The 57138-nt window shown below is 65.7% G+C and carries 53 protein-coding genes and 1 pseudogene (2 of these 54 cut by a window edge); 40 read left to right on the plus strand and 14 right to left on the minus strand.

Annotated features, from left to right (window positions below; all coding sequences use genetic code 11):
* The 12 genes from ACVWY5_RS38185 to ACVWY5_RS38240 form a co-directional block, all read left to right on the plus strand.
* Positions 1–451 carry the 3' portion of a universal stress protein gene (locus ACVWY5_RS38185; RefSeq protein ID WP_028335525.1) on the plus strand. Its footprint begins 44 nt before the window's first position, so the window shows 451 of its 495 coding nt (coding positions 45–495); its start codon lies beyond the left edge, outside the window; the stop codon is at positions 449–451.
* A gap of 201 nt (positions 452–652) precedes the next feature.
* Positions 653–1222: a NifU family protein gene (locus ACVWY5_RS38190; RefSeq protein ID WP_028335524.1), complete on the plus strand. Its 570-nt coding sequence runs from the start codon at positions 653–655 to the stop codon at positions 1220–1222.
* An 88-nt stretch (positions 1223–1310) separates the two neighbouring features.
* Positions 1311–2006: a tRNA (adenosine(37)-N6)-threonylcarbamoyltransferase complex dimerization subunit type 1 TsaB gene (gene tsaB, locus ACVWY5_RS38195; protein WP_028335523.1), complete on the plus strand. Its 696-nt coding sequence runs from the start codon at positions 1311–1313 to the stop codon at positions 2004–2006.
* Positions 2003–2488, plus strand: a complete 486-nt coding sequence (gene rimI / locus ACVWY5_RS38200) for a ribosomal protein S18-alanine N-acetyltransferase (protein WP_028335522.1) — start codon at positions 2003–2005, stop codon at positions 2486–2488. Before tsaB ends, rimI begins: the two co-directional genes overlap by 4 nt.
* A gap of 77 nt (positions 2489–2565) precedes the next feature.
* Positions 2566–3018, plus strand: a complete 453-nt coding sequence (locus tag ACVWY5_RS38205; protein WP_016840396.1) for a Fur family transcriptional regulator — start codon at positions 2566–2568, stop codon at positions 3016–3018.
* 5 nt (positions 3019–3023) lie between these two features.
* Positions 3024–3704, plus strand: a complete 681-nt coding sequence (locus tag ACVWY5_RS38210) for an HAD family hydrolase (RefSeq protein WP_028335521.1) — start codon at positions 3024–3026, stop codon at positions 3702–3704.
* 238 nt (positions 3705–3942) lie between these two features.
* Complete coding sequence (miaB, locus tag ACVWY5_RS38215; RefSeq protein WP_028335520.1) at positions 3943–5331, plus strand: tRNA (N6-isopentenyl adenosine(37)-C2)-methylthiotransferase MiaB; 1389 nt, start codon at positions 3943–3945, stop codon at positions 5329–5331.
* Between the two features lie 5 nt (positions 5332–5336).
* Positions 5337–6407, plus strand: coding sequence for a PhoH family protein (locus ACVWY5_RS38220; RefSeq protein WP_080667141.1), 1071 nt, complete (start codon positions 5337–5339; stop codon positions 6405–6407).
* Between the two features lie 68 nt (positions 6408–6475).
* The gene (ybeY, locus tag ACVWY5_RS38225) at positions 6476–6973 is read left to right on the plus strand and encodes an rRNA maturation RNase YbeY (RefSeq protein ID WP_028335518.1); all 498 of its coding nucleotides are present in this window, start codon (positions 6476–6478) and stop codon (positions 6971–6973) included.
* 1 nt (position 6974) lies between these two features.
* Positions 6975–8087 carry a hemolysin family protein gene (locus tag ACVWY5_RS38230; RefSeq protein ID WP_028335517.1) on the plus strand — a complete coding sequence of 371 codons (1113 nt, stop codon included), beginning with the start codon at positions 6975–6977 and terminating at the stop codon, positions 8085–8087.
* The gene (gene lnt / locus ACVWY5_RS38235; RefSeq protein WP_028335516.1) at positions 8084–9697 is read left to right on the plus strand and encodes an apolipoprotein N-acyltransferase; all 1614 of its coding nucleotides are present in this window, start codon (positions 8084–8086) and stop codon (positions 9695–9697) included. The genes ACVWY5_RS38230 and lnt overlap by 4 nt, the downstream gene beginning before the upstream one ends.
* A gap of 261 nt (positions 9698–9958) precedes the next feature.
* A complete protein-coding gene (locus ACVWY5_RS38240; protein ID WP_028335515.1) occupies positions 9959–10375 on the plus strand; it encodes a helix-turn-helix domain-containing protein in 417 nt (138 codons plus the stop codon).
* A gap of 1 nt (position 10376) precedes the next feature.
* Here ACVWY5_RS38240 and ACVWY5_RS38245 read toward each other — a convergent pair whose 3' ends face one another.
* The gene (locus ACVWY5_RS38245) at positions 10377–10556 is read right to left on the minus strand and encodes a hypothetical protein (protein WP_028335514.1); all 180 of its coding nucleotides are present in this window, start codon (positions 10554–10556) and stop codon (positions 10377–10379) included.
* On the opposite strand from ACVWY5_RS38245, the gene ACVWY5_RS38250 reads away from it, so the two are divergent.
* Positions 10555–11679, plus strand: a complete 1125-nt coding sequence (locus ACVWY5_RS38250; RefSeq protein WP_028335513.1) for a M20 family metallopeptidase — start codon at positions 10555–10557, stop codon at positions 11677–11679. The two genes, ACVWY5_RS38245 and ACVWY5_RS38250, sit on opposite strands and share 2 nt — an antisense overlap.
* Positions 11676–12416 carry a tRNA (guanosine(46)-N7)-methyltransferase TrmB gene (gene trmB, locus ACVWY5_RS38255; RefSeq protein ID WP_028335512.1) on the plus strand — a complete coding sequence of 247 codons (741 nt, stop codon included), beginning with the start codon at positions 11676–11678 and terminating at the stop codon, positions 12414–12416. Before ACVWY5_RS38250 ends, trmB begins: the two co-directional genes overlap by 4 nt.
* 90 nt (positions 12417–12506) lie before the next feature.
* Here trmB and ACVWY5_RS38260 read toward each other — a convergent pair whose 3' ends face one another.
* Both ACVWY5_RS38260 and ACVWY5_RS38265 read right to left on the minus strand, forming a co-directional pair.
* On the minus strand, positions 12507–13352 hold the full coding sequence (locus ACVWY5_RS38260; protein WP_028335511.1) for a phytanoyl-CoA dioxygenase family protein: 846 nt from the start codon (positions 13350–13352) through the stop codon (positions 12507–12509).
* Between the two features lie 205 nt (positions 13353–13557).
* Positions 13558–14628, minus strand: a complete 1071-nt coding sequence (locus ACVWY5_RS38265) for a DUF2336 domain-containing protein (RefSeq protein ID WP_028335510.1) — start codon at positions 14626–14628, stop codon at positions 13558–13560.
* A 345-nt stretch (positions 14629–14973) separates the two neighbouring features.
* Between ACVWY5_RS38265 and rimP the strand changes: the two genes are divergently transcribed.
* From rimP to ACVWY5_RS38320, 11 genes are all read left to right on the plus strand, one after another.
* Positions 14974–15750: a ribosome maturation factor RimP gene (rimP, locus tag ACVWY5_RS38270; RefSeq protein WP_028335509.1), complete on the plus strand. Its 777-nt coding sequence runs from the start codon at positions 14974–14976 to the stop codon at positions 15748–15750.
* A 3-nt stretch (positions 15751–15753) separates the two neighbouring features.
* Positions 15754–17370, plus strand: a complete 1617-nt coding sequence (nusA, locus tag ACVWY5_RS38275) for a transcription termination factor NusA (protein WP_028335508.1) — start codon at positions 15754–15756, stop codon at positions 17368–17370.
* Positions 17371–17385: 15 nt separating this feature from the next.
* Positions 17386–18072 (plus strand): RNA-binding protein, encoded by a 687-nt coding sequence (locus ACVWY5_RS38280; RefSeq protein WP_028335507.1) that lies wholly within the window; start codon positions 17386–17388, stop codon positions 18070–18072.
* Between the two features lie 107 nt (positions 18073–18179).
* Entirely contained in the window at positions 18180–20879 is a 2700-nt protein-coding gene (gene infB / locus ACVWY5_RS38285; protein WP_028335506.1) for a translation initiation factor IF-2, read from the plus strand.
* A 173-nt stretch (positions 20880–21052) separates the two neighbouring features.
* Positions 21053–21463, plus strand: a complete 411-nt coding sequence (gene rbfA, locus ACVWY5_RS38290; protein WP_028335505.1) for a 30S ribosome-binding factor RbfA — start codon at positions 21053–21055, stop codon at positions 21461–21463.
* Positions 21463–22572, plus strand: coding sequence for a tRNA pseudouridine(55) synthase TruB (gene truB / locus ACVWY5_RS38295; protein ID WP_028335504.1), 1110 nt, complete (start codon positions 21463–21465; stop codon positions 22570–22572). Before rbfA ends, truB begins: the two co-directional genes overlap by 1 nt.
* Positions 22573–22574: 2 nt before the next feature.
* Positions 22575–22844, plus strand: coding sequence for a 30S ribosomal protein S15 (gene rpsO, locus ACVWY5_RS38300; protein ID WP_016844725.1), 270 nt, complete (start codon positions 22575–22577; stop codon positions 22842–22844).
* A gap of 314 nt (positions 22845–23158) precedes the next feature.
* Positions 23159–25321 carry a polyribonucleotide nucleotidyltransferase gene (gene pnp, locus ACVWY5_RS38305; protein WP_028335503.1) on the plus strand — a complete coding sequence of 721 codons (2163 nt, stop codon included), beginning with the start codon at positions 23159–23161 and terminating at the stop codon, positions 25319–25321.
* A 206-nt stretch (positions 25322–25527) separates the two neighbouring features.
* Positions 25528–26262: a superoxide dismutase gene (locus tag ACVWY5_RS38310; protein WP_028335502.1), complete on the plus strand. Its 735-nt coding sequence runs from the start codon at positions 25528–25530 to the stop codon at positions 26260–26262.
* Positions 26263–26385: 123 nt separating this feature from the next.
* On the plus strand, positions 26386–26862 hold the full coding sequence (locus tag ACVWY5_RS38315; protein WP_028335501.1) for a GNAT family N-acetyltransferase: 477 nt from the start codon (positions 26386–26388) through the stop codon (positions 26860–26862).
* Positions 26859–27464, plus strand: a complete 606-nt coding sequence (locus ACVWY5_RS38320) for a glutathione S-transferase family protein (protein WP_028335500.1) — start codon at positions 26859–26861, stop codon at positions 27462–27464. The genes ACVWY5_RS38315 and ACVWY5_RS38320 overlap by 4 nt, the downstream gene beginning before the upstream one ends.
* A gap of 238 nt (positions 27465–27702) precedes the next feature.
* Here ACVWY5_RS38320 and fabV read toward each other — a convergent pair whose 3' ends face one another.
* From fabV to fabA, 3 genes are all read right to left on the minus strand, one after another.
* Entirely contained in the window at positions 27703–28875 is a 1173-nt protein-coding gene (fabV, locus tag ACVWY5_RS38325) for an enoyl-ACP reductase FabV (RefSeq protein WP_028335499.1), read from the minus strand.
* Positions 28876–28953: 78 nt separating this feature from the next.
* A complete protein-coding gene (fabB, locus tag ACVWY5_RS38330; RefSeq protein ID WP_028335498.1) occupies positions 28954–30177 on the minus strand; it encodes a beta-ketoacyl-ACP synthase I in 1224 nt (407 codons plus the stop codon).
* A gap of 43 nt (positions 30178–30220) precedes the next feature.
* Entirely contained in the window at positions 30221–30742 is a 522-nt protein-coding gene (fabA, locus tag ACVWY5_RS38335) for a 3-hydroxyacyl-[acyl-carrier-protein] dehydratase FabA (protein ID WP_016844716.1), read from the minus strand.
* A gap of 327 nt (positions 30743–31069) precedes the next feature.
* On the opposite strand from fabA, the gene irrA reads away from it, so the two are divergent.
* Positions 31070–31561 carry an iron response transcriptional regulator IrrA gene (gene irrA / locus ACVWY5_RS38340; RefSeq protein ID WP_026192029.1) on the plus strand — a complete coding sequence of 164 codons (492 nt, stop codon included), beginning with the start codon at positions 31070–31072 and terminating at the stop codon, positions 31559–31561.
* Between the two features lie 179 nt (positions 31562–31740).
* Here the strand turns inward: irrA and ACVWY5_RS38345 are convergent, their stop codons facing one another.
* Complete coding sequence (locus ACVWY5_RS38345) at positions 31741–32265, minus strand: SH3 domain-containing protein (RefSeq protein ID WP_430648761.1); 525 nt, start codon at positions 32263–32265, stop codon at positions 31741–31743.
* A 345-nt stretch (positions 32266–32610) separates the two neighbouring features.
* Here ACVWY5_RS38345 and ACVWY5_RS38350 point away from each other — a divergent pair, with 345 nt between their 5' ends.
* Both ACVWY5_RS38350 and ACVWY5_RS38355 read left to right on the plus strand, forming a co-directional pair.
* Positions 32611–33615, plus strand: a complete 1005-nt coding sequence (locus tag ACVWY5_RS38350) for a 2-hydroxyacid dehydrogenase (RefSeq protein ID WP_028335496.1) — start codon at positions 32611–32613, stop codon at positions 33613–33615.
* A 661-nt stretch (positions 33616–34276) separates the two neighbouring features.
* Positions 34277–35218 (plus strand): IS110 family RNA-guided transposase, encoded by a 942-nt coding sequence (locus ACVWY5_RS38355; RefSeq protein ID WP_283089771.1) that lies wholly within the window; start codon positions 34277–34279, stop codon positions 35216–35218.
* Between the two features lie 45 nt (positions 35219–35263).
* Here ACVWY5_RS38355 and ACVWY5_RS38360 read toward each other — a convergent pair whose 3' ends face one another.
* Entirely contained in the window at positions 35264–36175 is a 912-nt protein-coding gene (locus ACVWY5_RS38360) for a LysR family transcriptional regulator (RefSeq protein WP_028337569.1), read from the minus strand.
* A gap of 121 nt (positions 36176–36296) precedes the next feature.
* Between ACVWY5_RS38360 and ACVWY5_RS38365 the strand changes: the two genes are divergently transcribed.
* Positions 36297–37304, plus strand: coding sequence for an aldo/keto reductase (locus ACVWY5_RS38365; protein ID WP_028337568.1), 1008 nt, complete (start codon positions 36297–36299; stop codon positions 37302–37304).
* A gap of 212 nt (positions 37305–37516) precedes the next feature.
* Here ACVWY5_RS38365 and ACVWY5_RS38370 read toward each other — a convergent pair whose 3' ends face one another.
* Complete coding sequence (locus tag ACVWY5_RS38370; RefSeq protein WP_028337567.1) at positions 37517–38320, minus strand: HesA/MoeB/ThiF family protein; 804 nt, start codon at positions 38318–38320, stop codon at positions 37517–37519.
* A gap of 226 nt (positions 38321–38546) precedes the next feature.
* Between ACVWY5_RS38370 and ACVWY5_RS38375 the strand changes: the two genes are divergently transcribed.
* Complete coding sequence (locus ACVWY5_RS38375; protein ID WP_028337566.1) at positions 38547–39920, plus strand: serine protease; 1374 nt, start codon at positions 38547–38549, stop codon at positions 39918–39920.
* A 495-nt stretch (positions 39921–40415) separates the two neighbouring features.
* On the opposite strand, the gene ggt is transcribed toward ACVWY5_RS38375, so the two are convergent.
* The 3 genes from ggt to mutM all read right to left on the minus strand — a co-directional run bounded on the left by ggt (position 40416) and on the right by mutM (position 43689).
* Positions 40416–42095 (minus strand): gamma-glutamyltransferase, encoded by a 1680-nt coding sequence (ggt, locus tag ACVWY5_RS38380; protein WP_028337565.1) that lies wholly within the window; start codon positions 42093–42095, stop codon positions 40416–40418.
* Between the two features lie 123 nt (positions 42096–42218).
* Positions 42219–42782 carry a GNAT family N-acetyltransferase gene (locus ACVWY5_RS38385; RefSeq protein WP_028337564.1) on the minus strand — a complete coding sequence of 188 codons (564 nt, stop codon included), beginning with the start codon at positions 42780–42782 and terminating at the stop codon, positions 42219–42221.
* 1 nt (position 42783) lies between these two features.
* On the minus strand, positions 42784–43689 hold the full coding sequence (gene mutM / locus ACVWY5_RS38390; RefSeq protein WP_028337563.1) for a bifunctional DNA-formamidopyrimidine glycosylase/DNA-(apurinic or apyrimidinic site) lyase: 906 nt from the start codon (positions 43687–43689) through the stop codon (positions 42784–42786).
* 161 nt (positions 43690–43850) lie between these two features.
* Between mutM and ubiE the strand changes: the two genes are divergently transcribed.
* The 8 genes and pseudogenes from ubiE (at position 43851) to ACVWY5_RS38430 (ending at position 53739) form a co-directional block, all read left to right on the plus strand.
* Positions 43851–44612 (plus strand): bifunctional demethylmenaquinone methyltransferase/2-methoxy-6-polyprenyl-1,4-benzoquinol methylase UbiE, encoded by a 762-nt coding sequence (gene ubiE, locus ACVWY5_RS38395; protein WP_028337562.1) that lies wholly within the window; start codon positions 43851–43853, stop codon positions 44610–44612.
* Positions 44609–46183 (plus strand): 2-polyprenylphenol 6-hydroxylase, encoded by a 1575-nt coding sequence (gene ubiB, locus ACVWY5_RS38400; RefSeq protein WP_028337561.1) that lies wholly within the window; start codon positions 44609–44611, stop codon positions 46181–46183. The genes ubiE and ubiB overlap by 4 nt, the downstream gene beginning before the upstream one ends.
* 69 nt (positions 46184–46252) lie before the next feature.
* Positions 46253–47677 carry a bifunctional phosphopantothenoylcysteine decarboxylase/phosphopantothenate--cysteine ligase CoaBC gene (gene coaBC / locus ACVWY5_RS38405; protein ID WP_028337560.1) on the plus strand — a complete coding sequence of 475 codons (1425 nt, stop codon included), beginning with the start codon at positions 46253–46255 and terminating at the stop codon, positions 47675–47677.
* Positions 47674–48132, plus strand: coding sequence for a dUTP diphosphatase (gene dut / locus ACVWY5_RS38410; protein ID WP_028337559.1), 459 nt, complete (start codon positions 47674–47676; stop codon positions 48130–48132). Before coaBC ends, dut begins: the two co-directional genes overlap by 4 nt.
* A gap of 319 nt (positions 48133–48451) precedes the next feature.
* Positions 48452–50962: a sensor histidine kinase gene (locus tag ACVWY5_RS38415; protein WP_028337558.1), complete on the plus strand. Its 2511-nt coding sequence runs from the start codon at positions 48452–48454 to the stop codon at positions 50960–50962.
* Positions 50959–52483 (plus strand): annotated as a pseudogene (tsaE, locus tag ACVWY5_RS38420) (tRNA (adenosine(37)-N6)-threonylcarbamoyltransferase complex ATPase subunit type 1 TsaE). The gene ACVWY5_RS38415 and the pseudogene tsaE overlap by 4 nt, the downstream one beginning before the upstream one ends.
* 87 nt (positions 52484–52570) lie before the next feature.
* Positions 52571–52891, plus strand: coding sequence for a PilZ domain-containing protein (locus ACVWY5_RS38425; RefSeq protein ID WP_028337556.1), 321 nt, complete (start codon positions 52571–52573; stop codon positions 52889–52891).
* 125 nt (positions 52892–53016) lie between these two features.
* Complete coding sequence (locus ACVWY5_RS38430) at positions 53017–53739, plus strand: nucleotidyltransferase family protein (RefSeq protein ID WP_028337555.1); 723 nt, start codon at positions 53017–53019, stop codon at positions 53737–53739.
* 16 nt (positions 53740–53755) lie between these two features.
* On the opposite strand, the gene ACVWY5_RS38435 is transcribed toward ACVWY5_RS38430, so the two are convergent.
* A complete protein-coding gene (locus ACVWY5_RS38435; RefSeq protein ID WP_028337554.1) occupies positions 53756–54769 on the minus strand; it encodes a DUF2891 domain-containing protein in 1014 nt (337 codons plus the stop codon).
* Complete coding sequence (locus tag ACVWY5_RS38440) at positions 54766–55689, minus strand: hypothetical protein (protein WP_321177136.1); 924 nt, start codon at positions 55687–55689, stop codon at positions 54766–54768. Before ACVWY5_RS38440 ends, ACVWY5_RS38435 begins: the two co-directional genes overlap by 4 nt.
* A 54-nt stretch (positions 55690–55743) precedes the next feature.
* On the opposite strand from ACVWY5_RS38440, the gene ACVWY5_RS38445 reads away from it, so the two are divergent.
* Positions 55744–56703, plus strand: a complete 960-nt coding sequence (locus ACVWY5_RS38445; protein WP_321177135.1) for a LysR family transcriptional regulator — start codon at positions 55744–55746, stop codon at positions 56701–56703.
* An 80-nt stretch (positions 56704–56783) separates the two neighbouring features.
* Positions 56784–57138, plus strand: partial view of a double-strand break repair protein AddB gene (gene addB / locus ACVWY5_RS38450; protein ID WP_028337551.1) — the 5' portion only. 2792 nt of this gene lie beyond the right edge of the window; 355 of the gene's 3147 nt are visible here — the first part of the coding sequence; its start codon is at positions 56784–56786; its stop codon lies beyond the right edge, outside the window.

Here is a 57138-nt window from a genome sequence, read left to right on the forward strand (position 1 = left end):
ATGCCTCGTCATCGTTGACGACACTGCGGAATGGGACCGCGCGGTCTATTACGCCAGCCGGTGGGCGATCCGGGTCGGCGGCGGCGTCGTGATGCTGCGGGTGATCGAGACCGAGGACCAGAACCAGCAATGGCTCGGGGTCGCCGACATCATGCGCGCGGAGGCCGAGGAGGCCGCCAATGAGGCGCTCGACCGCGCCGCCGGCCGCGCCAACGGCATCGCCGCGATCACCCCGGAGCGGGTGATTCGCGAGGGCGACCCGATCGAACAGATCCTCGACGTGATCGACAAGGACGTCGATATCGCGGCGCTGGTGCTGGCCGCCAATCCGGGCGCCGAGGGGCCCGGGCCGATCATCACCACCATGGCCAAGACCATGGGGGCATTCCCGATCCCGGTGACCATCGTGCCGGGCGGCCTGACCGACGCCGAGATTGACGCCCTGTCCTAGCGCGTTACCGGCCCCGGACCCGCTTCCGGGCATGGGTGTGAGCCTGGAACCGCGGTTTTGCGGCTTGATCGCGGGCTTTTTAGTTGCCATCTGACTCCTTGATTTGACGCGTTTTCTTCGCGAACCGGTGTCACTTCGCTCGAAAACGCTATAATGGAACCCAACGCGCCGGCCTTGAACCGGCGACGCCGGAGACAGCAGATGTTCATTCAGACCGAAGCCACGCCCAATCCCGCCACGCTGAAATTCATTCCGGGCCGCATGGTGCTCGACAGCGGGACGATGGAATTTTCCTCGCCCGAGTCCGCCGCGCGCTCGCCGCTCGCCGAACGGCTGTTCGCCGTATCCGGCGTCACCGGCGTGTTCTACGGCGGCGACTTCATCACCGTGACCAAGGCGGACGGCGACTGGCAGCACCTCAAGCCCGCGATCCTCGGCGCCATCATGGAGCACTACATGTCCGGCGCGCCGCTGCTCGCCGACGGCACCGCGGCCAGCGACGACGCCCGCGATGAGGAAGACGAGTTCTTCGACGAGGCCGACGCCGAGACGGTCGAGCAGATCAAGGACCTGATCGAGACCCGCGTGCGTCCCGCGGTTGCCAATGACGGCGGCGACATCACCTTCCGCGGCTTCAAAGACGGCATCGTCTATCTCAACATGAAGGGCTCCTGCGCCGGCTGCCCGTCATCGACCGCAACCCTGCAACACGGCATCCAGAACCTGCTCCGGCACTTCGTGCCCGACGTGCAGGAAGTCCGGCCGATGTGATGGAGCGGCGAATGGCGCGTGGCGGATCGCGAATAGCATTCTGCTCTGGACCTCTATTCGCCATTCCCTATTCGCCATTCGCCCTCCCATGATGATTCTCGCCATCGATACGGCGCTCGACGCCTGCTCCGCGGCGGTGCTCGACACCACCTCCGGCAATACAATCGCCATTGAATCGCAGGCGATGCAGCGCGGCCATGCCGAAGCGCTGATGCCGCTGATCGCTCGGGTGATGAAAGAGAGCGGCATCGGCTTTGCCGGGCTCGACCGCATCGCCGTGACCACCGGCCCCGGCAGTTTCACCGGCCTGCGCGTCGGCCTCTCGGCGGCGCGCGGCCTGGCGCTGGCCGCGGAAAAGCCGGTGGTCGGACTGTCGACGCTCGCCGCCTACGCCGCGCCTGTCGTCGCCGAGAATGGCGCGGCTGCGATCCTGTCGGCGATCGATGCGCGGCATGATCACGTCTATTTCCAGCTGGTGGGCGGCGACGGCAGCCCGATCATCAAGCCGAAGGTGGCGCCGATCGCGGAAGCGCTCGAGGCCTCCCAACACGGCGCGCTGCATCTGGTCGGCAACGCTGCCAATATCCTCGCCGAGCGCTGGCCCGCCGACGCGGCAACGCCGGTCAAGGTCGACCGGCAGCCCGCGCCCGACATTACCTGGGTCGCCTGGATCGGCGCGGCCGTGGATCCTGAAAGCGCGCCGCCGCGGCCGTTCTATCTGCGTGCACCCGACGCCAAGCCGCCGAAGGACCGGCTCGAGATCAGCACGCCGCGATCGACATGATCGGCTGGCTGTCACGATGGTGGGGCGGCGGTCCGCCCGCGGTCGAGCCCGCATCGCTGCGCGATGCGGCGCGGCTCGCGCAATTGCACGGCGCATCGTTTCATCGCGGCTGGGGCGAGGGCGAATTCGAGGCGATGCTGACCGAGCGCAACACGCTGGTGCACCGGCTGCGGCAGGGACGCAAGGTGATCGGCTTTGCCGTCTCGCGGATGGCGGCGGACGAGGCCGAAATTCTGTCGATTGCGATCGATTCCAATCAGCGCGGCCGCGGGCTGTCGCGCGACCTGCTGCTGACTCATCTCGGCCATCTTGCCGGCCGCGGCGTCCGCACCATCTTCCTCGAGGTGGAAGAGAACAATCAGCCGGCGCGACGGCTCTATGAAAAGGCCGGATTCGGCGTGATCGGCCGCCGCGAGCGCTACTACAAGCAGCCCGGCGGGGAACATTTGAACGCGCTTCTGATGCGGCGCGACTTGTCGTAACATCGGCGCGATGGCAGAACAGCGCCCTGCTCTGCCATCCAAGGCCCAAGGACTGGCCAAGGACCTGCCAAGGACCCATGACGACGGTGAAAATCACGCCTGCGCAGAAGAATACCGGCATCGAGGCGCGCTGCGCCGCGACCGGCATGCGCATGACCGAACAGCGCCGTGTGATCGCACGCGTGCTGGCGGAGGCCATGGATCACCCTGACGTCGAGGAGCTCTACCGCCGCTGCGTGGCGGTCGACGACAAGATCTCGATCTCGACCGTCTATCGCACCGTCAAGCTGTTCGAGGATGCCGGCATCATCGAGCGCCACGACTTCCGCGAGGGCCGCGCGCGCTACGAGCAGATGCCCGAGAGCCATCACGACCACCTGATCAATCTGCGCGACGGCAAGGTGATCGAGTTCACCTCCGAGGAAATCGAGAAACTGCAGGCCGAGATCGCGCGCAAGCTCGGCTACAAGCTGGTCGATCACCGTCTCGAGCTGTATTGCGTCCCGCTCGACGAAGACAGCAAGTCGTAAGCCGGGTGAGTTTCGACCTCGTCATCTTCGATTGCGACGGCGTGCTGGTCGACAGCGAGGTGATCTCCTGTCGCGCGCATGCGGAGACGCTGACGCGGCACGGCTTTCCGATTACACCTGACGGCGTGCTGAAGCGCTTCCTCGGTGTGTCCGACCGCGAGGCGCGGCGGATCGTCGAAAGCGAGATCGGCCGCGCGCTGCCCGAGACCTTCGAGGCCGAGGTCAAGCACGCGACGCTGAGCTTCTATGCCGACGATCTCAGTGCGATCGCGCATGTCGGCGAGGCGATCGCCGCGCTCGGCTTACCGAAATGCGTGGCGTCGAGCGGCACGCCCGAAAAGATCCATCACGGCCTGACCTGCGCCGGGCTCTACGACCAGCTCGCACCGCATATTTTCTCCGCCACCCAGGTCAAGCGCGGCAAGCCGGCGCCCGACCTCTTCCTGTTCGCGGCGGCGCAGATGGGCGCCAGCCCGGCGCGCTGCGTCGTGATCGAGGACAGCGTGGCCGGCGTCACCGGCGCCCGCGCTGCCGGGATGACCGTGCTCGGATTTTACGGCGGCAGCCATTGCACGGCGGAACACGAGGACATGCTGCGCCAGGCCGGCGCGGCCGTCACCTTCGCCGATATGCGGAAATTGCCCGATTTGATCGCCCGGCTCGGGGCCAAAACCGCGGTTGCGTGAGCAATCTTCCCCTTCCCCCTGAAAGGGGAAGGTCGGGATGGGGGTTCCAGCCGCGGGCGCCGCTGCGTGCGGAGGGAGCTGATCCCCACCCGCTTTGCTCTGGCGAGCAAAGCGACCTCCCCTTTTCAAGGGGAGGTGACAGGACCAGCCCCGGACCGCTGGATTTTCCCCGGTTTAAGCTATATTTCAGCCCCGGCGCCCCGATGGCGCCGTTTCCATTTTTCGCTCTCAGGGTTCCATGACGACGCCGCGCAAGCTGCACATCAAGTCCTATGGCTGCCAGATGAATGTCTACGATGCGCAACGCATGGCGGACACGCTGGCCGGCGAGGGCTTTGTCGAGACCGCGAGCGCCGAAGACGCCGACCTCGTGATCCTCAACACCTGCCACATCCGCGAGAAGGCGTCGGAGAAAGTCTATTCCGAGCTCGGGCGGCTGCGCGTCGCCAAGGACGAGGCCGCGCGGGCGGGGCGCGAGATGAAGATCGCGGTCGCCGGCTGCGTCGCGCAGGCCGAAGGCGCCGAGATCATCCATCGCGCGCCGACCGTCGACATCGTGGTCGGGCCGCAGAGCTATCATCATCTGCCCGAGCTCTTGAAGCGCGCCAAGGCAAACGGCCGCGCGCTGGAAACCGAATTCCCGGTCGAGGACAAGTTCGGCTTCCTGCCGCAGCCGAAGCCGGATGCGATCCGCGCCCGCGGCATCTCCGCCTTCGTCACGGTGCAGGAAGGTTGCGACAAGTTCTGCACCTTCTGCGTGGTGCCCTATACGCGCGGCGCGGAAGTCTCGCGTCCGGTCGCCAGGATCATCGACGATGTGAAGCAGCTCGCCGACAATGGCGTGCGCGAATTCACGCTGATCGGACAGAACGTCAACGCCTATCACGGCGAAGGTCCCGACGGCCGCGTCTGGCCGCTCGGCAAATTGTTGCAGCGGCTGGCCACAATTTCCGGCGTCACACGGCTGCGCTATTCGACCAGCCATCCGCGCGACGTCGACGACACCCTGATCGCGGCACATCGCGATTTGCCCGAACTGATGCCGTTCGTGCACCTACCGGTGCAATCGGGGGCGGACCGGATCCTTGCCGCCATGAACCGCAAACATACCGCCGATGACTACCGGCGCGTCATCGACCGGTTCCGCGCCGCGCGGCAAGACATTGCTTTTTCATCAGATTTTATCGTGGGCTTCCCCGGAGAGACCGCGGAAGAATTTTCCGCCACCCTCGCGCTTGTCACGCAAATCGGATACGCTGCGGCGTATTCATTCAAATATTCGCCACGGCCGGGCACGCCGGCGGCGGAGATGCGGGAGACAGTGTCAGCAGCCGAGATGGACGAGCGCTTGGGGCGGCTTCAGGAATTGATCGACAGCCAGCAATCGGCCTTCAACCGGGCTGCGATTGGCACAACGGTCGATGTGCTGTTCGAGCGCGCCGCGCGCAATCCGGGCCAGATCGTCGGCCGCACCGCCTATCTGCAGCCCGCCCATGTGATGGCGTCGCCCGACATCATCGGCCAGGTCCTCCCGGTGAGGATCGACAGCCTCGAGCGCTACAGCTTGATCGGCGAGCTCGTAACGCGGCCCGCGCCCGGCCTCATTTCGCAGACCATTGGAGCCTGAAATCCTTGCCCAAAAGCGCATCGGATTCGTCTTCGCTCGCTCCCAGCCGCAAACCTGACCGCGACATGCAAATGCCACCTGAGACCCGGCCCCCTGAAACTCAGGTCGTCATCGATTTCGACGACAACCGCGCGGCATCCGCGCTGGTCGGCCCCTACGGACAGAATCTGGCGCTGATCGAGCGGCGGCTCGGCGTCGTGGTCGATTCCCGCGGCAATCATCTCACCATCGCAGGCTCCCGCGACGGCTGCGACGCGGCGCGGCGCGTGCTGGAGACGCTCTACGCGCAGGCCGTCGAAGGACACGACCTCGATCAGGGCGAGGTCGAAGGTGCGATCCGCGCCGTGATCGCGCAGGGCTCGCTGTTCGAATTCGACAACAAGACCGCCAAGCCGACCTTCGAGACCATCAATCTGCGCAAGCGTCCGGTGCGCGCCCGCACCGCGGCGCAGGATTCCTACATCCGCGCGCTGAAGCGGCATGAGTTGGTGTTCGGCATCGGCCCGGCCGGCACCGGGAAGACCTGGCTCGCGGTCGCCCATGCCGCGCAGCTGTTCGAGCGCAAGGAGGTCGATCGCATCATCCTGACGCGCCCCGCGGTGGAAGCCGGCGAGCGGCTCGGCTTCCTGCCCGGCGACCTCAAGGAGAAGGTCGATCCGTATCTGCGCCCGATCTATGACGCGCTGTACGATCTGATGGATGCCCGCGTCGTCGAGCGCGCGCTGCAGGGCAACGAGATCGAGATCGCCCCGCTCGCCTTCATGCGCGGCCGCACCCTGACCAATGCCGCCATCATCCTCGACGAGGCGCAGAACACCACGACGATGCAGATGAAGATGTTCCTGACGCGTCTCGGCGAGAACAGCCGGATGATCGTCACCGGCGATCCGTCGCAGGTCGACCTGCCGCATGGCCAGACCTCGGGGCTCACGGAAGCCGTGAAGCTGCTCGACGGCGTCGAGGGCATCGCGCAGGTGCATTTCAAGGCCGAAGACGTCATCCGCCATGAATTGGTGGCGCGCATCGTGGCCGCCTATGAGGGATTGCCGCAAAAGCCGGCAAACGCCAGATCTTGAGACCAATAGCTTCGGCCGCGAGCCCGCACGACGCGGGATCCGGCCATAACGCAGATTTTGAAACCAACGTGTCTGCTTTTCCTGCAACCGAGGTTCTCGTCACCGCCGAATGCTGGCAGGCCGAGCCCAATGCCGACGCGGTGATCCACCGCGCCATCGAGGCTGCCGCCGAAATCGCCGATGCCGATGTCGCCGACGCCGAGCTTGCGGTGATGCTGACCGACGATCCCGGCATCCGCACCCTCAACGCCAACTGGCGCAGCATCGACAAGCCGACCAACGTGCTGTCGTTTCCGGCGCTGCAGCCGGAAGGCGCCGGCGGATCCGACGATGCCCCGCGCATGCTCGGCGATATCGCGATCGCCTATGAGACGACGCGGCGGGAAGCCGATGAAGAGCAGAAACCGTTCGACCATCATTTGAGCCATCTCGCGGTGCATGGCTTCCTGCACCTGATCGGTTACGACCACGAGAACGACGACGATGCCGAGGACATGGAGGCGCTCGAGCGCGAGATCCTCTCTTCCCTCGGCATTCCCGACCCCTATGCGGATCGGATCGCCTGACATGCCGGATTCCGAACCGACCCACGACAACCCGCGCAACGTGAGCAACCTGCCCGCCGTGGTGCACGAGGGCGAGGTGCAGCGCCCCGCGGCCGAGGGCTGGCTGGTGCGCGCGATCCGCACGCTGTTCGGCTGGAAGGCCGGCTCGGTGCGCGACGATTTGCAGGTCGTGCTCGACGCTTCGACGCCCGACGATGTCGGCTTCTCGGCGATCGAGCGCACCATGCTGCGCAACATCCTGTCGCTGAACGAGCGGCGGATCGCCGACGTCATGGTGCACCGCGCCGACATCGTCGCGGTCAAGCGCGACATTCCGCTCGGCGAATTGATGAGCCTGTTCGAGAGCGCGGCGCATTCGCGGCTCGTCGTCTACAACGAGACCCTCGACGACCCCGAGGGCATGGTGCACATCCGCGACCTGCTCGCCTTCATGACCGCGAGAGCCCGCGTCACCGACGCGACCAAGACGAAGCGCAAGAAGCCGTTTCCGGCCGGGCTCGATCTGCGCAGCGTCGATCTCGCGCTGCCGCTGTCGGAAGCCAATATCATCCGCAAGCTGCTCTATATCCCGCCATCGATGCGCGCGATCGACCTGCTGGCGCAGATGCAGGCCTCGCGGATCCATCTCGCGCTGGTGGTCGACGAATATGGCGGCACCGACGGGCTGGTGTCGATCGAGGATATCGTCGAGCAGATCGTCGGCGAGATCGATGACGAGCACGATTCCGACGAGCCGCCGTCCATCGTGCGCCAGCCGGACAACTCCTTCATCGCCGATGCGCGCGCCAGCCTCGACGATGTCCGCTCGGTGATCGGCGAGGATTTCGTGATCGGCGACGCCGGCGAGGAGGTCGAGACGCTCGGCGGTTACCTCGTATCATTCGTCGGACGCCTGCCGGTACGCGGCGAGGTGATTTCGGGGCCCGGCAATTACGAGGTCGAGGTGCTCGACGCCGATCCGCGGCGGGTCAAGCGCGTGCGCATCACCGCGCGCAAGGAACGGCCGACGCCGCGCAAGGAGCGCGAGCGGCGCCGCGAGCAGGCGCCGGACTCCGGAAACCCGCAGGCGAATGACAACATGCCGCCGCCCGGCGAGGGAGCCGGTCCGCAGTGAGGCTGTCCGACAAGCTCCGATCGATCGGCCTTGCAATCATCCTGACCTGGGGATGGAAACGCGCCGTCCTCGCGCTCACGGCCGGCGCGCTGTCTGCGCTGGCGATGGCGCCGTTCAACGCCTGGCCGGTTCTGTTTCTCACCTTTTCCATCGCGATCTGGCTGATCGACGGCAGCGCGGCCGGCCGCTGGCGCGGCGTGCCCGCCGCAGCGCTGTCCGGCTTCTGGTTCGGCCTCGGCTATTTCGTGCCGGGACTGTACTGGATCGGCTACGCTTTCTTCGTCGATGCGGACACCTTCGCCTGGCTGACACCGTTCGCGGTGCTCGGCCTGCCCGCCTATCTCGCTTTGTTCACCGCGTTCGGCTTCGCGCTGGCGCGGCTGATCTGGCCGCGCGACGCCTCGCGCGTGCTGGCGCTCGCGGTCAGCCTGACGGTTTCGGAATGGCTGCGCGGCCATCTCCTCAGCGGCTTTCCGTGGAATGCGTTCGGCTACGCACTGACCGAGCCGCTGGCGCTGGCCCAGACCGCGTCGCTGATCGGGCTCTGGGGCATGACGTTCCTGGCCGTCGCGATCTTCGCAAGTCCGGCCGTGTTGATCGACGGCGGCTCGCGCGGCCGCAAGCCGTGGCGCGCGCCGGTGGCCGCGGTGCTGGTGCTGGCGGCGATGCTGGCGTTCGGCGTGGTCCGCCTCGCGCAGCAACCGACCAGGATGGTCGACGGCGTCAAGCTGCGCATCATGCAGCCCGATTTGCAGCAGGACGCCAAGTTCAACTACTCCGCCAAGACGGCGGTGATGCAGAAATATCTCACCCTGTCGGATCGCGCCTCAGGGCCGCACGCCACGGGCGTGAAGGATGCCACCATCCTGATCTGGCCGGAATCCGCGTTTCCGTTCTTCCTGACCAAGGAAGCCGACGCGATGGCGCAGATCGCCGACCTGCTGCCGAAAGGAACCGTGCTGATCACCGGTTCGGTGCGCGCGCCCGATCTGCCGCCCGGCGTCCGCGTCACGCGCGCCTATAATTCCATCTACGTCATCGACCACGACGGCAGCGTGCTCGCGGTCTACGACAAGCTGCATCTTGTCCCGTTCGGAGAATATCTGCCGTTCCAGGACTTGATGGAGAAGCTCGGCTTCGTGCAGCTCACCAAGGTGCAGGGCGGCTACATTCCCGGCACGATCCGACGGCCGCTCGATATTCCGAACGCACCGCGCGCCCTGCCCGTGATCTGCTACGAGGCGATCTTTCCCGGCAATGTCGTGAGCCGCGACGACCGTCCCGGCTGGATCGTCAATGTCACCAATGACGGATGGTTCGGAATCTCGACCGGCCCTTACCAGCACCTGCAACAGGCCCGGCTGCGCACCATCGAGGAAGGCCTGCCGATGGTCCGTGCCGCGAATACGGGAATCTCGGCCATCATCGACCCGGTTGGCCGGATCGTCGCACAACTCGGGCTCGGCATCGAAGGCGTGCTCGATGCCGGCCTGCCGGCGGCCATCGCGCCGACGATCTATGCGCGTATCGGGAACATCCCCGCCGCTGTGATTGTGATCACAGCCCTGGCGTTCGTGTTGCGGCGGCGGTTTGTGAGGCGAAAACCCTGACGGCTGCATATCGCCGGTTGTCGCGAACCCGAAAAAACGTCGAAATTTACCTCAGTATGATTCCACCAGTTGACAGATCGACCGTGCACTTCGCATTGTACGGGTCCACGCGAAATCACAAGCCAAGTCAGCCCCTTTGCGCAAATTGTCCGCATTTCGTCCCGATCCTCCTTGCAGGATTTGACGGCACCGGCGCCTGAGGCATACTCCACTTCCAACTTGCCTCATCCACGGGCGCGCAATCCCTTAGGAGAGTTGGAGATGTCCACCAAAGCGCCCAATCCTGTTGACAAATATGTCGGCAGCCGCGTCCGTATGCGACGCATCATGCTCGGCATGAGCCAGGAGAAACTGGGCGAGGCGCTAGGCCTGACGTTCCAGCAGGTGCAAAAATACGAAAAGGGCACCAACCGCGTCGGCGCCAGCCGGCTGCAGCAAATCTCCGAAATCCTGCAAGTGCCGGTCTCTTTCCTGTTCGATGGCGGCCCGAGCGGGGTCAAGACCGCCGACGGCTTCAGCGAGGGCGCCTCGCCGACCTACGTCTCCGATTTTCTGGCAACCGCCGAGGGCCTGGCCCTGACCCGCGCCTTCACGCGGATCGCGGACGCCAAGCTCCGCCGCAGCATCGTCGAACTGGTCGAGCAGATTGCGGCGCGCGAGGCAGCCGAGCAGGCCTGATTCAGCCATATCCGTTTGAGAGATCGTCAAATCTGGAATATGCCATTCCGGCGCGCGCCAACGCGATGAGCTCAGCTTGAGCATCATCGCGCTTGAGCGCCTCCTTCGAGCATGATTCCGGATCGTGCTTCGGCGCGTGCGCGCAATGACAAAGCGAATTCACAGGCGACGACAACAGCATGTCCAGCAATCCGTTCGAAACCGCCGTGATTCTCGACGGCATCCGCCGCTGGGTCGAGATCGAATCTCCGACCGAGCGGCCCGATCAGGTCAACAAGCTGGCTGATCTCGTCGCGTCGGGCTATCGCGACCTGCCGGCCACGGTGGAGCGCATTGCGGGACGCGACGGCTGCGGCGATCACCTGGTGACGCGCTCGTCCTGGGGCCAGGACGCGCCGGGCATCCTGGTGCTGAGCCATCTCGACACAGTCCATCCGATGGGATTCATCGAACGGTTACCATTCAAGGTCGACGGCGACAGCGCGTTCGGCCCCGGCATCTACGACATGAAGGGCGGCGCCTACCTCGCCTATCACGCATTCCGGCAGGTCTGCGCCGACGGCGCGCGCCCGCCGCTCGGCATCACCCAGCTCTACGTGTCGGACGAGGAGATCGGCAGCCCGACCTCGCGGGCGCTGATCGAGGCCGAGGGCCGCAAGGCCAAATACGTGCTGGTGACGGAGCCGGCGCGCGACGGCGGCAAGATCGTCACCGGACGCAAGGGCGTTGCGCGTTTCGACGTCACCATCAAGGGCGCGCCGGCCCATGCCGGCACGCGCCCCGAGGACGGCCGCAGCGCGATCCGGGAGCTCGGCAATGTGATCCAGGCGCTGGAGGCCATGAACGATCTCAAGCGCGGCGTCACCGTCAATGTCGGTGTCGTCCGCGGCGGCACCAAGCCGAACGTGATCGCCGAAGAGGCCTTTGCGGAAGTCGACATGCGCGTGCCGACCATGGCCGACGCCGACGAGCTGGTTCCGAAGATCCTCGGGATCACCTCACGCACCGAGGGCGTCAGCGTGAAGATATCGGGCGAATTGAACCGTCCGCCCTATGAGAAAAGCAATGCCGGCGCCGCACTCTACGAGCACGCCAAGGGGCTGGCCGCCGAGCTCGGCTTCGAGCTGGCGGATGTGTTCACCGGCGGCGGCTCCGACGGCAATTTCACCGCGCCGCACACCGCGACCCTCGACGGCCTCGGCGTCGACGGCAAGGGTGCGCATACCCATTACGAGCAGCTCTACATCTCGTCGATCGAGCCGCGCGCGCGGCTGCTCCACCGTCTCTACCAAACGCTGCGATGACACCGGCTCCAGGCGACCGCGGCGATCGCGATTCCCCCGACGACGGCGCGATGGCGCATGCGCGCGGCTCGTTCTTCGGACGGCGCAAGGGCCATAAGCTGCGCCCGCATCAGGCCGACCTGATCGACACTCTGCTGCCGCATCTGGCCGTCGACATCTCGGCGCCCGCGCCCGCGGCGCTGACCGAGTTGTTCGATGACGGCATCGAGAATGTCAGGCTCGAAATCGGCTTCGGCGGCGGCGAGCATCTGATCGCGGAGGCACAGGCCTTTCCGACCACGGGCTTCATCGGCTGCGAGCCCTATGTCAACGGCATGGCGAAGATCCTGACCCAGATCGAGGCGCAAAATATCGGCAATATTCGCCTGTTTGCCGGCGACGCTGCCGAACTGCTGGCCTGGGCGCCGACGCGTTCAGTTGCGCGCATCGACCTGATCCATCCCGATCCGTGGCCGAAGCGGCGGCACTGGAAGCGGCGCTTCGTGCAGGATGCAACCGTCGCTGCGATGACACGATTGCTGCCGCCGGGCGGCGAATTCCGCTTCGTCAGCGATATCGATGATTATTGCGCCTGGACGCTGGCGCATCTGATGCGCTCGCCCGACTTCGCCTGGCTTGCCGAGCGCGCGATCGACTGGCAACAGCCGTGGCCGAACTACACGATGACGCGCTACGGCGCCAAGGCCGAGCGCGAGGGGCGGAAGGCGGCGTATTTGCGATTCAAGCGGTTGCCCTAACGCCGTCATTCCGGGCGATGCGCAGCATCGAACCCGGAACCTCGAGATTCCGGGTTCGTCGCTATCGCGACGCCCCGGAATGACGGATAGCTATCCCTTCACTTCCGCCAGCCGCGCCTTCCTGACGTCGGTCGCCTCCCACACCATCCGCTTGCCGCGCTCGCGGCCGAGCAGCTCGATCGGATCGTGATTGTCGATGTGGCCGAACTGGCCCTTGTAGACGCTGTAGCCGCACAATTCCTGCAAACGGCGCGGAAAGCGGGCCGCGGTCTCGCGCGGAATGCCGAGCTGCAGGTTCTCCTGCTGCCGCATCCAGCCCCAGCAATAAGCGCAGGAGAAGGCAAAGCGCCTGGCGTCGCTGGTGTTGGCGCCGCCGCCATGCCACAGGGCGCTGTCGAACAGCATCACGCTGCCGGCCGGCATGGTCGCGGTGACCGCGTCGTACTCCTTGCCGTATTCGGGCGACGAATCGAATTTGTGGCTGCGCGGAATGATCCGCGTCGCGCCGTTATCTTCGCGGAAATCGGACAGCGCCCAGATCGCATTGATCGTGATCGGGATGTGCGGCCGCGGCAACGGGATCAATTGGGTGTCTTCGTGAATCGGCTGCGCCTCCTGGCCGGGCCCGAGCACCAGCGAGCAGAACGACGAGAGCAGGCATTCCCTGTCCAGCACGCGTTCGACCACCGGCAGCACGTTGTCATGCAGCGGCACCTCCCAGAACAGATCGTCATAGGTCAGGAGGTTGTTGATGCGCAGCGTCTTGAAGCCTTCGAACGACGTCCGGGCAGGTGCGAGATTGTGCTCGCGCTCGATTCTCAGCACCGCCGCCTTCAATCCCTCGACCAGATCGGGCGAGGCGGCGCGCTCGATCACGGTGTATCCGTCATCGCGGATCCGCGCGGCGTGCGTTTGGATGTCGGCGTCCGTCAGCATGGCGATCTCCCCGTTGGCGCTGAGTCGCGCCTTGCGGAAAGCATAGCGGGCCGACGCAATTTTTGGGAAGTATTATGACGCAGCTGATTCAGCTCGTCATTGCGAGCGAAGCGAAGCATCCATGGTTCGGCGTGGGGAGATATGGATAGCTTCGTCGCTTCGCTCCTCGCAATGACGGACAGAGAGTCCGCCACGACCGCATGAACTAGCGCGACTTCCAGAACTCCACGACGCGCTGCGCCGTTGACGGCATCAGGCGCACGAAATTCACCCGCGCACCTTCGATATCGGCAGGAGACGGCACGCGGTTCGGCCCGAGCCGCATCAGGATCAGGGCGCGCACGGTCGGCCATTCGAAGCCGATCGTCTTGCTGGCGATCAGGATCGGATCATAGCGATCGCCGGAGATCAGGCGATCGAGCGTGACGACCTTCACGCCGGCCATCGCGGCGAGCGCCGCCACGCATTCCTCATATTTGAAGGCCTTTGCGAAGCCGGCCACCGCGGCCTCGTTCAATTCGCCGGCGCGATGCAGCGCCAGGATGGCGCGCTGCGCGGCTGTGAAATCGCGGCCCTCGACCTGAACGATCACGCCCTCGATCTCCTTCATCGCCAGCTTGATCTCGGCCTGGCGTTCCGGCTTGGCGACGGCATGCAGACGGCGGCGGATCACGTCGATCGAGCCGGCGAGCAGGCCCTTCAGATGCTCGGGCGGAAGATCATCGCGGCGGCCGATCCGCAGCGTCAGCACGCCGTCCTGGCCGGCTCGTTGTACCAAGGTCGTGAAGGAGGCGTCCGAGAACGCCGCGCCCGCATTGCCGGCCGCGCATCGGATGACGTCGCGATCGCCGCGTCGGACGAGGACGTCGGTCAGCGCAGTCGAGAGCTTCGATCGCTCGGCCATCGCGAGCAGATGGCCCTGGCCCTTGGCATTGGCGATCTCGACCAGCACCTTTTCGTCAATCACCGGCGATCGGCGCAGCAGCGGCCCCGCGATCGCGACCTCGTCCTCGCGGGCGAGTTGCCCGACCAGATGCCGCGGCGCGTTGGCGAGCAGCGCGAGCCGTTCGGCGAGATCGACCCGCGCAGCAAGCTCGGCATGCGGGACCAGGCTGGTCAGCACCCCGTCGAACAGGTCGATATGGTCGGGACGGAAGCTCGCGGCGCCCTGAAGAAACAGCTCGCCGAGCCGCCGCGCGGCCTCGGCGCGGCGCTTGGGGTCGCCGCGGCGAACGATATCGTCGAGTTCCGGGATCAGCGCAGGGGCTGTCGTCATGAGCCTTGTCCGACCGGCGACTTCTGCCGATTTTCGGCAATCTATGGTCCCGTTCGTAAACGGAGGGTTAGATCAATCCGACATCCTGGGAGCCCTAAAATCGCCTCCCGCCGGACCCGGGGCCTTGCCGGACCCAGGCAAAAGAGCTATATCCAGCGCAACTTATGGTATCTCATACGATCGCGTAGGAGAGTGGGCCCCCCGGGACCCGCTCTTTTTTATTACCTGACGGGACCCAACGAGGCCGGGTCCAGTTTGGGTAGCGTTAGCGGCCCCTTAAGGCCACCTGGACAACACAACAGACCTCCGCAGCCTTTAGACCTTAGACAGCCTTTGACACTGGATATGACCGAACCGACCGCCACGTCCGTGGACACCGAACTGCTCGCCGAGCCGCGTCTCGTCGTTGAGCCCGGGGTCGCGGCGCGTGTCGCCGCGGTCGCGGTCCCGGTGCTGCAGGGCATGGGCTATCGCCTGGTGCGCATCAAGGTCTCGGGCGATGCCGGCTGCACCGTGCAGATCATGGCGGAGCGGCCCGACGGCTCGATGCAACTCGAGGATTGCGAGGCTATCTCGCGCGCGCTGTCGCCGGTGCTCGATGTCGCCGACCCGATCGAGCGCGCCTACCGGCTGGAAATCTCTTCGCCCGGCATCGACCGCCCGCTGGTGCGCCGCTCCGACTTCGAGCGCTACACCGGGCATCTCGTGAAGATCGAGATGGCGGTAGCGCATCAGGGCCGCAAGCGGTTCCGCGGCCTGCTCGCCGGCGTCGAGGGCGATGCGGTGCGCATCAGGCGCGACGATCCGCGTCCCGACGAGGACGTCGAGGTTCTCCTGGTGATGGAGGACATCTCGGACGCGCGGCTGGTGCTGACCGACGAATTGATCGAGGAATCGATGCGGCGCGGCAAGGCCGCCGAGCGCGAGCTGCGCCGCGAGCTCGGCCTCGCGCCGCCGCAGCCGGCCCACGCCAAGAAGAGCGATCCGGCGAAGAGCCAGAAGCCGAAACCCAAGCCTGCTCACAAGCCCGGCAAGAAGCCGGCTCCGACCAACACCAAAAAGCACCGCCTGGCGGCCGAGCGCGCGCGCCGTGGCGAGATCGATCCATCCGAAGGAGACTAAGCCATGGCAGTCAGCGCCAACAAACTCGAACTGCTGCAGATCGCAGACGCAGTTGCGCGCGAAAAGTCGATCGACCGCTCCATCGTGATCGCGGCGATGGAAGACGCCATCGCCAAGGCCGCGCGTGCCCGCTACGGCAGCGAGACCGACGTCCATGCCGAGATCGATGCCAAGAAGGGCGAGCTGCGGCTGACCCGCCACATGCTGGTGGTCGACGTCGTCGAAAACTCGTCGAACCAGATTTCGCTGCACGATGCGCAGCGCGCCAATCCAGGCGCCCAGGTCGGCGACACCATCGCCGACACGCTGCCGCCGCTGGAATATGGCCGCATCGCCGCGCAGTCGGCCAAGCAGGTGATCGTGCAGAAGGTGCGCGAGGCCGAGCGCGACCGGCAGTACCAGGAATTCAAGGATCGCATCGGCGACATCGTCAACGGCATCGTCAAGCGCGTCGAATATGGCAGCGTGATCGTCGACCTCGGCCGTGGCGAAGCGATCGTGCGCCGCGACGAGATGCTGCCGCGCGAAGTGTTCCGCAACGGCGACCGCGTCCGCGCCTATATCTTCGACGTCCGCCGCGAGACCCGCGGTCCGCAGATCTTCCTGTCGCGCACCCATCCGCAGTTCATGGCGAAGCTGTTCGCGCAGGAAGTGCCGGAGATCTACGACGGCATCGTCGAGATCAAGGCGGTCGCCCGCGATCCGGGCTCGCGCGCCAAGATCGGCGTGATCTCGCGCGATTCCTCAGTCGACCCGGTCGGCGCCTGCGTCGGCATGCGCGGCTCGCGCGTGCAGGCCGTGGTGAACGAGCTGCAGGGCGAGAAGATCGACATCATCCCGTGGTCACCCGACATCGCGACCTTCGTCGTCAACGCGCTGGCGCCGGCTGAAGTCGCCAAGGTCGTGATCGACGAGGACCGCGAGCGCATCGAGGTCGTGGTTCCCGACACCAATAACCAGCTGTCGCTGGCGATCGGCCGCCGCGGCCAGAACGTCCGGCTCGCCTCGCAGCTGACCGGCTGGGACATCGACATCCTGACCGAGCAGGAAGAGTCGGAGCGCCGCCAGGCCGACTTCGAGAACTCGACCCGCGTGTTCATGGAAGCGCTCAATGTCGACGAGGTGGTCGGCCAGCTGCTCGCCTCCGAGGGCTTCACCTCGGTCGAGGAACTCGCGCTGGTGGACGTCAAGGAACTCGCCGGCATCGAGGGTTTCGACGAGGAGACCGCCACCGAGCTGCAGACCCGCGCCCGCGAATATCTGGAACAGCTCGAGGCGGAACTGGAAGCCAAGCGCAAGGAACTCGGCGTCGAGGACGCCATGAAGGACGTGCCCGGCATCACCGGCAAGATGCTGGTGAAGCTCGGCGAGAACGATGTGAAGACGGTCGAGGATCTCGCCGGCTGTGCCACCGACGATCTGGTCGGCTGGACCGAGCGCAAGGAAGGCAGCGAGCCGACCAAGCATGCCGGGTTCCTCGACGGCATCGAGATCTCGCGCGACGAGGCCGAGGCCTTGATCATGCAGGCCCGTCTGAAGGCCGGCTGGATCACCGAGGCCGACCTCGCCAAGCCTGCTGAGGAGGCCGAGGCCGCCGAAGCAGAAACGACGGCCTCGTAAGGAGATGCCCCACGGATGCTGGCTCAGGCTGACCCCGATCTCGACGATGGGCCGCGGACGCAGAAGTCCGCGACCACGCGGATGTGCGCGGTCAGCCGCGAGGTGCGTCCGATCGACGAGCTGATCCGGTTCGTCGTCGCGCCCACGGGCGAGGTGATCCCGGATCTCAAGCGCAAGCTGCCCGGCCGCGGATTATGGGTTTCCGCATCGCGGCGCAGCGTTGCGGAAGCGGTCCGCCGTCACCAATTTAGCAAGGGATTCAAGCGCGACGTCCGCGTCGCGCCGACCCTCCCCATCGACACCGACGCCCTCCTGGTGCGCAGCGTCACCGAGGCCCTGGCGATGGCCGCCAAGGCCGGTCAGGTCGTTTCGGGCTTCGGCAAGGTCGAGGACGCACTCAACCGGAACGAAACTGCAGCCCTGATCCACGCTTCCGACGGCGCGGCGGACGGAATCCGCAAATTGGACGCGATCGTGAGGCAAAGGGGCGAAAAACGTGGTGAATCGCCGGTAATCCCCGTCGTCAATGTTTTGACGTCGGAAGAATTGGATTTGGCACTTGGGCGGTCAAATGTGATACATGCTGCGCTGCTCGCGGGCCCGGCGAGCAAGACGTTCCTGTCGCGCTGCCAGATGCTGGTCCGATACCGGATGGCCGACGACGACAAGACCGCCGAAGCGGCCAGAAATTCCAGAGCGTGATCCGGGAAGGCGGACGCCGTCTTTCCGACCGGTCATGCTCAGCAAACGACGACACGTTGAAGGATTTGTGCGGCAAACGCACAGCGAAACGAGATTAGGACTGCTGAATGGTTGATACCAAGACCCCTGGCGACAAGACTTTGAGTGTCCCGAGCAAGACGTTGTCGCTGAAGCCGCGCGTCGAGACGGGCACCGTGCGCCAGAGCTTCAGCCACGGCCGGACCAAGCAGGTCGTGGTCGAGAAACGCGGCAAGCGCCGCGTCGGTGGCGATGGCCCCGGCGAGGCGCATGCGCCGGAACCCGTGGTTGCAAAGCCGGCGGCGCCGGCCGCCAGGCCGCCGCTCGGCCGCCCGTCAGGCCCGCCTCCCGGCCAGCAGCAGCGTAACACCCGCTCCGGCGTGGTGCTGCCGACCCTGACCGAGGACGAGCGTTCCGCGCGCGCCAGCGCGCTGGCCGACGCCCGTCAGCGCGATATCGAGGAACGCCGCCAGGCGGAAGAGGAGGCCAAGCGCCGCGCCGTCCGCGAGGCTGCCGAGAAGGCCGAGCGCGAGGCCGCCGAGGCCCGCCGCAAGGCGGAAGAGGAACGCCATCGCCACGAGGAAGAGGCCAAGCGCAAAGCCGAAGTCGAGGCCAAGCGCCGCTTTGGCGAAGGCGAGGCCAAGCCCGGTGCGGCGCCTGTCGCTGCTCCCGCCAAGCCTGCCGGAGCCGCACCTGCGTCTGCTCCGGCCGCCCGTGCGCCCGCAGCACGCCCAACGACCACGACAACCGCGCGCACACCGGCCTCTGCGCCGAGACCGGCGGCGGTTGCGGCCGGGCCCGACGAAGATGAAGGTCCGCGCCTGGTGCGCCGCCCCGGCGGCGCCGTGCGCCCCGCCGCGGCTCCGAAGACCACCCACAAGCCCGGTCCGCAGAAAGAGCGCGGCCGCCTCACTCTGACCACTGCGCTCAACGCCGACGACGTACGCGAGCGTTCGATCGCCTCGTTCCGCCGCCGCACCCAGCGCCTGAAGGGTCATGCGTCGAACGAACCCAAGGAAAAGCTGATCCGCGAAGTCACCATCCCGGAAGCGATCACGATCCAGGAACTCGCGAACCGCATGTCGGAGCGCGCGGTCGACGTCATCCGCATGCTGATGAAGCAGGGCGCGATGCACAAGATTACCGACGTGATCGATGCCGACACCGCGCAGCTGATCGCCGAAGAGCTTGGCCACAGCGTCAAGCGTGTCGCGGCATCCGACGTGGAAGAGGGCCTGTTCGACGTCGTCGACAATTCCACCGACACCGAGCCGCGCTCGCCTGTCGTCACCGTCATGGGTCACGTCGACCACGGCAAGACCTCGCTGCTCGACGCGCTGCGCCACGCCAACGTGGTGTCTGGCGAAGCCGGCGGCATTACCCAGCATATCGGCGCCTATCAGGTGCTGTCGCCCGAGAGCGGCACCAAGATCACCTTCATCGACACGCCCGGCCACGCCGCATTCACCGCGATGCGCGCCCGCGGCGCCAAGGTCACCGACATCGTCGTGCTGGTGGTCGCGGCCGATGACGGCGTGATGCCGCAGACGATCGAAGCGATCAACCACGCCAAGGCGGCCAAGGTGCCGATGATCGTGGCGATCAACAAGATCGACAAGCCCGATGCACGGCCCGAGCGCGTGCGCACCGAACTGCTGCAGTACGAGGTGCAGGTCGAATCGCTCGGCGGCGACGTCGTCGACGTCGAAGTCTCGGCCAAGAACAAGACCAATCTCGACAAACTGCTCGAGATGATCGCGCTGCAGGCCGAAATCCTCGATCTGAAGACCAATTCGGAGCGTCCGGCGGAAGGCACCGTGATCGAAGCCAAGCTCGATCGCGGCCGCGGTCCGGTCGCGACCGTGCTGGTGCAGCGCGGCACGCTGCGTGTCGGCGACATCATCGTGGCCGGCGCCGAGATGGGCCGCGTCCGCGCCTTGATTTCCGACCAGGGCGAGAATCTCGAAGAGGCCGGTCCGTCCGTGCCGGTCGAGGTGCTCGGCTTCAACGGCCCGCCGGAAGCCGGCGACCGTCTCGCCGTCGTCGAGAACGAAGCCCGCGCCCGCCAGGTCACGAGCTATCGCGCGCACCAGAAGCGCGAGAACGCGGCGGCCTCGATCTCCGGCATGCGGGGCTCGCTCGAGCAGATGATGTCGCAGCTCAAGACCGCGGGCCGCAAGGAGTTCCCGCTGATCGTCAAGGCCGACGTGCAGGGCTCGCTGGAAGCGATCCTGGGCTCGCTCGAGAAGCTCGGTACCGACGAAGTCGCCGCCCGCATCCTGCATGCCGGCGTCGGCGGCATCTCGGAGTCCGACGTCACGCTGGCGGAAGGCTTCAACGCCGCGATCATCGGCTTCTCGGTCCGAGCCAACAAGGAAGCGGCGGCCGCGGCCAAGCGCAACGGCATCGAGATCCGCTACTACAACATCATCTACGACCTCGTGGACGATATTAAAAAGGCGATGTCCGGCCTGCTCGCGCCCACGCTGCGCGAAACCATGCTGGGCAACGCGCAGATCCTGGAAGTGTTCAACATTTCCAAGGTCGGCAAGGTCGCGGGTTGCCGCGTCACCGACGGTACCGTGGAACGCGGCGCCAATGTTCGCCTGATCCGCGACAACGTCGTGGTGCACGAAGGCAAGCTGTCGACGCTGAAGCGCTTCAAGGATGAAGTGAAGGAAGTGGTCTCCGGCCAGGAGTGTGGCATGGCATTCGAGAACTACGGCGACATGCGTGTCGGCGACGTGATCGAATGTTACCGCATCGAGACGATCCAGCGCTCTCTGTAAGTCCAAATCTTACGAAGCGCAGATCTTGCTAAGCGTTGGGTCCATTTGACTGAAAATGCGACGGCGTGGCCGGACTTTAGTCCGGCCACCAGCGCATTGTCTGATTGAAGCAAAGCTAGGACATTGATGCCCGCGGCCAAGGCCTGCGGGCGCGACGGTTTTGGAAGAAGGTCATGCCCCGTCAAAAGAAGAGTTCCAGCCCCGGCGGCTCACAACGTCAGCTGCGCGTCGGTGAAACGGTTCGCCATGCAGTTGCCGAGATTTTGTCGCAGGGTGAGGTCCACGATCCCGATCTGGAAGGCCACATCATCACCGTTCCCGAGGTGCGTATGTCGCCGGACCTGAAGCTCGCGACGATCTATGTGATGCCGCTCGGCGGCCGCGACACCGACACGGTGATATCCGCGCTCGAGCGCAACAAGAAGTTCCTTCGCGGCGAGATCGCGCGTCGCGTCAACCTGAAATTTGCACCCGACATTCGCTTCCGCGTCGATGAGCGGTTCGACGAGGCGGAGCGCATCGAGAAACTACTGCGGACACCTGCGGTGCAGCGAGACCTTGCACCCGATTCGGACGACGAGTGATGACTGTGATGACGACCAACAGCGCTGTGGACGCGAAGGATGCCGACGCGCGCGACGCTGAGCGGGATGCTTTTGCCGGGCAGCGCGCCGACGAAGCGCGCCGCACCAACAACGACCCGCGCCAGAAGCAGGGCAGGCAGAACCAGCAGCCGCGCCGCGACAAGCGCGACGTCCATGGCTGGGTGGTGCTCGACAAGCCGATCGGCATGACCTCGACGCAGGCGGTCGCCGTGCTCAAGCGCCTGTTCCAGGCCAAGCGCGCCGGCCATGCCGGCACCCTCGATCCGCTCGCTTCCGGCGGCTTGCCGATCGCGCTGGGCGAGGCCACCAAGACGGTGCCGTTCGTGATGGACGGCCGCAAGCGCTACCGCTTCACGGTGTGCTGGGGCGAGGAGCGCGACACCGACGACACCGAGGGACGGCCGGTCAGGACCAGCGAAAGCCGGCCGACCGCCGATTCGATCCGGGAACTGTTGCCGCGCTTTACCGGGGTGATCGAGCAGATCCCGCCGCAATATTCGGCGATCAAGGTGCAGGGCGAGCGCGCCTATGATCTGGCGCGCGACGGCGAGACCGTGGAACTGAAGCCCCGCCCGGTCGAAATTCACGAATTAACCCTTGTGGAACATGGCGATAACGGCCAGTCCGTGTTCGAGGCCGAGTGCGGCAAGGGAACCTATGTCCGGGCGCTGGCCCGCGATATGGGCCGGATTCTGGGCTGTTTTGGCCATATCTGCGCCCTACGGCGGACCCTTGTCGGTCCGTTTACCGAGCGGGACATGATTCCGCTGGAACAGTTGGAGGCTTTATGCAATAGAGCCGCGTCTGGCGAGGGCAGCCTCGCCGACGCGCTTTTGCCCGTTGAGACCGCGCTGGACGACATCCCGGCACTGGCCGTCACACGGGCTGATGCGGCAAGGCTCCACAGGGGCCAGGCCGTTTTGTTGCGCGGACGGGATGCGCCCAATACCAGCGGCACAGTCTATGTCACAGTGGCAGGCCGACTTCTCGCGCTTGCCGAAATTGGCAATGGCGAACTCATCCCCAAGCGCGTGTTCAACCTGAACGGACTGACTGCCAGTCCGGCTCGCAACAATGAAAGTAACTGACGATGTCGATTACCGCAGAACGCAAAGCGGAAGTCATCAAGACGAATGCCAACAAGGCCGGCGACACCGGCTCGCCCGAGGTTCAGGTCGCGATCCTGTCGGAACGCATCAATAACCTCACCGAGCACTTCAAGAGCCATGTGAAGGACAACCATTCACGCCGCGGCCTCCTGAAGCTCGTGTCGACGCGTCGCTCCCTGCTTGACTACATCAAGCGCAAGGACGAGGCGCGCTACAAGGCGCTGCTCGAAAAGCACAACATCCGTCGTTGATTTGAGAAGCACGCGCGCGAGGGTTCGCGCGCGTTTTCGCATGGTCGTCCGTGAACTCGGGCTTTCGAATTGTCGAAAGATGATCATGCGCAGCATGGCAGTCGCGCCATGCACACTAGCGTCCAGCAGCAATCCGGCCGCTGGACCGGGCAAGATGCCCAGATGACCGAAAGGATGGACGCCATCCGAAATCCAGGGACCATGGCAGGATCGCCGGATGCTGATCGCAACAGCGCATCAGTGTCTCGCCGTCTTGGCATGGTCTTTGTGTTTCAGGGCGCCGTGCTTTCGTGAAACCATGAAAGAAAACCGAAATGTTCAATTCGCATTCCGTCGAAATCGACTGGGGTGGACGTCCCCTCAAACTTGAAACCGGCAAGATCGCCCGCCAGGCCGACGGCGCCGTGATGGCCACATACGGCGAGACCGTGGTGCTTGCCACCGTCGTTGCGGCGAAGGCGCCGCGCGAGGGCGTCGACTTCCTGCCGCTCACGGTCGACTACCAGGAGAAGACCTACGCCGCAGGCCGCATTCCCGGCGGCTATTTCAAGCGCGAAGGCCGTCCGACCGAGAAGGAGACGCTGGTCTCCCGCCTGATCGACCGCCCGATCCGTCCGCTGTTCGTCGACGGCTGGCGCAACGAGACCCAGGTGATCGTCACCGTGCTCTCGCACGACATGGAGAACGATCCGGACATCGTGTCGCTGGTCGCCGCCTCCGCCGCCCTGACGCTGTCGGGCGCACCGTTCAAGGGCCCGATCGGCGCCGCGCGCGTCGGCTTCGCCAATGACGAATACGTGCTCAACCCGACGCTCGACGAGATGACCGAGACCCAGCTCGACCTCGTCGTCGCCGGCACCGCCGACGCCGTGCTGATGGTCGAATCGGAAGCCAAGGAGCTCAACGAGGACGTGATGCTCGGCGCGGTCATGTTCGGCCACCGCCACTTCCAGCCGGTCATCAACGCGATCATCGAGCTCGCCGAGAAGGCCGCCAAGGAGCCGCGCGAAGTCACCACGATCGACAACTCGGAGATCGAGAAGGAGATGCTCGGCATCGCCGAACAGGAGCTCCGCAAGGCCTATGCGATCCCGGTCAAGCAGGAACGCTATGCCGCGGTCGGCGCCGTCAAGGAGAAGGTGCTGGCGCACTTCTTCCCGGAAGGCCAGGAGCCGAAATACGACAAGCTCCGCGTCGCCGGCGTGTTCAAGGAACTGGAAGCCAAGATCGTTCGCTGGAACATCCTTGACACCGGCAAGCGCATCGACGGCCGTGACGCCAAGACCGTGCGCAACATCATCGCCGAAGCCGGCGTGCTGCCGCGCGCCCACGGCTCGGCGCTGTTCACCCGCGGTGAGACCCAGGCGATGGTCGTGACCACGCTCGGCACCGGCGAAGACGAGCAGTACATCGATGCACTGTCGGGGACGTACAAGGAAACGTTCCTGCTGCACTACAACTTCCCGCCCTACTCGGTCGGTGAAACCGGTCGCCTCGGCGGCACCAAGCGCCGCGAAATCGGCCACGGCAAGCTCGCCTGGCGCGCGATCCACCCGGTGCTGCCGCCGCATCACGAGTTCCCGTACACGATCCGCGTGGTCTCCGAGATCACCGAGTCGAACGGCTCGTCCTCGATGGCCTCGGTGTGCGGCGCGTCGCTGTCGCTGATGGACGCCGGCGTGCCGCTGAAGCGGCCGACCGCCGGTATCGCCATGGGCCTGATCCTCGAAGGTCAGCGCTTCGCGGTGCTGTCGGACATCCTCGGTGACGAGGATCATCTCGGCGACATGGACTTCAAGGTCGCCGGCACCGACCACGGCATCACCTCGCTCCAGATGGACATCAAGATCGAGGGCATCACCGAGGAGATCATGAAGGTTGCGCTTGGCCAGGCCAAGGAAGGGCGCATCCACATCCTCGGCGAGATGGCCAAGGCGCTGACCGCGGCGCGCGCCGAGCTCGGCGAATACGCACCGCGCATCGAGACCTTCAAGATCGCCACCGACAAGATCCGCGAAGTGATCGGCACCGGCGGCAAGGTGATCCGCGAGATCGTCGAGAAGACCGGCGCCAAGGTCAACATCGAGGACGACGGCACCGTGAAGGTCGCCTCCAACGATGGCGAGGCGATGAAGGCTGCGATCAAGTGGATCAAGTCGATCGCCTCCGATCCGGAGGTCGGCCAGATCTACGAGGGCACCGTCGTCAAGGTGATGGAGTTCGGCGCGTTCGTGAACTTCTTCGGCGCCAAGGACGGCCTCGTCCACATCAGCCAGCTCGCGACCAACCGCGTGCAGAAGACCTCCGACGTCGTCAAGGAAGGCGACAAGGTCAAGGTCAAGCTGCTCGGCTTCGACGATCGCGGCAAGACCCGCCTGTCGATGAAGGCGGTCGACCAGGAGACCGGCGAGGATCTCGAGGCCAAGCAGAAGACCGAAGCGCCGGCTGCGGCGCCGCGCGAAGCTGCCGGCGAGTAAGCCAGGGCAAATCGATTGTTACCAAATCGACTGTTACGAAAAGGGCGGCCCTGTGGCCGCCCTTTTTGGTTTGCCGAGATCGGACGCAAATCAATCTCCGCTGATCGGCATGCGCGGTTTTGACCCGGCATTGTGACCGGATTCGCTGGAACCCGTTCACAACTCGGGCCTAACATCAGGAAGCTTTCCCAGCACGGAGAACCACGATGTCCTCGATGTCCCGACGCCATTTGATCATCGCAGCAGGCGGCATCGCCGCGGCCGCCGCCGCATCGCGCGCAGCGTTCGCGCAAGCCACGGCGCAGGCTCCAGCCGGACCGTTCAAGATCGATCCGCTGACCTATCCCACCGATGCGCTGGAGCCGCATATCGACGCCAAGACGATGGAAATCCATCACGACCGGCATCACCAGGCCTATGTCACCAACCTCAACAATTTCGCCAAGGACAATCCGCAGATCGCCGAGAAGCCGGTCGTCGAGGTGCTCGCCAATCTCGGCGGCGTGCCGGAGGCGATCCGCACCGGCGTGCGCAACAACATGGGCGGCCATGCCAACCACACGATGTTCTGGCAGATCATGGGACCGAACGGCGGCAAGGCGGACGGCGAGGTGCTCGCCGCGATCGATCGCGACCTCGGCGGCATGGAAAAATTCCAGACCGATTTCAACGCCGCCGGCGGGCGCGTGTTCGGCTCCGGCTGGGTGTTCGTCACTGTGACCAAGGACGGCAAGCTCGCGATCGAGACCAGGCCGAACCAGGACAATCCGATCATGGACGGCAAGCGCGCGCTGCTCGGCAACGACGTCTGGGAGCACGCTTATTATCTGACCTACCAGAACCGTCGGCCGGATTATCTCAAGGCGTGGTGGAATACGGTGAACTGGAAGGCCGTGGACGAGCGCTATGCTGCCGCGAAGGCCGGCACGCTCGGCGTGTGAGCCGCCGGCCTCGCCGGTCGCAAACAACTGCGCTAGAGTTGAAAGCTCCGCGAGGCGATCGCGGGCTTTCACCTTTATGCATCCACAGCGTCACGCCGGCGGCGTCGCACGCGATAGGGAACAATGACGGCGCCGAACATCCGCCCCGCTCGTCCCGACGAACATGACGCGATCGCGCGCGCCTGGATGGACAGCTGGGCTTCGACCGGGCTCTCGCAAGCCAGCGACAGCCTGTTGAACGATCTGCGTATCCGCTTGCCGCGCGAGATCGCTGGTGGCTGGAGCCTGTTCGTCGCCGACGATCGCGGCGCCATCGCCGCCATGCTAGCGCTGCACCTGCCGACCTTGCTGCTCGATCAGCTGATGGTGGTCCCCGCCTATCAGGGCCGGAGCCTGGGACGCGAACTGCTTGCCTTCACGCGCCGGCAGATGCCCGACGAGATCTGGCTGAAATGCGTCCGCGAGAACGAGAAGGCCTGGCGCTGGTACGAGCGCGAAGGCTTTGTGTTCGAGAAGGAAGCGCCCAATCCGGTCACCGGCTTCATGATGAAGCACTATCGGTGGAAGAAAACAAACCGCACATCGGAGGCTAAGCCATGATCAAGCTGTACTGGTCGCCGCGCTCGCGCTCGTTCTCAGCCATCTGGCTGCTGGAGGAATCCGGTCTGCCATACGAACGGGTGCTGACCGACATCAGCACCGGCGCGCAGAAATCGGCAGATTTTCTCAAGATCAACCCGATGGGCAAGGTGCCGGCGTTGACCGACGGCGACGCGCAACTCGCCGAGGCCGCCGCGATCTGCGCCTATATCGCCGACCGCTATCCCGAGACCAAACTCGCGCCGGCAGCGACGGACCCGAAGCGGGCGCGCTATCTGCAGTGGCTGTTTTTTTCGCCGAGTTGCATCGAGCCGGCGCTGATCCAGCTCTTCACCAAGCTCGAGGTGCCGACCAGCACCGCCGCGTGGGGCAGCGCCGCGCAGGTGTTCGACGTGCTCGACGCCGAGCTGCAGAAGGGGCCATGGATCCTCGGCGATCAATTCTCCGCTGCCGACATCGCGATCGGCGCGGGACTGAACTTTGCGGTGCGCGTGTTCAAGATGGTGCCGTCGCGGCCGTCGTTCGAGGCCTATATCGGCCGCTGCGTGGCCCGGCCCGCGTTCCAGCGCGCAGAGAAGATCGCGGCGGGAGGAAGCGCATAGCCCGGAGAAGCCAACGGGTCGCGCGAACGCGCGCCCGATGACAGGCTCCGCGAAATCCGGAACACGTCTTAACCTCCCCTTGAAAAGGGGAGGTCGCTTTGCTCGCCAGAGCAAAGCGGGTGGGGATCCGCTCTCTCCGCAGACAGCATCGTCCGCGGCTGACCCCCATCCCGACCTTCCCCCTTTCAGAGGGAAGGAGAAGACAGGTCTGTGACCTCTCGCGTGATTCCCGAACGGCCTAACCCGGCACGACGCGGGGATCGACGTCCTGCGTGTAGTCAACGCCGTCGATGCCGAAGCCGAACAGGCGGAGGAACTGGCTCTTGTACTCGCCGAGATCGGCCAGTTCGCCGAGCGTCTCGGTGGTGAGCAGCGGCCAGCGCCGCGACACTTCCGTCTGCACCTCGGGCGACAGCTCCCAGTCGTCGACCCGGACGCGCTGCGCGTCATCGAGCGCGACGCCCTTACCGAGCTTCGTCCGGAACAGGCGATCGATCTGCTCGATGCAGCCTTCGTGGAGACCGAGCTGCTTCATCACCTTGAACAGCACCGTGCCATAGAGCGGCACCACCGGAATCGCCGAGCTCGCCTGGGTGACCACGGCCTTCAGCGCGACGACGCGAGCCGCGTCGGCGCCGAGCCGGCCGCGGATCGCTTCCGCCTTGCTGTCGAGATCGACCTTGGCGCGACCGAGCGTGCCGTTCCAGTAGATCGGCCAGGTCAGTTCGCTGCCGATATAGGTGTAGTTGAGCGTCCGGAAGCCCGGCGCCAGCACGCCGGCATCCGCCAACTGGTCGATCCAGCGTTTCCAGTCGTCGCCGCCCATCACCGCGACGGTGGCTGCGGTTTGCTCCTCGCTCGCCGGTTCGAGCGTGGTCTGAAACACCTCGCCGGTCTCGGTGTCGAGCGTCTTGATCTCGACCGGGGCGCCCAGCGGCTTGATCACCGAACGATAGGTCTTGCCGGTGTCGGGATCGGTCCGGACCGGAGCGGCCATGCTGTAGACCAGCAGGTCGAGCTGTCCGAATTTCTCGCGTACGCGCTCGATGAAGGTCGCCTTCAACTCGTCGGAGAAGGCGTCGCCTTCGAGCGTGAGCGGCGAGCGCCCGATCTTCTGGGCCTCGATCTCGAAGGCGCGGTTGTTGTACCAGCCGGCGCTGGCGCTTCTCTTTTCCGACGGCTCGCGCTCCAGCGACACGCCGATCGTATCGGCGCCGCCGGCGAAGGTCGCGACGATGCGGCTCGCGAGGCCATACCCCGTCGAGCAGCCCAGCACGGCAACGCGCTTCGGGCAGTCGGCGGCCGGGCCCTGCTTCAGAACATAGGCGATCTGTTCGCGGACATTCGTGGCGCAGCCGACGGGATGTGCCGTCGTGCAGATGAAGCCTCGCACGCGCGGTTCAATAATCATTCCCACCCCATTCCGGATCGTTGCAATGTTCCCATTCGCTGCCTGCGGACCTCCCTCAGCAAGCGAGGAGAGGCGAAATCACGCGTCAAGCCGCCTGAACACCAGCGTCGCGTTGGTGCCGCCGAAGCCGAACGAGTTCGACAGCACGGTGTTGAGCTTGGCGTTGTCGATGCGCTTGCGCACGATCGGCATGTCGGCAAACACCGGATCGAGTTCGGTGATATGCGCGCTCTCGCAGATGAAGCCGTTGTTCAGCATCAGCAGCGAATAGATCGCTTCCTGCACGCCGGTGGCGCCGAGCGAGTGGCCGGTCAGCGCCTTGGTCGCCGAGATCGGCGGGCACTTGTCGCCGGTGCCGAACACCTTGCGGATCGCCTCGATCTCCGGCGGGTCGCCGGCGGGCGTCGAAGTGGCATGCGGATTGATGTAATCGACCGGCGTGTTCACTGTCGACATCGCCATGCGCATGCAGCGCTCGGCGCCCTCGCCCGACGGCGCCACCATGTCGTAGCCGTCGGAGGTTGCGCCGTAGCCGACGACCTCGCCATAGATCCTGGCGCCGCGCGCCTTGGCATGTTCGAGCTCTTCCAGCACCACGACACCCGCGCCGCCCGCGATGACGAAGCCGTCGCGGTTGAGGTCGTAGGGACGCGAGGCGGTGGCGGGCGTGTCGTTGTATTTCGAGGACATCGCGCCCATGGCGTCGAACAGCACCGACAGCGTCCAGTCGAGTTCCTCGCAGCCGCCGGCGAAGATGATATCCTGCTTGCCGATCTGGATCGTCTCATAGGCGTTGCCGATGCAATGGTTCGACGTCGCGCAGGCGGACGAGATCGAATAGTTCACGCCCTTGATCTTGAACCAGGTCGCGAGCGTCGCCGACGCGGTCGAGGACATGCCCTTCGGCACCGCGAACGGACCGACGCGCTTCGGGCCCTTGGCGCGCGCGATGTCGGCGGCCTCCACCAGCGTGCGCGTCGACGGTCCACCGGATCCCATGATGATGCCGGTGCGGATGTTGGAGACTTCGCTCTCTTCGAGGCCCGAGTCGCGGATTGCCTGTTCCATCGCAACGTGATTCCACGCCGCACCTTCGGCAAGGAACCGCATCGCGCGGCGATCGATCACCTCGGCAGGATTGAGTGTCGGCGCACCGTGCACCTGCGAACGGAAGCCGAGTTCGGCGGCCTTCTCCGCGCGCGAAATGCCCGACTTCGCCTCGTAGAGGCTCGCAAGCACTTCCTGGGTGTTGTTACCGATGGACGAGACAATACCCATCCCCGTGATGACAACCCGCCTCATGTTCGCCTCGCCCTGCCTTTATGTTGCCGCATGATGATCCTGCTCAAGATGGCGCCGTGCCCTGCTTGAACAACCCGACCTTCAAGTCCTTGGCGCGATAGATAATCTCGTCGTCCATGGAAAGCCACCCGTCGGCAATTCCAAGCACGAGCTTTGACCGCATCACGCGCTTGATATCGATGTTGTACACAACCTTGCGCGCGTGCGGCAGCACCTGTCCGGAGAACTTCAGCTCGCCGAGGCCGAGCGCGCGGCCACGACCTTCGCCACCGATCCAGCCAAGGTAAAAGCCGACCATTTGCCACATGGCATCGAGGCCGAGGCAACCCGGCATCACCGGATCGTTCTTGAAATGGCAGCCGAAGAACCAGAGATCCGGTTTCACCTCGAGCTCGGCGCGCACCAGTCCCTTGCCGAACTCGCCGCCATTCTCCGAAATCTCGCTGATGCGATCGAACATGAGCATCGGCGGCAACGGCAACTGGGCGTTGCCGGGACCGAAAAGCTCGCCCCGCCCGCAAGCCAGCAAATCCTCGTATTCGTATCCGCCGCGCCGATCCAGCATCCTCTTTCCACCTCTGATGTCCCGATGAGCGCTTTGCTTGGTCGGACCTTGATCTACCCACGGGAACCGGAATAACCCGTCCCGCATCTTGGCGCTACCTGGGTACGCTACGGCCTGTTATCTCTGCCGAAAGCGCATATGTGGTCCGCGCGCTCTCTAACATAGCGCCAACTGGGCGGCAAAGCGGCATTCGGAGGATAAATGACCGCTTCTCCTTAGGTTTCTACCGCAGCTTGGATTCGTTCTAGTTGCGAAAAACTTGCATCTGATAGGCATCCTTTTTATATTTATGAGGAATATTGCCTGAGTTGGGTGCATAGAGTGGATATGAACGAGGAAGTACCGGCTGTGAATGATGATGCCGTGCACCCGGCTGCCCGGGGCGCTGGGCACCACCCTGCCCTGACTGGCTGTCCGTGGCATGACGTCAACGAAATGTTGCAGTCTGCCGGTCTGCGGCCGACCCGCCAGCGCATGGCGCTGGGCTGGCTGCTGTTCGGCAAGGGTGCCCGCCACCTGACCGCTGAAATGCTGTACGAGGAAGCCACGCTGGCCAAGGTTCCGGTGTCGCTGGCGACCGTCTACAACACCCTGAACCAGCTGACCGATGCCGGGCTGCTGCGCCAGGTCAGCGTCGACGGCACGAAAACCTATTTCGACACCAACGTGTCGACACACCACCACTTCTATCTCGAGCACAATCACGAGCTGGTCGACATTCCCGACCCGAACCTCGTGCTCTCGAAGATGCCCGACGTGCCGGAAGGCTACGAGATTTCCCGCGTCGACATGGTCGTGCGGCTGCGCAAGAAGCGCTGAACCGTCTTACCGTCGATTTGAGTTGTGATGGCCGGGCTCGTCCCGGCCATTGTCGTTTTGCACTTACGTCATTCCGGGGCGATGCGTCACCATCGAACCCGGAATCTCGAGATTCCCCGGTGCGCAATTGCGCACCTGCGGTCTGGTGCTCGCGCACCATCCCGGAATGACGCTGCGCGTCAGTCCACCTTCTCGTCGGCGTAGACGCCCCAGAGGCGCTGCTGCTCGATCCAGCCGTCGAACCCGCTGCCGGTGACCCGGCACCAGTTATTGGCGCATTTCTTCACCTGCGCGACGACGCCGGCCTGCAGGCGCGCCGCGACGGCGCTGGTCGCGTCCGGGCGATCGTACAGCGAGGCCAGATCGTCCTTGTTCTTCATCGTGACGACCGCGGTGCGGCGGCCGGACAGCAGGGAATGATAGACCCAGCCTTCGGCGCCCTCGGAATCGCGCACCCGGCGCCAGTTCTCGAACTCGGCGGTGATTTCGACCGGCAGCCCCGACCGCGTGTAGACCCAGGCGACATCATTGTCCTTGGTCGGGCCGGCCCGGACGTTCACGTGATCCGACTTCAGGCTGACATAGCGCGGGATCGGCAGGCCGCTGGTGGTGGGGCTCAAATCCTTGGCTGAATGTCCGGGCATAACCGACGCACTCAGCATGCTTCCGACCAGCGCCACCAATGAACCGAAACGCCAGACCATCAACTCGTCTCCTGCCGAGATGCCCAACCCGCATTCGGCGAATTGCAACCCAAACCACGCCCGAAGGCCCCTGCGCCCGCGCCCGTTCGCCCCCACACTGCAAGCCCGAGGGGTTCTTGTCTTGGCCCGGCCTTCTGCTAGAGAGGACGGAACGCCTGAGAGCCAGAACACCCGAATTTGCTCGTCGTTTCGCCTTGGCGAAAAGCCGGGGCAAGTATCGGGGAACCCTAGGAAGCGCGAAGGAAACGCCGGGACAGCGCGGCTATCAGCAGTGTCGAACAACCGGGTTAATGAGGCCTCAACGGTTTGCTTTTTGGCACGCCGCGCGCCTCATGAAAGCAGGACATGTCGGTGAAGAAAAAGCCTCTCGTCGTCGTCACCCGCAAGCTGCCGGACTCGATCGAGACCCGGATGCGCGAGCTGTTCGACGCCAGATTGAACCTCGACGACACGCCGATGACGCCGGAGCAGATCGCCGAGGCGGCGCGAACCGCCGACGTGCTGGTGCCGACCGTGACCGACATGATCCGCGAGGACGTGATCAATCAGCCCGACTGCAAGCTAAAGATGATCGCCAATTTCGGCAACGGCGTCGACAATATCGACGTCGCCGCGGCGCATGCCCGCGGCATCACGGTGACCAACACGCCGAAGGTGCTGACCGAGGACACCGCCGACATGACCATGGCGCTGATCCTTGCGGTGCCGCGGCGCCTGATCGAGGGCGCCTCGATCCTGACCGAAGGCAGGCAGCACTGGGCGGGCTGGTCGCCGACCTGGATGCTCGGCCACCGCATCGGCGGCAAACGGCTCGGCATCGTCGGCATGGGCCGCATCGGCCAGGCCGTGGCGCGCCGTGCCCGGGCCTTCGGCCTGCAGATCCACTATCACAACCGCCGCCCGGTGGCGCCCATGATCGCCGAAGAGCTCGGGGCAACCTATTGGGAAAGCCTCGACCAGATGCTGGCGCGGATGGACATCATCTCGGTGAATTGCCCGCACACGCCGGCCACCTATCACCTGCTCTCGGCGCGGCGGCTCAAGCTGATCCGGAAAGAGGCCTATGTCGTCAACACCGCGCGCGGCGAGGTGATCGACGAGGACACGCTGATCAAGCTGATCGAGGCCGGCGATATCGGCGGCGCAGCCCTCGACGTCTATGAGCACGAGCCTGCGGTGAACCCGAAGCTGGTGCGGCTCGCCAAGGCCGGGAAGGTGACGCTGCTGCCGCATATGGGCTCGGCCACCATCGAAGGCCGCGTCGAGATGGGCGAGAAGGTGATCATCAACATCCGAACCTTCCTCGACGCTCACAAGCCGCCGGATCGCGTGCTGCCGAGCATGCTGTGATTTCGTAACCGGGATTACGCCGCGCTCGATACAAGCCACGCAGTTCCAACCTCCCCTTGAAAAGGGGAGGTCGCTTTGCTCGCGAGAGCAAAGCGGGTGGGGATCATCTCTCTCCACGAGCGACGGTGCGTGTGGCTGGACCCCCATCCCGACCTTCCCCCTTTCAGGGGGAAAGGGAAGAGAGATCTGTAGCCCGGATGGAGCGCAGCGAAATCCGGGGCCTGTATCCGCGGACAGACCGCCCCGGATTGCGCTTCGCTCCATCCGGGCTACGGGGCTACGGAACGTGGATAGCCTTAGCCCGCCGTCGTTGGGGCGAGCTGCCAAAATATCGAAAACAACCCCATGCAAAGTTGCCGGGCTACGGGACTGCCGAGCACACTCTGAGACCAACATTCGGTGTCGTCCCTGCGAAAGCAGGGACCCATAACCACCGGTGTTCGTGGTCGGACCGAGCTGGGGCTCCAGCCTTCGCATTTGTGAGAGCTGTGGTTATGGGTCCCTGTGTCTTGGAAGTCTGTCAGGATGGGTTGGGCGGGAAGCCGTTGGGTCCTTGGCGCTTGACGCCGTGAGCCGGCTCGGCCTCCCGCCCGTTCCATTACCAACCTGAACAGTTGCACGAGGCTGCGCCAACAGACCTCGCATCACAGGGACAGGCACCGTGATCATACCCCCTCGTTATGTCGGAATCGACGTCTCCAAGAAGCATCTCGATATCTTTGATGAAGCTGACGGCGTGTCCAGGCGCATCGCCAACGCGGCACAGGCCATCACACAGCAGGTGGCGCGTTGGCGATGCGATGCGCTGGTCGTCTTCGAGGCCACGGGCGCCTATGACCTCGCGCTTCGCGAGGCCCTAAGCCAGGCCGGTGTCCGCTTCGCTCGGATCAATCCGGCTCGAGCTCGCGATTTTGCGCGGGCCAGCGGCCAACTTGCCAAAACCGATCCGATCGATGCACGGATGCTGGCGGCCTTTGGCCGGGTCATGCAGCCGGCAGCCGAGCGGGCCGCCAATCCCGCCCGCAACGCTTTGGCAGGGCTTGCAAAACGGCGGGACCAACTGGTTCTCATGCGCGCGCAGGAGAAGAACCGGCGCAGCGAGGCCGACGACCGCGCCATGGCCGAACGGATCAGTCGGCTCATTGAGGTTCTCGATGGCGAGATCGCCGAGATCGAGGCCGATATCAACGCATTGACCAAGGCCGAGCCGGAGATCGCGGACGATGCGCGGTTGATGCGCTCACTGCCGGGCGTGGGTCCCGTGGCTTGCATGCAGCTGATCGCGAAGATGCCGGAACTTGGACATGTTGGAGCGAAGCAGATCGCCGCGCTCGCGGGCCTTGCCCCCTTCAACGTCGACAGCGGCGCCTTCCGTGGAAAACGCAAGATCGCCGGCGGCCGAAAGCGCGTTCGTGACGCCCTCTATATGGCGGCTCTGAACGCGGTTCGTCGGGCCGATCCATTCAAGGCCTTCTACGCGCGGCTGCGACAGGTCGGCAAACCAGCCAAGCTCGCTCTCATTGCCGTCGCCAGGAAGCTCCTAACGGTCCTCAACGCCATGATGCGCGACAGAAAGCCCTACCTGCAGACCAAGCCGACATAACAGTTGCCGGCTTTCGTCGGGACGACGATGTGGTGACAGCCTGCCCTATCTCTTCCGCCGCGCCTGCTTGCGCCAGTCGGCGACGAACGACACGAAGGCGGCCAGCGCGGGCGGCGGCTGACGGCGGCTCGGATAATAGAGGAACGGTCCGTCGAACGGCGGGCACCAGTCGTCGAGCACGCTGACCAGCGCGCCGGATTTCACGCCGTAGCGGACATACCCCTCGAACGTCGCCCAGTAGCCGACGCCGTCATGGACCGCGCGCAGCGCGAGACCGAGATGGGTCGCGGTCAGCCTGGCCGGCGGCGAAATCTTCACTACGCGGCCGTTCTTCTCGAACTCCCAATCGAACATCACGCCGTTGCTGAAGCGGCTGCGGATGCAGGGGTGCGCCAGCAGATCCTTCGGATGCATCGGCCGGCCGTGCTTTGCGACATACTCACTGGACGCCACGATCGCGTAACGTTGCGGCGCGCCAAGCGGGACCGCGACCATGTCCTGTGCCAGGTGCTCGCCGTAACGCACGCCGGCGTCAAAGCCCTGCGCGACGATGTCCACGAACGCACTCTCCGCGACGACGTCGAGCTCGACCCGCGGATATCTGGCGAGGAACGGCGCGATCATCGGCGCCAGCACGAGATCGACCGCGGGCGGCGGCGCGTTGATGCGCAACCGCCCCGACGGCTCGGCGCGCAGGCCGCGCACCTCGGTGATCGCATCGGCGACGTTGACCATGGCCGGCGCGACACGGGCCAGCAGCAGTTCGCCGGCCTCGGTCAGCGCGACGCTGCGGGTGGTGCGGTTCATCAGGCGGACGCCGAGCCGCTCCTCCATATCGCGCAGGCGCTGGCTGAGGCTGGAGGCCGAGACGCGCTGCTCGAGCGCCGCACGCCGGAAGTTGCGCGTGCGCGCCACCGCCACGAAGGCGTCGAGGTCGCGAAGGTCGAAATCCTGCATTGTTCGATATAGTGAACAAGCCATTCGCGATTGTCCAGCTTATCGGCGAAAGCCGGCCGGCCCATATCACCTCGGCATTTGGCGACGGATTTTCCGCCGCAAACGTTCGAGGAACATCCACATGGACACACGCAAACTCGGCTCAACCGGGCCCACCGTCTCGGCCCTCGGCCTCGGCTGCATGGGCATGTCCGAGGTCTATGGCCCGGCCGACCGCGGCGAGAGCATCGCCACGGTGCATGCGGCGCTCGATGCCGGCATCACGCTGCTGGATACCGGCGACTTCTACGCCATGGGTCACAACGAGATGCTGGTGCAGGAAGCCCTGAAGGACGTCGCGCGCGACCGGCTGCAGATCAGCGTCAAGTTCGGCGCGCTCCGTGGCCCCGCGGGCGAATTCGCCGGAATGGACACCCGGCCGGCCGCGACGAAGAATTTCCTCGCCTATTCGCTGCAACGTCTCGGCACCGACTACATCGACATCTACCGGCCGGCACGTCTCGATCCCAACGTTCCGATCGAGGAGACGATCGGCGGCCTCGCCGATCTGGTGAAGTCCGGCTACATCAGACATATCGGCCTGTCCGAGGTCGGCTCCGACACCATCCGCCGTGCTCATGCCGTGCATCCGATCGTCGATCTCCAGATCGAATACTCGCTGATCGAGCGTGGCATCGAGCGCGATATCCTGACGACCTGCCGCGAGCTTGGCATCGGCATCACAGCCTACGGCGTGCTGGCGCGCGGGCTGATCAGCGGCCACTGGTCGAAGGAGTCCGGCAAGATCGGCAGGGACTACCGGCTGATGACGCCGCGCTTCCAGGGCGCGAACCTCGATGCCAATCTCGCGCTGGTGGAGCAGTTGCGCGCCATTGCCGCCGAGATCGGAGCAACGCCGGCGCAGGTCGCAATCGCCTGGGTCGCGGCGCAGGGCAAGGAGATCGTGCCGCTGGTCGGCGCCCGCACCCGCAACCGTCTCACCGAAGCGCTCGGCGCGACCAAGCTGACGCTGACGCAGGCTCATCTCGCAGCGCTGGCTAAAGCCTTCCCGCCGGATATCGCGGCCGGCACGCGCTATGCGGCCGAGCAGATGGCGCATCTCGACAGCGAGAAGCGGGCCAGCACCTAAAGCATGATCGGGAAAAGTGCGAAGCGGTTTTCCGAAAAGATCATGCTCAAACAAAGAGCTAAGGCGCGATGACGATTCAACCTAATCTCATCGCGCTTTTGAGCGTTTTCGAGCGAAGTGGATACCGGTTCGCGTGAAGAAAACGCGTCACAACAAGAGTCTGGAGTCCCGTTCCGATTCTCTCGGAACGGGAAAGGCTCTAACGACAGCAATCAGGTGCGATGGACGCTGAGGTCAGTGATGGCGGGCCCATCGCCATTGAGCGGGTTCTGCGGATCGCGCGCGTAGCGCAGGGTTTCGAACCGCATCGCGCGCGCATCCACCATCAGGAGGCGACCGACCAGGCCCTCGCCGAATCCGACGATCTCGCGGATCGCCTCCAGCGCCATCATCGACCCCAGCACGCCGGCGAGCGCACCCATCACGCCGGCCTCGGCGCAAGCCGGCACCGTGCCCGGCGGCGGCGCCTCCGGAAACAGGCAGCGATAGGTCGGATTGAATTCGCCGTCCGCATTCTTCTCGTGCGCGCGGATCGTGGTCAGCGAACCGTCGAACTGGCCCAGCGCCGCCGTGATCAGCGGCCGCTTCGCGAGGAAGCAGGCATCGGCGACGAGATAGCGGGTCTCGAAATTGTCGGAGCCGTCGAGCACAAGATCGTAGTTCGCGATCAGCGCCATCGCATTGTCGGCGGTGAGTCGCATCGGATGCGCCTCGAACGTCACATGCGGATTGAGCGCATGGATCTGCGCCGCCGCGCTGTCGACCTTGCGCTTGCCGATATCGGACGTCGCATGGATGATCTGGCGCTGCAAATTGGAGAGCGAGACGATATCGTCATCGATCACGCCGAGCCGGCCGACGCCGGCGGCAGCCAGATACATCAACACAGGCGCGCCGAGGCCGCCAGCGCCGATCACCAGCACCGACGCTTGCTTCAGCGCATTCTGGCCGGGGCCGCCCACCTCGCGCAGCACGATGTGGCGGGCATAGCGTTCAAGTTCGTCGGCAGTCAGCATTGTTCGATCAGTTCCCACATATCGATCCCCTCATGTGAGGAGCGCGAAGCGCGTCTCGAACCATGAGGCCGGGTTCTCTGGCCTCATCCTTCGAGACGCGGCTCTCGCCGCTCCTCAGGATGAGGGTTGACGCACTCCCTGAACCGGAGCGCGGTTGTTGCCGACCAAGCAGATGTGCTTAATTGCCTGGACGTCAATGGTGTCAGTCATTCCCCCCGGATTTGTCATGAGATCGGTGCTTTCGGCAACATTGATGGCCGCCTCCATTACGGTCACAGGGATGGGCATGGCAGAGGCCCAGATGACCCCGCCCTCGACGGCGGGGGCGAAGCCGAAGACCGTGACGACGGTGCCGATACGCCCCGCTTTGCAGAAGCCGGAGGATACCGCTGGCGCGATGACGCAGGCCGAGCGGCTGGCGCTGCAATCCGACCTCGCCTGGGTCGGCGAATATAACGGCGCCATTGCCGGCGACGTCAGCGAGCGCATGGTCAATGCGATCAAGGAATTCCAGAAGAAGCGCGGCGGCAAGCCGACCGGCGTGCTGAACCCGCAGGAGCGCAGCGTGCTCGCCGACACTGCGCGGCGGAAGCAGGAAGGTGTCGGCTGGCGGATCGTCACCGAGCCGGCCACCGGGGCGCGGCTCGGCATTCCCACCAAGCTGGTGCCGCAGCTCACCAGCGATGCCGCCGGGGCCAAATGGACCTCGCCGACCGGCACCGTCCAGGTGCTGCTGACCCGGCGCAAGGAAGCCAGTCCGACCACCGCAAAGCTTGCCGAGCAGGAAAAGAAGGAGCCGGCCGGGCGCACCATCGACTACACCGTGGTGAAGCCGGATTTCTTCGTGCTGTCGGGCATGCAGGGCCTGAAGAAGTTCTATCTGCGCGGCACCCTGAAGGGAGACGAGGTCCGCATCCTCACCATCCTCTATGACCAGGCGATGCAAACCACCATCGAGCCGGTGGTGATCGCGATGTCGAGCGCCTTCAACGCATTTCCGTCCGCCGTGCAGGCCGGTCCGCCGCCGCGCAAGACCGTCGAATATGCCACCGGCGTGGTGGTCAGCGACGACGGTGCCATCGTGACCGATCGCGTGGCGACCGACGATTGCATCGCGCTGACGATCCCGGGCTATGGCAATGCCGATCGGATCGCCGACGACAAGGATCACGATCTCGCGCTGCTGCGCATCTACGGCGCGCGCGGGCTGAAGCCGCTCAATATCGCAGGCCAGGCGACGCAGACCGCGTTCGACATCACCGGGATCGCCGATCCGCAGAGCCAGGGCGGCGGCGCGGCCGCGAGCAGCGTGAAGGCTTCGGTCGCGCAGACCGGCGGCGGCGATCAGGCGCTGTCACCGGCGCCGGCGCTCGGGTTCTCCGGCGCGGCGGCGCTCGACGGCGGCGGCAGGTTTGCCGGCATCGCGGTGCTGAAGCCCGTGATCGTTGCGGGCCCCGCAAACGCGGCGCCGCCGGCGCAGGCCGCGCTGGTGCCGGCCGACACGGTGCGCAGCTTCCTGAAGGCGCACGGCGTCACCGCGTCGGGCGACTCGGCGGACGCCATGGCCGCCGTGGTCCGCGTGATCTGCGTCAGGAAATAATTCAAGCCGTCGCCCGCGCATGCGGGTGATCCGGCAGAGCAGCCCGGGTTCTGTCCATTTCGTCGTCCCGGCGCAGGCCGGGACCCATACGCCGCAGCGGGCGTTGTAGGCGAGACTCGTCGTTTCAGCAGCGCGCAACAATGACGGGCTGTGGTTATGGGTCCCGGCTTTCGCCGGGACGACGATGGGGATGCTCTCGATTCAAGATTTCAAACACGCGGTGTCATCGTCCGCCACCGGGTCGCGCGAACGCGCGCCCGATGACAGGCTACGGCGGACGATCAGGCATTCCAGAGACTCCTGTGATTCACCACGGCTCTTCCCATACGTCGTCCTGGCGAAAGCCAGGACCCATAACCACCGCATTCAGCGATGAAACCGGATCGCGGCCCCGGCGTCGCACAACAATGAGATTTGGGGTAATGGGTCCTGGCTTTCGCCAGGACGACGTTGAGGATGGTTCTCGGTTCAACCTGTCAAACAGCGTAGTCGGCGTCACCTCAACGCAAACCGCACCCCGGCGCGGGCGAGGCCACCGGCAATGCCGACCGGAGTGCCGTCGGCGCGCCAGCAGGCTGCGCCCGACATCGTGCCGTCCGCGTGGAACTGGATCGCGTTCATGCCGCCGGCCACCGTCGGCACGACCTGCACTCTGTGGCCCTTGGCTGATAGCGCGGTGCGGACGGTCTCCGGCACCGCCTGCTCGACCTCCAGCGCATTGCCCTCGGTCCAGACCCGCGGCGCTTCGACCGCCTCCTGCAGGCTCATGCCGTGGTCGATCAGATTGATCAGCGCCTGCATCGCGCTCGGGAAGATGCGCTTGCCGCCGGGCAGGCCGAGTGCGTAAGCGAGCTTGCCGTCGCGCAGCGCCATCATCGGCGACATCGAGGTGGTGACCCGCTTGCCGGCGGCCAGCGACAGCGCGTGCCCCGGCCGCGGATCGAACAGATTCATGTAGTTGTTCGGCACGGTGCCGAGACCGGGGATCAGGATCTTGGCGCCGAACAGATTGTTGATGGTCTGGGTGGTCGCGACCACATTGCCCATCGCATCCGCCGCGGTCATGTGCGTGGTGTGCGCGCTTTCGAGCTGGGTGACGCCGGCGCTCCAGGCTTGTGCAGCGGCGGGATCGATCGCGCGGCGTCGCTCCTCGGCATAGGCCTTCGAGGTCAGCCGCTCCACCGGCACGTTGATATAGGCGGGATCGCCGCTCGCGGCCGCGCGGTCGGCGAAGGCGATCTTCAGCACCTCGGCGAGATAGTGGATCGTCTCGGTCGTGCCGAAGCCGAGCCGCGCAATGTCATAGCCTTCGAGGATGTTGAGCATCTGCGTGATGTGCACGCCCGATGCCGCCGGGGGCGGAGGCCCGAGGATTTCCCAGCCGCGGTAGTCGCAGCGGATCGGCTGCCGCTCGACGGTCTTGTAGGTCGCGAGATCCTGTTGCGCGATGAAGCCGCCGTTCTTCTTCATGTAGTCGACCAGGATGTCGCCGAGCGGCCCCTGGTAGAGCGCGTTGTCGCCATGATCGGCGATGTATTTCAGCGTCTCGGCATATTCCGCCTGCACCACGCGCTCGCCGGGCTTCAGCGGCGTGCCATCAGGCAGATAGATCGCCGAGATCGGCTTGTCCTTCAGCATCTCCTCGGCGCCATCGGTGATGCATTCATGCAAGTAGGGCGTCGCCGCATAGCCGCGCGCGGCGTGCTTGATCGCGGGCTGCATCACGTCGGCAAGACTCATGGTGCCGAAGCGGCGCAGCGTCTCGCACCAGGCCTTCAGCGAGCCCGGCACCGCGACCGCTTTCGGCCCGTTCAAATTCTCGTCGCCGACGGTGTCGAACACGTCGTGCGCCGAACCGGGCTTCGAGGTATAGGTATCCGGCCGCACCGCCTGCGGCACGGTGCTTTGGCCATCGATGAAGCGATGGCTGCCGTCGGCGAGGCGAATATGCGCCATGCCGCCGCCGATGATGCCGACCATCATCGGCTCGACCACGGTCAGCGTGAACAAGGTGGCGATTGCCGCATCGATCGCATTGCCGCCGGCAGCCAGCATCTCGGCGCCCGCGCTCGATGCCAGCGGATGATTGCTCACCACCATGCCGCGGCTGCTGGTGGCCGGTTGCTTCTCGCATTGAAAACTTGTCGCGGCGCGGTCGCGCCAGGCGTCATTCATCGACATGCCGTTCATCGCCATTGTGTTCTCGTTCTTGATGGAGCGATCGGAGCCATGTTCTCCGGCCGCGCGTGCACGGTCAAGGCGCCGCGATTTTCCTCGCGGCGGTATTCGCAGATAAGGTCACGGCTTCGCGCGATCGCGCAACCAGGTCTCGCGCGTCACCTTCCATTTCTCCGCTCTGGATTCGCCGTTATGGTGCGCAAGCTCGACGAAGCCGACGAATTCGGCTCCGGTCTTCTGCTTGACCCGGCGCGAGGCGACATTGGACGGCGCGTTGCAGACATGGAAGTGATCGAGGCCAAGCGTCAGGAAGGCGAAATCGTTCACCGCCGCGATCGCCTCCGTCATCAGGCCCTGATTCCAATACGGCTCGGCGAGCCAGAATCCGCGATTGCCCTTGCGGCCGTCCGCGCGCGGCCGGAAATTGATGTTGCCGATCGCCTCGCCATCGCCGGCACGCAACACCAGCACCCATTGATAGCTTTCCTCGCCGGCCGCGATCTTGTCGAGCTCCCGCCTGATAAAGCTTTCCGCGCCGTCGCCGGGATAAGGCCACGGCACCACCGTGGCGAGAGTCTTGATCACGTTCCAATTGTTGAAGTGACGCTGGATCGCCGCGGCATCCGACAGCGCAAGCGGCCGCAGGATCAGGCGCTGCGTCTCGATGCGCGGGGTCTCGAACATGTTACTTCTGGCACTTCGGGCACCAGAACGTCGAACGGCCGTTCTGGGTGAAACGCCTGACAATACCTTCGCAGCCCGACGTACGGCACGTCTCGCCCTCGCGGTCATAGACCTGGAACGAATGCTGGAAATAACCGAGATCGCCGTTGGTCAATCGATGGTCGCTGATCGAGGAGCCGCCGGCCTTGATCGCCTGGTTGAGCACCGAATGGATCGCGTCGACCAGCCGCCTGGCGTGGTCGGTCGGCTCGCCCCCGGCAACGCCCTTGCGTTGTCCGGACTTGGTCGCAAGCGTCGCGGCCAATCGCCGCGGCGACAGATGCGAACGAAACAGCGCCTCGCAGACATAGATGTTGCCAAGTCCCGCCACCACGCGCTGATCGAGCAGCGCGGCCTTCAGGCTGGTCTTCTTGTTGTGGCAGGAGCGCGCCAGCATCGCGGCGTCGAACTCGTTGCCGAGCGGCTCGGGACCGAGCCCTTTCAGCAGCGGTTCATCCTCGATCGCGTTGCGTGCGATGATCTTCATGTAGCCGAAGCGCCGCGGATCGTTGAAGACGACGGCCGCGCCCGACGACATGTGGAACACGACGTGATCATGCGCGCGATCCTCGCTGCGCGGATGGCGGAATTGCCCCGGCGTCGCCGCGCCGTCCTGCTTCAGCACGCGGAACGAGCCCGACATGCCCAGATGCATCAGCAGCACGTCGCCGGAGTTCAGGTCGGCCATCAGATATTTGGCACGGCGGCCGAGCCCGGTGATGGTCCGGCCCTCGAGCCGGGCGATAAAGTCTTTTTGAAACGGAAACCGCAAATCCTTGCGGCGGGCCTCGGCCTTGAGGATCTTGGACCCCTCCATGGCCGGCTGCAGGCCGCGGCGGACGGTCTCGACTTCGGGTAATTCCGGCATAGCAGGCATTCACCTTTTGGAAGTGACGTGATAGCGCCATTGCGGCCGCCGCGCTATGGTCTGGCTGGAGCGTTTTCGAGCGAAGCCTGTCCCGTACTTGATACGGGATGGGCACCGGTTCGCGTGAAGAAAACGCGACCAAAAGGTAAGAGTATGAGTTGATGGATCGGCCGGATCAAACCACCCATTTCGGCTTCAGGGACGTGCCCCTGGGCGAGAAGCAGACGCTGGTGAACGACGTGTTTCACAGCGTGGCATCCCGCTACGACCTGATGAACGATCTGATGTCGGCGGGCCTGCACCGGGCCTGGAAGGACGTCATGATCACGACGCTCGATCCGCCGAAGGGCGACCGGCCGTTCGCGCTGCTCGACGTCGCCGGCGGCACCGGCGACATCGCGTTCCGGGCCGCCAAGACCGCGGGCGCGGGCTTTCATGCCACGGTCTGCGACATCAATGCCGATATGCTCGCCGTCGGCCGCGAGCGTGCCGCGAAGCAGCACCTCGATGACCGCGTGTCGTTCGTCGAGGGCAATGCCGAAACGCTGGGTTTTGCCGACCGCGCGTTCGACGCCTACACCATCGCGTTCGGCATCCGCAACGTGCCGCAGATCGACCTCGCGCTGCGCGAGGCCTATCGCGTGCTCAAGCCGGGCAGCCGCTTCCTGTGCCTGGAATTCTCCACCGTCGACGTGCCCGGCCTCGACAAGATCTACGATCTGTTTTCCTTCAAGGTGATCCCGCCGCTCGGCCGCGCCGTCACCGGTGACGCCGAGTCCTATCAATATCTCGTCGAGTCGATCCGCAAATTCCCGCGGCCGAACGCGTTCGCCGAGATGATCGGCGCCGCCGGCTTTGCCCGCGTGAAGTGGCAGAGCCTCTCCGGCGGCATCGTGGCGCTGCATTCGGGCTGGCGTTTGTGATCTCTGCACTGACCCACATCACGCGCCTCGCCCGCGCCGGTTTCGTGTTTGCGCGCGAGGGCGTGTTCGGCGTCGTCGATCCCGCGCTGGTGCCGCCGCCCGGGCAGCTCGCGCTGAAGCTGGCGCGGCTGATCGAGCGCCGCTCGGCCAAGTCAGGTCCGCGGTTGTCGCGCGCACTGACGCGGCTCGGACCCGCCTATCTCAAGCTCGGGCAATTCCTCGCCACCCGCCCCGACGTGGTCGGCGTGGCGATGGCGCGCGATCTCGAAAGCCTGCAAGACCGGCTGCCGCCGTTCGCGCAGGAGGCGGCCGAAACCGTCATCACGCAGTCGCTGGAACGGCCGCTGGCGCAGGCCTTTGTGCATCTGGGCCCTGCGGTTGCCGCAGCCTCGATCGCGCAGGTGCATCGCGGCGAAATCGAGCGCGACGGCGTCCGGCAGCAGGTTGCGGTCAAGGTGCTCCGGCCCAGTGTCGCCGCGCGCTTCCGCCGCGACCTCAGCGACTTCTTCTTTGTCGCGCACAAGGCCGAGGCGCATTCCGCCGAGGCGCGGCGCTTGAGGCTGATCGAGGTCATCAACACGATGTCGCGCTCGGTCGCGATGGAGATGGACCTGCGGCTCGAGGCGGCCGCGCTGTCCGAAATGGCCGAGAACACCCGCGACGATCCGGACTTCCGCGTCCCCGCGGTGGATTGGGATCGCACCGCGCACAGCGTGTTGACGATGGAGTGGATCGACGGCATCGCGCTGAACGATCACGTCCGGCTGGCGCAGGCCAAGGTCGATTTGCCCGATCTCGGCCGCAAGGTGATCCAGAGCTTCCTGCGCCACGCGCTGCGCGACGGCTTCTTCCATGCCGACATGCATCCCGGCAATCTGTTCCTCGACGAGGCCGGCCGGCTCGTCGCCGTGGATTTCGGCATCATGGGACGGCTCGGGCTGAAGGAACGGCGCTTCCTGGCCGAGATCCTGCTCGGCTTCATCACCCGCGACTATCGCCGCGTCGCCGAGGTGCATTTCGAGGCCGGCTACGTGCCGGGCCACCATTCGGTGGAGAATTTCGCGCAAGCGATCCGCGCGATCGGCGAGCCGATCCACAACCGCACCGCCGAGGAAATCTCGATGGCGAAGCTGCTCACGCTTCTGCTCGAGGTCACCGGCCTGTTCGACATGCAGACGCGCCCCGAGCTGATCCTGCTGCAGAAGACCATGGTGGTGGTCGAGGGCGTGGCGCGGGGCTTCGACCCGAAGCTCGACATCTGGAAGATCGCCGACCCCGTGGTGCGCGAATGGATCACGCAGAATCTCGGCCCGGCCGGCCGCATCCAGGGTGCGCTATCGGGCGCGGGCGAGCTCGGCCGCATCCTCGCCAACCTGCCGTCGATCGCCAGCCGCGCCGTGACCGTGCTCGAGCAGCTGGAGACCATGACGCGGGAGGGCCACATGCTGTCGTCGGACTCGATCGACGAAATGGCCCGCGCCGAGGCCCGCAAGGCGCGGGTGCAGACCGTCGGCCTCTGGGTCATTGCGATCGCCTCCATCGCGATCTTTTTCGCCATCCGGGCGCACTGATTGCAATGCATGCACCATGTGATAGCATCGCTATCACACTTGATTGAGCATGATGCCTGAGGGCACGCCATGGCCAGCCTGACCATCCGCAAACTCGACGATACGCTGAAGGCCTATCTGCGGCTGCGCTCCGCCAGGAACGGCCGCTCAGTCGAGGAGGAGGTCCGGGTGATCCTCCGGGACCTCGCGGACGGCGGTACGGGGCCCGCAGAGACGCTTGGGGCGGGTTCCGCGACGGCTGTCGCCCCTGTTCCACGGGCCGCCAGCGCGGCAGGAGAGCCGCGCGTCACCCTGATCATCGGCGGAGGGATTGCGGCCTACAAGGCGCTGGATTTGATCCGGCGGCTCAAGGAGCGGCACATCCAGGTCCGCTGCGTGCTGACCAAGGCGGCCCAGCAGTTCGTCACCCCGCTCGCCGCCAGTGCGCTGTCGCATGAGCGCGTCTACACCGACCTGTTCGACGCCGAGAGCGAGTTCGACGCCGGCCATATCCGGCTGGCGCGAGACTGCGACCTGATCGTGGTGGCGCCCGCGACCGCCGACCTGATGGCCAAGATGGCGCAGGGCCATGCCGACGACCTCGCCACCGCCACCTTGCTGGCGGCCAACCGGCCGATCCTGCTGGCGCCGGCGATGAACCCGCTGATGTGGAACAATCCGGCCACCCGCCGCAACGTGCTGCAGCTCCGCCGCGACGGCGTCCATACCGTGGGCCCCAACGCGGGCGAGATGGCGGAAGCCGGCGAGGCCGGCGTCGGGCGGATGGCCGAGCCGACCGAGATCGCCGCCGCTGCTGACCGCATGCTGCGCCCGCCGCAGCCGCGTCCGCTGGCCGGCAAGCGGGTGCTGATCACTGCGGGCCCGACCCATGAGGCGATCGATCCGGTCCGCTACATCGCCAACCGCTCGTCCGGCAAGCAGGGCTTTGCCATTGCCGCCGCCGCGCGCGCCGCCGGCGCCGAAGTCGTGCTGGTGACCGGACCGGTCGAGCTCGACGACCCCCAGGGCATCTCGGTGATGCGCGTGGAGTCCGCGCGCGACATGCTGCACCGGGTCGAGGCCGCGCTGCCGGTCGACGTCGCGATCTTCGCCGCCGCGGTCGCGGACTGGCGGGTCGCAACCGAAGGCAGCCAGAAGCTGAAGAAGACCGCGGCCGGCATGCCGCCGCTGCAGCTGGTCGAGAACCCCGACATCCTCGCGACAATTTCCAAGCTGAAGGAGCAGCGGCCGCCGCTGGTGATCGGCTTCGCCGCCGAGACCGAGCATCTGATCGAGAACGCCAAGGCGAAGTTCGCGCGCAAGGGCTGCGACTGGATCGTCGCCAACGACGTCTCGCCGGCGACCGGGGTGATGGGCGGCGACCGCAACACCGTTCACCTGCTTTCGCGCGAGGGCAAGGACGTCACCGTCGACTCCTGGCCTGTCATGACCAAGGAGGAAGTCGCGACCGCGCTGGTGTCGCGCATCGCAAGAGCCGTAGGAACCGCATCGTGAGCGCCACCATCAAGGTCGAAGTCCACCAATTGCCGCATGGCGCAGATCTCCTGCTGCCGATCTATCAGACCGCCGACGCGGCCGGCCTCGACCTGCTGGCGGCGGTGCCGCGGTCGGCGCCGCTGCTGCTGCTGCCGGGCCGCTACGAGATGGTTCCGACCGGACTGACGATCGCGCTGCCGCCGGGCTACGAGGCGCAGGTGCGGCCGCGCTCCGGCCTTGCCGCCAAATACGGCGTCACGGTGCTGAACTCGCCCGGCACGATCGACGCCGACTATCGCGGCGAGATCAACGTGCTGCTGATCAATCACGGCCACGAGGTGTTTTCGATCCGGCGCGGCGAGCGCATCGCGCAGATGGTGATCGCGCCGGTCACACGGGCCGAGCTGGTTCCGGTCGACGTGCTGCCGGCGACCGGGCGCGGCAGCGGCGGCTTCGGCTCGACCGGACGCTAGCGCGCGCAGTGTGCGGACGAGCCTCGGGAGATCACGCTTCGTGCGCTCCCCGCACGATTACGGAGTCAATTCGCGTAAAATCCGCCCCACCCGGCCGCATTTTTTCACAGGGGATTCTGCGTTCACGGTCTGGACTCTTACTCGCCGAGTCCCGTTGGGACTATTCTGTTTTGATTCGAGCACGACGGGGGGTCTTCGTCGGGCTGACTGGTCCTGCTTGGGCATGATCGGCGGACAAACGTTGTACGTTTGCCGTGAGGGAACACCGGTCTCCTCTTTTCCGGATCATGCCTGGGGTTTGTGCGTTCTGGGGCAACATATGTCGGGCGTAGTCGCGGCAATGCGTCGAACCCTGCTGTCATGCACCTCACTGGCGCGCGACGGCATGATTGGGCTCGCCATCACCGCATTGCTGCCGGCCCGCGCCTCGTTTGCCGCCGAGAGCCCGGTCGCCCAGGCGATGTCAGATCATTTCGGCTTCAATCACCAGGAGGTCGCGGTCCTCGCGACGTCGCTTGCGCTGGTCGGCTTCTCGGCCGTCGCCGCGATCCTCTTGATGCGCACCCGCGTGCGCGCGACGAGGAACGAGGAGCAGTTGCAGTCCGAGATCTCGGACCTGCAGGCGCAATCGGACCGGCTGCGCGCGCTGCTGTTCGTCGAGCCGCAGGTCCTGATCTCCTGGGCCGCGGGTGACAACCGGCCGCAGATCTCGGGCGACATCTCGCTGGTGATGTCGCAGGAAGGCTCGCCGCAACGCGTCCTCGCCTTCGGAACCTGGCTGCCGCCCGAGCCGGCGCTGCAGATGGATCACGCGGTCGATGCGCTGCGCGAGAAGGGCGAGGCATTCCTGCTCAACCTCTCGACCTCGGCCGGCCGCGCCATCGAGGCGATGGGCCGCGCGATCGGCGGCCAGGCCATCGTGCGGATCCGCGAGCTCGGCGGGCTGCGCCGCGAGCTCGCCGAGTCCAACCTGCGCTTCAAGACGCTGCAGGAGGAAACCGAGCTGCTGCGCGATTTCGCCGCCGCCGCGCCATGGCCGATCTGGGCCAAGAGCCTCGAGGGCAATCTGCGCTATGCCAACGCGGCCTATGTCCGCGCCACCGAAGGCAAGAGCGTGTCGGACGCGCTGCAGCGCAATCTCGAACTGCTCGAAAGCGACCAGCGCGGCGAGCTGACCCGCGCGCTCAACGACAATGCCAATTATGCCGCGCGGCTGCCGATCGTGGTCAGCGGCGAGCGGCGGATCTACGACGTGCAGGCGCTCAAGCTCTCCGGCGGCAGCGCCGGCATTGCGATCGACGCCAGCGAAGCTGCGGCGCTGCGCGCGGCGATCGCGCGGATGGTCGAAGCGCACCGGCGCACCCTCGACCAATTGTCCTCGGGCGTCGCGGTATTCGATACCGACCGGCGGCTCACCTTCTACAACGAGTCCTATCGGCGGCTGTGGAGCCTCGACCAGGCCTTCCTCGACGGCAACCCCGACGATTCCAGCGTGCTCGACCGGCTCCGCGCCAACCGCAAGCTGCCCGAGCAGCCGGACTTCCGCGCCTGGAAGGCCAAGCTGCACGAGGCCTATCGCGCGGTCGAATCCGAGACCTATACCTGGTTCCTGCCCGACGGCCGCGCCATCAGCGTCGTCACCACGCCGAACCTCGAGGGTGGCGTCACCTATCTGTTCGACAACGTCACCGAGAGCCTCGACCTCGCGCGCCGCTACGACCGCCTGACCCGGGTGCAGCGCGAGACCCTGGACAATCTCGGCGAAGCGGTCGCGGTGTTCGGCAGCAACGGACGCGCCGAACTGTTCAACCCGCCGTTCGCCAAGATGTGGAAGCTGCCGGCCGACGCGCTGCAGGGCGAGCCGCATATCGAGGCAGTGGAAGCGCTGTGCCGGCCGCTGTTCGACGACGCCCTGACCTGGCGCACGCTGCGCGAATCGATCACCGCGATCGAGAACCGCGCCCAGGTCGCGCTCAAGCTCGAGCGCAAGGACGGCAGCGTGCTGAATTGCATGACCATCCCGCTGCCCGACGGCAAGACCCTGCTCGCCTTCCAGGACATCACCGACACCGAAAATGTCGAGCGGGCGCTGCGCGAGCGCAACGAGGCGCTGGAAGCCGCCGACCAGATGAAGGTGGATTTCGTCCACCACGTCTCCTACGAGCTGCGCGCCCCGCTCACCACCATCATCGGCTTCGCGCATTTCCTCAGCGATCCCTCGACCGGACCGCTGACGCCGAAGCAGGCCGAATATCTCGACTACGTCACCAAATCGACCAACGCGCTGCTGGCGCTGACCAACAACATTCTCGATCTCGCCACCATCGACGCCGGCGCGATGAAGCTCGAGCTCGGCCCGGTCAATATCGGCCAGGCGATCGAGGCCGCCGCCGAAGGCATCCAGGATCGTCTCGCGACCGACCGCATCACGCTGAAGGTCGATATCGAGCCCGACATCGGCGCCTTCGTCGGCGACGAGCGGCGCGTGGTGCAGGTGCTGTATAATCTGCTCGCCAACGCGGTCGGCTTCTCGCCGCACGATGCCACCGTCACGATCAGCGCGCACCGCACCGAGCACAGCGTGGTGTTTGCGGTGACCGATGCCGGCCCCGGCATTCCGGCCGAGATGCGCGACAAGGTGTTCAACTGGTTCGAGAGCCATTCCCACGGCTCGCGGCATCGCGGCGCGGGGCTCGGCCTGTCGCTGGTCCGCTCCTTCGTCGAACTGCATGGCGGACGGGTGCGGGTCGATTCGACCGTAGGCCGCGGCACGACCGTGACCTGCGACTTCCCGATCGACCAGACCGCACATCGCAACGCTGCTGAATGACGGCGACCTCGACATTCTCGGTGGCACTCGCGAACGAGACCGCGACAGCAGAGCTGATGGCCGACCTCGCGCTGCTGATCGGCTCCGGCGACGTCATCACGCTGTCCGGCGACCTCGGCGCCGGCAAGACCACGGCCCGCGCGCGCGTTGATCCGTTACCTCGCCGCCGACGACGCGCTGGAGGTGCCGAGCCCGACCTTCACCCTGGCGCAGAGCTACGAGCTGCCGTCGTTTCCGCTCGTCCATGCCGACCTCTACCGCATCAACGACGCCAGCGAGCTCGAGGAGATCGGGCTGTCGCCGCTGCCCGACGACGTCGTGGCGCTGATCGAGTGGCCGGAGCGCGCGCCCGACGCGATGCCCGCCAACCGCATCGATATCGCATTCAGCCATCGCCCGGCGCTCGGATCGGCGGCACGCGCGGCCGAGATCACCGGCCATGGCAAGGGCGCAGCGAAGGTCGCGCGACTCAACGAGCTGCGCCAGTTCCTCGATCGCGCGGGCTTTCTCAATGCCCGGCGCGAACGCATGCCGGGCGATGCCTCGACACGCTCCTATGCACGGCTGCGCAACGACGACGGCACCGTCATCCTGATGAACTCGCCGCGCCGTCCCGACGGCCCGGCGATCTACAGCGGCCAGTCCTATAGCGCAGCGGTGCATCTCGCCGAAGACGTCAGGCCGTTCGTCGCGATCGGAAACGGCCTGCGCAAGCATGGTTTCTCCGCGCCCGCGATCCGCCACATCGATCTCGGATCCGGCTTCCTCATCACCGAGGATTTCGGCGCCGAAAGCGTCATCGATGGCGATCCACCGCAGCCGATCGCCGAGCGTTACGAGGCCGCCGTCGACATGCTGGCGGCACTGCACCGCGAGGTGCTGCCGGAGCAATTGCCGCTGACGTCAGACGAGAGCTACGACATCCCGGTGTTCGACATCGACGCCTGGCTGATCGAGATCGGGCTAATGCTTGAATGGTACCTGCCCGACCGCGGCGTGCAGCCGAGCGAGGAGCTTCGCGCCGAATTTCTCGGGATGTGGCGCGGCCTGCTGGAGAAGCCCGCAGCCGCGCCGCGGACCTGGGTGATCCGCGACTTCCATTCGCCGAACATCATCTGGCTTGCCGAACGCACCGGCATCCTGCGCGTCGGCATCATCGATTTCCAGGACGCGCTGCTCGGCCCCGCAGCCTATGACGTGGTGTCGCTGCTGCAGGATGCCCGGATCGATGTGCCCGAGCAGCTCGAGTTGTCGCTATTGACCCGCTACATCAAGGCGCGGCGCGCGACCGATGAGGGCTTCGATCCGGCCGGCTTCGCCGAGCTCTATGCGATCATGTCGGCGCAGCGCAACACCCGCCTGCTCGGCACCTTTGCGCGGCTCAACCGCCGCGACGGCAAGCCGCAATATCTCAAGCACCAGCCGCGGATCTGGACCTATCTCGAGCGGTCGCTGGCGCATCCGGCGCTGACCAGCTTCCGCATCTGGTACACAGCCAACGTCCCTCCTCCAGTACCGTAGTTTACGGGTTATTAGCCTCGGGTCCCCTAAGGTTGCCGAGCCCGCACCTGATCCATGGCGCGGCCGGATCTGGAGCGGGACCACACGATGGGGACGGAACGACGCAAGGGCGATCGTGTCACGTTTGAGCGCGGCATAGCGGCGCACATGATGGGCATCGACGGCACCTGGCGGCGCGACTGCACCATGGAAGACGTGTCGGAGACGGGCGCCAAGCTCTCCGTCGACGGCTCGGTCGAGGGCCTGAACCTGAAGGAGTTTTTTCTGCTGCTGTCGTCCACAGGATTGGCCTATCGCCGCTGCGAGCTGGCATGGGTCAATGGCGACCAGATCGGCGTCAACTTTCTCAAACAAGGCGACAAGAAGAAGAAAACCGCCAGACGCGGCACGCAAGCTGCCGACGTCTAGGCCAGGGTCGTCATTGCCGTCTTACGGCCGTCATGTCTCGTGACTATGGCGTCTGATTGATGTGCTTGCCGAATCGCCGTGATATGATCGGCGCATGAGAGATGATGACCGAGAATATCCGGAAGATGCCCGTCACTCCCCATAAAGCCATGGTGCTCGCTGCGGGCCTCGGCGTGCGCATGCGCCCCCTGACCAACACGATGCCGAAGCCGCTGGTCAGCGTCGCCGGCCAGCCGCTGCTCGACCATGTGCTCGACAAGCTCGCCGGCGCCGGCGTCAGCGAAGCCGTCGTGAACGTGCACTATTTGCCCGACCAGATCATCGAGCACGTCAAGACCCGCAGCCGTCCGCGCGTGATCATCTCCGACGAGCGCGACCAGGTGCTCGGCACTGGTGGCGCGGTGGTGAAGGCACTGCCGCTGCTCGGCGATGCGCCGTTCTATCATCTGAACGCGGACACGATGTGGATCGACGGCGTGCGCTCCAATCTGGCGCGGCTCGCGGAAACCTTCGATCCCGCGCGGATGGATATCCTGCTGCTGATGGCGCCGACCGCTACGAGCATCGGCTATGGCGGGCGCGGAGACTATTCGATGTTGCCGGATGGCGCGTTGCGCAAGCGGCGCGAGCACCAGGTGGTGCCGTTCGTCTATGCCGGCGCCGCGATCATGTCGCCTGCGCTGTTCGCCGACGCGCCGGCCGGTGAGTTCTCGCTGACCAAGATGTTCGATCGCGCCAACGAGCAGGAGCGGCTGTTCGGCCTGCGCCTCGACGGCGTCTGGATGCATGTCGGGACTCCAGACGCGATCCAGGCCGCGGAAGAAGCCTACCTGGAAAGCGTCGCGTAGGCGGCACCCGTCGTCGTCAGCCCTCGGCGTCGATCGCGAGCACCGCGAAGCTTGCAAGCCAGTGTTCGCCCATATAGTCGCCGGCGATATGCGGCAGGCCGGCGTCGAGATGACGGCGCGCGGCATCCTGCAGGATCGGACGACGGGCATCGGCCGCCGGCAACGTGCCGGCCAGCGAACGCCAGCACCATGCGCGGCTGAGATTGAGCCCGTCGAGATGCGCCAGCTTGCCATCCGTGCGATCGGTGACCGTGGCGGGCCGGAACAGGGTTGCTGGTTCGCGCAGTTCGAGCCGCGGCAGGAAGCGGTCGAACCAGGGCAGGAAGTCGCCCGGCGCCAGCAGCCGGCGCATGCACTCCGCTTCGATCAGCGCGGACGACTGGAAGTCGTCGCCGCTCGGCTCACCCCAGGCGGGGCAGTCCTGATCGGCGCCGTACCAGCGCAGCGCCGTGTCGCGCAACAGCGCACCGAACGCATCGTCCTGTGTCACTGCGGCGTAGTCGGCCGCCATGCGCAGCCCGAACGCGGTGTTGAAATGGGTGCCGACCCGCACCGGATAGGTGGCGAGCGGCAGGAAATCGCGGAAACGCTGTGCGAAAATCCCGGCAAGCGGAGCGATCCGCTCGCGCCAGTTGGTGTTCTCGAGGAGCGAGAGCTCTGCCGCAAGCTTCAACAGCCAGCCCCAGCCGTAAGGCCGTTTGAAGCCGCGCGCGGTCGGGGTGGCGAGATAGCTGCATTCGGCCGCGATCTTCTCAGCAACAAACTGCGCGTCGAACAGCGCGTGGATATCGTCCGCCGCCTCCGATGAGGGATAGCGGCGCAGCAGCCGGGCAAGCATCCAGTAGCTGTGGACGCAGGAGTGCCAGTCGTAGCTGCCGAAGAACACCGGATGCAGCTCGCGCGGCGTGCGCGCATCCTGCGGCCCCGCCAGCGCGTGATCCGGCTTGTTCGGATATTCGCGCGTGACATGGCCGAGCGCGATGCGCGCGAAGCGGACGGCGAGGTCTTCGGTCAGGATCGTCGCGCTCATGGTGAGGCATTCTCCTTGCGCTCGCGGCGAACAAGCATCTCGATCAGCCGCGGCGTCATATAGATCGGAAACTGCGTCGCGGCGAAGAACAAGGCCGTCATCGGCGACACCGCAGCGCCCATCGCCGACCAGACCAGTCCGACATTGCGGTTGCCGAGAATGAGGCCGCTGGTCAGCCGTGCAGCCAGATTGCCCGGCGTGAGCAGCGCGCCACACAATTGCAGGGCGAGATTGCAGGCGAAAGCAAGGCCGACGCAGGTGAACGCGGCGGCCGGTTGCGCTTCGATCTGAGCGCGCACCCCGGCCATGGTGGCGATCGCAAACAGCAGCAGCGAGGCGAGCACGAGCGCGTCGATGATGCGTGCATGCTGCGTCAACCGTGCAGCGGCCTGACGGCGCAGCAGCAACGCCAGACCGCCGGCGGCGCCGACCAGCAGCGCCAGCCGCGTCGCAAGCGCCAGCGGATCGAGCGCGAGACCGGCAAATCCCGCGGCGATCAGCGGCACCGTGACCGGCGCGAGCGCCATCGACAGCAGCGTCACGGCCAACGGAATGGTCGCGTCGAAGCCGAGCATGCGCGCGACGGCCGCCGTGCCGCTCGACGGCGGCGCACACACCGACAGCACCAATGCGACGATCAGCTCGGGTCGAAAGCCGGCGCCGCGCGCGGCAAGGCCGACTGCAAGCGGGCTCGCCAGCATGGCGAGCGCCGGCAACAGCAGCCAGACCAGCGGCCGCCGCAACGCGCGTCGGAACGCCGTCCCGTCGACTTGGAGGAAGGTGCCGAGCACCAGAACAAAGATCGCCGCCGCCATCAGCGGGCGCACGCCATCCGCCAAGGCCGGGAAAGCCAATCCCGCCAGCACGCCGGTGATCAGCAGTGTCGGCCCGCGCGGCACCAGCCTCGCAAATCTCGCCAAATTCCTGGGTCCCGTCGTCATGTCCGGCCAACGAGCATAGGCCGGAGCAAATCATTGTTGAAATCGATTATTGTTATATGCACTATTGCCACAATGAATTTAGCCGCCATCGATCTCAACCTGCTGGTCGCCTTCGAGGCGCTGATGGAGGAGCGCCACGTCACCCGGGCGGCCGAGCGCATCGGGCTCGCCCAGCCGTCCATGAGCAGCGCGTTGCGGAGGCTGCGTGCGCTGTTTGCCGACGAACTGTTCCTGCGTGCCGGCGCGGGCATGCAGCCGACCGAAAAGGCGCTGGCGCTGGCCGGGCCGATCGGCGAAGCGCTGCGGCAAATCCGGAGCGCGTTGGTGCCCGATCAGGGCTTCGATCCGGCCATCGCGCGACGGCGCATCACCATCGCCGCGACCGACTACGGCGATCTCGTTGTGGTGCCGGAACTGACCCGGCTGCTGCGCGTCGAAGCGCCCGGCATTGACCTTGCCGTGCGCCCGCTCACCGACGCGACGGTGGCGCTGGCGAAGCTGGAGCGCGGAGAACTCGATGCGCTGATCGGCGGGCACCTGCCGGAGTCACCGCGCTGCGTCCGGCACCGGCTATTCGAGGAACGCTTTGTCTGCGTCCGCGATACCGCGCGCACGAACCGATCGGAGCGCCTGAGTCTGGAAGATTACGCGACCCTGCCGCACGCGCTGTTCTCGGCGGCCGGCGGCGACGGCCTGCCGAGCGTGATCGACGCGTTGCTGGCGCGCCATGGACTGAAACGACGAGTGGCGATGACGCTTGCGCATGTGGTGGCCGTCCCGTTCGCCGTGGCCGGCACCGATCTGATCGCCACGATGTCCGAGCGCGTCGCCCGGCGCTTCACGCATCTGGCCGACATTGCCGTCGTCGCGCCGCCGATCGACATCCCCGCCTTCGCGATCGACCTGATCCATACGAGCCGCGCTGCCCAGGATCCGGCGTTGCGCTGGTTCCTGGATGCCGCGGATCGCTGCGCCGGCCGATTGCGATATTGAGCGGTGACGGTTCTCCGACAGGGGTGGCTAACGACGGCCGCCGATCCCTATATTGGCGCCGGATTCGAATCAGGCAGCCCATGCGCGTCTTCAGTGTTCCCGTTTCTGCGCCGTTCCTGCGGACCGTCATCTCGGCGCTGGTCGATGGCCGGCTGGTCGCGGGATTCGAGGCGCAGAACGATCCGGCAAGGCTCGCCAACGCCACGCTGTATCTGCCGACCCGCCGCGCCGGGCGGCTGGCGCGGGAAATCTTCCTCGATGTGCTCGAGTCGGACGCCGCCGTGCTGCCGCGCATCGTCGCGCTTGGCGACATCGATGAGGACGAGCTCGCCTTCGCCGACCAAAGCGAGGACGTCGGCGGCGCCGCGCCGCTGGAGATTCCGCCAAGGCTCGGCGAGCTCGAGCGCCGGCTGACCCTGGCGCATCTTGTCGCGG

The organism is Bradyrhizobium sp. USDA 3256 (genome assembly GCF_054058275.1).

Excerpts from the sequence above, each read along its gene's own strand:
- coaBC (WP_028337560.1), top strand. The coding sequence starts at position 46,253 with ATGGCCAGCCTGACCATCCGCAAACTCGACGATACGCTGAAGGCCTAT.
- ACVWY5_RS38230 (WP_028335517.1), top strand. The coding sequence starts at position 6,975 with ATGCCGGATTCCGAACCGACCCACGACAACCCGCGCAACGTGAGCAAC.
- ACVWY5_RS38375 (WP_028337566.1), top strand. The coding sequence starts at position 38,547 with ATGAGATCGGTGCTTTCGGCAACATTGATGGCCGCCTCCATTACGGTC.
- ACVWY5_RS38260 (WP_028335511.1), bottom strand. The coding sequence starts at position 13,352 with ATGCTGACGGACGCCGACATCCAAACGCACGCCGCGCGGATCCGCGAT.
- rpsO (WP_016844725.1), top strand. The coding sequence starts at position 22,575 with ATGTCGATTACCGCAGAACGCAAAGCGGAAGTCATCAAGACGAATGCC.
- trmB (WP_028335512.1), top strand. The coding sequence starts at position 11,676 with ATGACACCGGCTCCAGGCGACCGCGGCGATCGCGATTCCCCCGACGAC.
- ggt (WP_028337565.1), bottom strand. The coding sequence starts at position 42,095 with ATGAATGACGCCTGGCGCGACCGCGCCGCGACAAGTTTTCAATGCGAG.
- miaB (WP_028335520.1), top strand. The coding sequence starts at position 3,943 with ATGACGACGCCGCGCAAGCTGCACATCAAGTCCTATGGCTGCCAGATG.
- truB (WP_028335504.1), top strand. The coding sequence starts at position 21,463 with ATGACTGTGATGACGACCAACAGCGCTGTGGACGCGAAGGATGCCGAC.
- nusA (WP_028335508.1), top strand. The coding sequence starts at position 15,754 with ATGGCAGTCAGCGCCAACAAACTCGAACTGCTGCAGATCGCAGACGCA.
- ACVWY5_RS38310 (WP_028335502.1), top strand. The coding sequence starts at position 25,528 with ATGTCCTCGATGTCCCGACGCCATTTGATCATCGCAGCAGGCGGCATC.
- fabB (WP_028335498.1), bottom strand. The coding sequence starts at position 30,177 with ATGAGGCGGGTTGTCATCACGGGGATGGGTATTGTCTCGTCCATCGGT.
- ACVWY5_RS38350 (WP_028335496.1), top strand. The coding sequence starts at position 32,611 with ATGTCGGTGAAGAAAAAGCCTCTCGTCGTCGTCACCCGCAAGCTGCCG.
- ACVWY5_RS38320 (WP_028335500.1), top strand. The coding sequence starts at position 26,859 with ATGATCAAGCTGTACTGGTCGCCGCGCTCGCGCTCGTTCTCAGCCATC.
- ACVWY5_RS38370 (WP_028337567.1), bottom strand. The coding sequence starts at position 38,320 with ATGCTGACTGCCGACGAACTTGAACGCTATGCCCGCCACATCGTGCTG.
- ACVWY5_RS38435 (WP_028337554.1), bottom strand. The coding sequence starts at position 54,769 with ATGAGCGCGACGATCCTGACCGAAGACCTCGCCGTCCGCTTCGCGCGC.
- mutM (WP_028337563.1), bottom strand. The coding sequence starts at position 43,689 with ATGCCGGAATTACCCGAAGTCGAGACCGTCCGCCGCGGCCTGCAGCCG.
- ACVWY5_RS38250 (WP_028335513.1), top strand. The coding sequence starts at position 10,555 with ATGTCCAGCAATCCGTTCGAAACCGCCGTGATTCTCGACGGCATCCGC.
- ACVWY5_RS38365 (WP_028337568.1), top strand. The coding sequence starts at position 36,297 with ATGGACACACGCAAACTCGGCTCAACCGGGCCCACCGTCTCGGCCCTC.
- ubiE (WP_028337562.1), top strand. The coding sequence starts at position 43,851 with ATGGATCGGCCGGATCAAACCACCCATTTCGGCTTCAGGGACGTGCCC.
- ACVWY5_RS38315 (WP_028335501.1), top strand. The coding sequence starts at position 26,386 with ATGACGGCGCCGAACATCCGCCCCGCTCGTCCCGACGAACATGACGCG.
- ACVWY5_RS38280 (WP_028335507.1), top strand. The coding sequence starts at position 17,386 with ATGCTGGCTCAGGCTGACCCCGATCTCGACGATGGGCCGCGGACGCAG.
- ACVWY5_RS38415 (WP_028337558.1), top strand. The coding sequence starts at position 48,452 with ATGTCGGGCGTAGTCGCGGCAATGCGTCGAACCCTGCTGTCATGCACC.
- ACVWY5_RS38385 (WP_028337564.1), bottom strand. The coding sequence starts at position 42,782 with ATGTTCGAGACCCCGCGCATCGAGACGCAGCGCCTGATCCTGCGGCCG.
- pnp (WP_028335503.1), top strand. The coding sequence starts at position 23,159 with ATGTTCAATTCGCATTCCGTCGAAATCGACTGGGGTGGACGTCCCCTC.
- ACVWY5_RS38205 (WP_016840396.1), top strand. The coding sequence starts at position 2,566 with ATGACGACGGTGAAAATCACGCCTGCGCAGAAGAATACCGGCATCGAG.
- ACVWY5_RS38265 (WP_028335510.1), bottom strand. The coding sequence starts at position 14,628 with ATGACGACAGCCCCTGCGCTGATCCCGGAACTCGACGATATCGTTCGC.
- infB (WP_028335506.1), top strand. The coding sequence starts at position 18,180 with ATGGTTGATACCAAGACCCCTGGCGACAAGACTTTGAGTGTCCCGAGC.
- rimP (WP_028335509.1), top strand. The coding sequence starts at position 14,974 with ATGACCGAACCGACCGCCACGTCCGTGGACACCGAACTGCTCGCCGAG.
- ACVWY5_RS38190 (WP_028335524.1), top strand. The coding sequence starts at position 653 with ATGTTCATTCAGACCGAAGCCACGCCCAATCCCGCCACGCTGAAATTC.
- rimI (WP_028335522.1), top strand. The coding sequence starts at position 2,003 with ATGATCGGCTGGCTGTCACGATGGTGGGGCGGCGGTCCGCCCGCGGTC.
- tsaB (WP_028335523.1), top strand. The coding sequence starts at position 1,311 with ATGATGATTCTCGCCATCGATACGGCGCTCGACGCCTGCTCCGCGGCG.
- fabV (WP_028335499.1), bottom strand. The coding sequence starts at position 28,875 with ATGATTATTGAACCGCGCGTGCGAGGCTTCATCTGCACGACGGCACAT.
- irrA (WP_026192029.1), top strand. The coding sequence starts at position 31,070 with ATGAACGAGGAAGTACCGGCTGTGAATGATGATGCCGTGCACCCGGCT.
- ACVWY5_RS38430 (WP_028337555.1), top strand. The coding sequence starts at position 53,017 with ATGCCCGTCACTCCCCATAAAGCCATGGTGCTCGCTGCGGGCCTCGGC.
- ACVWY5_RS38425 (WP_028337556.1), top strand. The coding sequence starts at position 52,571 with ATGGGGACGGAACGACGCAAGGGCGATCGTGTCACGTTTGAGCGCGGC.
- fabA (WP_016844716.1), bottom strand. The coding sequence starts at position 30,742 with ATGCTGGATCGGCGCGGCGGATACGAATACGAGGATTTGCTGGCTTGC.
- ACVWY5_RS38345 (WP_430648761.1), bottom strand. The coding sequence starts at position 32,265 with ATGGTCTGGCGTTTCGGTTCATTGGTGGCGCTGGTCGGAAGCATGCTG.
- ACVWY5_RS38240 (WP_028335515.1), top strand. The coding sequence starts at position 9,959 with ATGTCCACCAAAGCGCCCAATCCTGTTGACAAATATGTCGGCAGCCGC.
- ACVWY5_RS38245 (WP_028335514.1), bottom strand. The coding sequence starts at position 10,556 with ATGCTGTTGTCGTCGCCTGTGAATTCGCTTTGTCATTGCGCGCACGCG.
- rbfA (WP_028335505.1), top strand. The coding sequence starts at position 21,053 with ATGCCCCGTCAAAAGAAGAGTTCCAGCCCCGGCGGCTCACAACGTCAG.
- ACVWY5_RS38360 (WP_028337569.1), bottom strand. The coding sequence starts at position 36,175 with ATGCAGGATTTCGACCTTCGCGACCTCGACGCCTTCGTGGCGGTGGCG.